Origin of the sequence: Collinsella aerofaciens ATCC 25986, from assembly GCF_964259375.1 — a bacterium.
Taxonomy (GTDB): Bacteria; Actinomycetota; Coriobacteriia; order Coriobacteriales; family Coriobacteriaceae; genus Collinsella; species Collinsella aerofaciens_BO.
On the sequence record NZ_CAXVJM010000019.1, the window covers coordinates 1 to 43,171 of the forward strand.

The following is a 43,171-nucleotide window of genomic DNA, read 5'->3' on the forward strand; positions in this document are numbered from 1 at the left end:
TGTTGGCGACCATCAGGCAGAAGGCGATGTTCATCTGCTTGTAGTAGGTCCAGGAGAACTCCATGCCCAGGGCGCCGACGTTGACGGCGCTCTTGACGAGGTCGGAGCGCGTGATCTTGTTCTCGGGACTAGAAGTCATCGTCCTCATCCCCTTCCGCGGAGAGCTGGGGCTGGGCTCCGCCCAGGCCGAGCAGGTCGAACTTGTCGATGCCGATGATGATGGCGATCAGGGCGACGCCCAGGACGGGCACGTTGGCGTAGGAGCACAGCAGGAAGCCCAGGAAGTAGAAGGGCACGAGCTGCTTGGTGAGCACCAGGCGGCCGAGCATGGCGAAGCCCATGGCCGGCAGGATGTTGGCGGCAACGCCAAAGCCAGCAAGAACAAAGTCGGGGATAAAGTCGAGCACGCCCTGGATAGCGTCAGCACCCAGATAGAACGACAGCGAGCACAGCAGGAACGCCATGATGATGCCGGTTAAACCGATCAGGAAGTGCATCGCATAGACACCCTTAAGGTTGCCCTGGCCGGAGAAGACATCAGCGCGGTCAACCAGGATCGGCAGGGCGGCGTTGAGGATGTTCTTGATGGCAAGGCACAGCGTGGCGATGGGCATGGCAAGCGCGATGGCTGCCTCGGTGCTCTGGCCCAGCTGGATAGCGAAGGCGCAGGCGAGCACGCCGCCGATCGTCTCATCAGGCGGCACGTAGGCGCCGATGGAGATCGAGCCCATGAACAGCAGCTCCAGACTCGCACCGATCGCGAGGCCGGACTGCAGGTCCCCCAGCACCAGACCCACGAGCGGGCACAGGACGATGGGGCGGAACGCATAGAGCGTACCGAGCTGGAAGTCGAACTTACCAAATGCGGCGATAAGTCCGATGAGGATTGCTTGGGTAAGCATACATCCCCCTTTCCTAATAGGACACTACGAAGAGCTCAGACTCTTCGAATTCAAACGCCTAGAGCACGCTGGCGCAGTCAACCTTGGGGTCATCGGCCAGGGGTCGAATCTCGACCTCAACGCCACGATCCAGCATCTCGCGCACATCGGCTTCCTCGGCTGCGGTCAGGAAGATCTGACGAGAGACCTGACGAGCATCGGGGCGCTTCTCGTCCTTGGGCTTGGTGTTGCCCAGGTTGACCGACTTAATCTGCGGGCAGCCCTCAACAAGCTGCTTTGCCTCAGCGATAGTGGCAACGCAGATGATCATCTTGTACTTGTCAGTCACGCCCGAGTTGATAGCTTCGATCGCATGCTCCATATCTTTGATGACGAGCTTGCAGCCGGCAGGCTTGCCCATCTTGAGCGTCGTCTTCCACACCGGGTCGTTGGCGACCTTATCGCCCACGCAGAAGATGCAGTTGGAGCCAAGGCCCTGAACCCAAGAGACTGCGACCTGGCCATGAAGCAGGCGATGGTCGACGCGAAGTAGCTGAATCATAATGTGACCCCCCAAAGGTCTTATGCCGCCTTACGGCGTGTCAGTAGGTGCTGCGGATTAGAACTCTTCTTCCTCGTCGTCATCGACCAAAAGGTCATTGACGAACTTCACGCGCGTATCGTCCGCAGCGACGATGGCGCGAATCGTCTCCTCAACCGGCGCCGACTCATCGGAGAACAGCAGCTGGATGAGCAACGGAAGGTTCATGTTGGTAACGAGGTACGTGCGGGGACGCGTCTGGACGATCTTGGTGAACTCGTTGTTGACGCTGCCACCAAAGAGGTCGGTGCAGACGACGACATCATCGTCGGCAGACATGCCTGCCAGCAGCTTTTGGGCCTCCTCAGCCACGTCCATACGATCGTCGACGAACATCGAAAGGTCGTGGACGTTGTCGCGGGCGCCCGAGAGCAGCTCAATGCTCTCCTTGATGCCGGTAGCGAAGTGCGCATGGCTGGCGATGATGTACTGTCTCATTCTGCGAATCCTTCCGTGACTGACGCGTCCCCGCGCTTGGCTTTAGTAGTCGAACTGGTGATAGTAGCGACGATACTTGAGGTTGTGCTTGGTGACCGTCTCGTAGTAGCGAGCCAGACGGTCAGTCACGAGCACCGTCAGGATCCACGGGGAAACGATGACGCGGAAATCGTCGTCAAGGCCGGGGATGGCGAACTCGGCGGTGTCGATGATGTTGATATCGGTGTCGCCGGTGACGCCACGAGTCAGGAAGGCGCGGACGCGCTCGTCGAGCTTGCGGTTCTCGTCCTCGCCCATGAACAGGAACACGGGCACGCCGGGCTCCACGAGCTCGAGGGTGCCGTGGAAGAAGTCGGCGGACGTGATGTAGCGGGTGCGCTTCCACTGCATCTCCTCGAGGATGCACATCGAGAAGAGGATGGTCTCGCCCCAAAGTGCTCCGGAGCCGATGAACATGGTGTAGGGCGCGAGGGCGTACTTCTTGGCGAGCTCCTCGGCGCGCGGCTCGAAGCGCTTGCGGATATCGAGCATGTCCTTCCAGATGTCCTTGGTCTGCTCAATGAACAGATCGAACTTGGGGAAGCAGCCGCGGCGGTTGAGCAGGCGCAGGCCGAAGCAGTCGGCGAGGTAGTAGCCCTTCTCACAGCCACCGGAGCCGTGATCGGAGGCCATGGCGACGCAGTTCTCGGCGCCGACGGCCTGGCCGATGGGGCCCTCGGGCTTGGTCATGGCGTAGACGCGCACGCCCATGTCCTTCATCTTCTTGACGGCCTCGAGGACCTCGGGGGTGGTGCCGGACTCGGAGGCGGTGAGCACGACGGACTTGTCGGTCATGCGCTTGTGGCCGGAGACGTTCCACTCGGCGGCGTGGATCAGGTAGACCTCCAGGTCGCGGTCGCCGAACTTGTTCATGAGGTACTCGAGCTGCATGAGCTCGTCCCAGGTGCCACCGACACCCATCAGGAACACAGCGTCGTAGCCCTCGTCGGCGACCTTGTCGGCAAGCGCGGTCATCTTCTTGCCGGTCTCGTAGAGCGCCTTGCCGTCCTCGAGGTAGCCCTCCTGGTCGAAATGCATGATCTCGATCTTCTCGGTTTCCTTCATTTGCTTCTCCTTTCTGAGGATGCCTTGACATCCCCTATGCCAACGAGCGACAGCGCCCGCCTACATTCCGTAACACTCGGCAGCTTTGGCCTTAAGCGTGTTGACCGATTCCTCGTAGCCCTCTGCCTTGACCTCCATTTGCTTGGAGACGGCATCGAGATACGGATGGACATCCCAAGAGCTCAGGCGCTCGGTGACAATTGCCGCCATCGTCTGGAAGAACACCAGGCCGGGAATCGCGGCCAGCAGCGGAGCCACCTGCGGCACCGCAATCTCGTGGGCCCTGCCCTTGGGGTGCATGGTCAAAAGGACTGCCTTCTTCGTTACCTTCGACAGCGCATCGGCGATATTTGCCAAGCGCTCCGACCCACGAGGATCGTCAACGATAAATACCAGGTAGCCCGGGGTAATCTGCATCTCGGGACCGTGGACGAACTCCTCGCCCTCGTGGTGCATGGCCGGAATCTTGATGGTCTCGCTCAGCTTGAGCGCCGCCTCTTCGGCAACGCCATAGTTGGGACCGTTGCCCACAACCATGGCCGGCACATGCTCCGACAGCCCGAGTAGATGATCCTGGACATATGCCTCGGCGGTCTTGCACATCGTGGCGTTGGCCTGAATGGCCTCGCGCAGGTCGTCAAGACGCTGAACAACGCCATCGGCGTCAATCGTTCCACACGCCTGACCACCGTAAATGCCAAAGAGCACCAGGTACTCGATGAGCGTCTGAACGCCCAGGGTCACAAAGTCCACCGACTCGACGCCCACGCCGTAGTCGAGAACGATATCGGCATGCTCCTTAATGGGAGCCTCGACGTTTGCCGTCAGCGCAACTGCTGCCATGTCGTGCGTGCGCATGTAGTCGAGTGCCGCAATCGTATTGGTCGAGTAGCCGCTCTGAGAAATGGCAATGTTGAGCGCGTTTTGCGGATAGGTGTGCTCGAAATCGACGAAGGCCTCAGGCGTCACGACAGACACCTGCATCTGCAGTGCATCCTGCAGATAATCGCGAGCGCAATCGGCGGCATGACGGGACGAACCCGAAGCGACAATGCGCAGCGCGTCAAAGGATGCGGACTGGAAAATCTCGACGAGCTGGCTTACAAGCTCGGACGAACGCTCGAGGTTCTCACCCATACGCACATGGGCAAGCTGAACGTAATCGAGCATTTTCATCGTCTCACCTCGTAACAAATCATTAGTATTTGATACCAATCACAGTTACAGGTTACGGCTTTTTGATACCTATCTGCCGACTAATCTTTCTTCATCGGCGAACGGTCGATTTTGAGCCATGTAAGGTCGTATATACAGCCGGCTCAATGGTCAAAATCGGTCAGTTTTCCCAGTCGTTATGCAAAAACACCAGCTAGTAGGTATAGGTATATCCACCCGCATCGCCGCGGTTGAACGACTTGACATATTCGATTGCCTGTCCGCTCGCGTCGAAGCTCACGCACTCCAGCGTCAAGGCAAGATCGCCCTGCTCTAGCCCAAGCAGGCCGGCATCGCGCGCGCCCAGCGCTTCGATATCGAGCTTTTCCTGCGCCATGACCGGCTTTCGCCCCAGCATCTCATAGGTCTCGTAAAGACTGAACACCGACACGTCGATCTCTTCGATGGTTGGGAACAGCAGGCAGGGAATCAGCGCCATCTCAATTGATACGGGATCGCCGTTTATGCAGTTCAGGCGTCGGATGGAATAGAGCAGGTCATCCTCGGCGATACCAAACAGGTCGGCGTAGTATGGCCCCGCGTAGCGCTTGGAGCGCGCCAGAATGCGAACAGACGGCTCGCCTCCCGAGGCGCGAACCGATTCGCGGAAGCCACCCGTGCGCTCAAAAATAGCAGGCACTTTCTGCGCCACGAAGGCGCCCTTTCCCCGAACACGACGAATCTGGCCGCGACGAACCAACTCGTCCACGGCACTTCGGATAGTCAGGCGCGTCGTACCAAATTCCTCGGCAAGTTCATTCTCAGACGGAATCATCGAACCCGTTGGGTATATGCCGCGCTCGATACGCTCCTCAATGCGACGTCGAATGCGCATATAAACCGGGGTGGCATCTACTGTTTCAGCCATTGTTCACCTGCCACGCTCCTCATGCCATTCTTTTCACCGTTATCGGCAAAGCGGAACTTCGTGGGCAAAATCACCGATTTGCAATGCTCCACGAAGCGCATGCCCCCATCGAATTCAATCGTGCTCTCATAGAACACCGGCGTCCCCTCTTCTTGTTGGAGAAGTTCGGCCTCTTCGGCGTTTAAACGCGAGATCGAGATATGCTCACGTCCATGCTCAACGCGCACGCCACCCTCTTTGAACAATACGTCGTAGAGGCTCTCGTGCTCAAAATCATGGTCGGGAAGCGACGGGCAAAGCGACAGATTGACATGTGCCGTTTCGATCGACGCCGGCTCGCCCTCAATGAGACGGACACGCTGCATACGGAGCAAAGGAGCGCCTACGGCCACCCCAAGCTTGTCGGCAAGCGTCTCATCCGCCTCGACAGTCTCGGTGGAGACCAAGCGAGAAGAGGGGTGCAGACCGGCAGTTCGCACGGCATCGGAGAAGTTATACGTTTCCTGGAAGATGTTCAGCGGCTTGGGAGGGCACACATACGTACCCGATCCGCGGCGGCTCTCGAGCGTTCCGCACGAAATGAGCCGCGTGATGCCAGCACGTAACGCCGTACGCGAAACGCCGATATCTTCGCACAGCACACGCTCGGCCGGCAGACGATCGCCGCCGGCAAGCTGATGGTGCTGGATGTACCAAAGAATCCCCTCAACAGCACGGTCTTTGGGGGGAATTGCATAAGATTCGCCTGCCATTGCACAGACTCCTCATTCAAAAATGTATGTCACCAGAATTAGGCCAGCCCTCCCATGGCATCAAACTCGGCCTTGATTTTCTCGGCGACATTCCGATACGACTTATATAGGTTTGAATCGCGTTTGACTTCGTCGGTCATAACGGGAATCTCTAATTTGGAAACCTCGTCTTTTCCCGTCTGAACCGCCACGACAACGCCCATACCAAGACACATATTACGCTTGGCAGCGTTTATTTTTGCCGCCTTCGCGGGATTTGCCAGAATACGCTGGGCAAATTCCTGTTTTGAAGGCGTCTCGTCAGCCTCCGGATCGCCAGCCTCGGCCACCTCGCACTGCAGAACATCCGCATAGTCAAAGATCTTCGGCTGCGCACCGCGCTGATGCACGGCCCACTTGCGACGCGTAGCATCCTGGTAGATGGCCGGCAAAAACGTAAACCGCGGCGGGTCCAAAATAGTATCCGTGATGGTAAACACATCGGGATCAAAGGCGTCCTGCGGGTTTTTCTTCTTGAACAGCCCCATATCAGCCTCCCGTACTAGCATTAAACAACTCAAGCCGAATATAGCACCAATTTCAAGCCGGCGCTTTAGCGCGTCGGTGCGTGGTGCCTATGGCTCGCTCAGCGGGGTAATACGGGCGAGGGCCGGGGTGGTTGGTATAGGTTTTGGAAGTGGGCTCCGCGAACTTCCAAAACCTATACCAACCACCCCGGCCCCGGCGATGTATTCTGGGCTGACCAAAGGAGGATGGACAGTCTCCAAGGCCATAACAACAAAATCCCTATTACATAAAAAGAATCAGACCCCGCAAAACGAAACGGTCGAGAGGCCCTGCTCCGGGCGGGTTGCCTTGCTCCGGGAAGTTCGCGAAGCCCACTTCCCGGAGCAAGGCAACCCGCCCGGAGCAGGGCCCAGCGCGAGACCGTCCCGGATGCCTATCCGCACAGCATTGTTACTAGCGGGATCGTCAAAATGGAGCAGATGATCGACAGGAAGGTGCATTGCATCATGGGGCGTGCGTCCTTACCGTATTGAAGACAGTACAGCGTGCCGTTGCTGCCTACCGGCATTGCCATCTCGAGCACAAGCGTCGCGATAAACATGGGCGTCATGCCGGGTCACAAGCGCGCGACGGCAAGACATGCCGTCGGCACGACAACCAGGCGAAATGCCACGGCGACATAGGCACGCCAGTTGGTGAGCATCTCGAGCGGACGGTACTTGGCGATAGACGACCCCATGAGCAACAATGCCGCCGGAGTGGTCATGGTGCCAACGATGGAAATCGAGTCGCCCAACACGCCCCAATCGGTCCATCCGGTTAGCACGATCCCAAGCACAACAGCACTTGCAATGAGACCAGGACTCTTGCAGCAGGCGGCAATATTGCGCATCTGCTTTTTAAGGCCACCATCCATTCCGCTGAATAACATGGCGCCGACGGTAAACATAAGAATGTTTAGGGGGATAAGCGCAATCGATGCATACAACAGCGCTTGTTTTCCCAACACCGCCGAAATAACCGGAAAACCGATAAACCCGGCATTACCGAAAAGCACGGCGAAGCGATACGAGCATTCCGTCCCTTTGGGAACGCGAAGAGCAGCGGTGACGGCAAACGCAATAACGATCGCCACCACATACATCACAAAGGACAGACCCATGAGCGAAAACGTATCGGCAATGCTCGGAAGCTTCACATCATCGCCCAGCGCTGACGAAAGCACCAAGCACGGCAGCGCCACCTGCAACAGCAGATGCGACAGCTCGCGCTCGAACTCCGCTTTCATAAACCCCAGCTTGGCGATACACCACCCCAACAAAATAGGCAACGAAACCGTCAACATCTGAAGCGCCACACTCGTAAAGCTCATGCTTCCCCCCTTATCCATTCCACGAGGGCCGGGGTGCCTGCTTTGTTTTGAGAAGTGGGCTCCGCGAACTTCTCAAAACAAAGCAGGCACCCCGGCCCCGGCAATGCAATCCTAGCTGACCAAAGAAAGATGCGCAGCCTCCAGAGCAGCATCAGCAAAGTCACCGTTGCATTAAAAATTTTCAGCCCCGCAGATCGAAACGGTCGAGAGGGCCTTGCCCGGGAGGGTGACTTTGTCCGGGGAAGTTCGCGAAGCCCACTTCCCCGGACAAAGTCACCCTCCCGGGCAAGGCCCCAGCGCGAGGCCGTCCCGGATGCCTACTTACTCGTTGTCGCCCGCGGTCATTTGCGTTGCGGAAAGCGCGCCGTCGGCTGCTGTTGCGGCTGCGGCGTCGGGCCAGACCCAGTCGGTAAAGGCCGGGTGATCGAAGCCCTCGTCGCACGCAAACTCAAAGGCCTCGGTGCGGAAGGCCTCCCACTCATCAATCTGCTCGGCAAACTTATCGGCGTCGACCATGCGCAGCACGTCGGCGGCAAGCGCCCAGCGGTCCATGTTGTTCAGGCGCAGCATGTCGAACGGCGTGGTCGTGGAGCCCTTCTCCTCGTAGCCGTGGACGCGGAAGGCGTCGTGGCCGGGGCGGTTCCAGATCAGGCGGCGAATCGTGCCGGCATAGGCATGGAAGGCGAAGAGCACGGGCTTCTCACCGCAGCCAAACAGCTCAACCCAGCGCTCATCGCTGATGGCCTGGTCGTTCTCGCAGACGTTCTGAATCTTGAGCAGATCGACAACGTTGACGAACCACACCTTAACGCCCAGCTCGCGCAGCATATCGGTTGCAGCCAGAGCCTCGAGCGTCGGCACGTCGCCGCACGTGGCAACCACGACGTCGGCCTCGGCGAGCGAGCCGGCGGTCGATGCCCACTCCCAGGTCGCGACGCCCTCGGCGAGCTCCGCCTTGGCCTCATCGACCGTCTGGAAGGTCGGGGCGGGCTGCTTGCCGCAGAAGATGGCGTTGACGCAGTCGGTGGACTGGTAGACGCGCTCGGCCACGGCAAGGGCCATGTTGGCGTCGGCCGGATAGTAGGCGTTCACGATGTGCGTATCGTTGGCCTTGTTGAGCAGTAGGTCGATAAAGCCAGGGTCCTGATGCGAGAAGCCGTTGTGGTCCTGACGCCAGACGTGGCTCGGCAGCAAAATGTTGAGGCCGCTGATGGGGGCACGCCACGGAATCTCGCGCTTGGTGGCCTCGAGCCACTTGCAGTGCTGGTTGACCATGGAATCGACCACATGGACAAAGCTCTCGTAGGAGCTCCACACGCCGGAGCGGCCGGTGAGCACGTAAGCCTCGAGGAAGCCCTCGCACTGGTGCTCGGACAGCTGCTCAACGACCTTGCCGGAGCCGGCCAGCAGCTCATCGTTGGCCTCATCCTCGTAGAAGCCGGCATCCCACTGCTTTTTGGTCACCTTGTAGGCAGCCTGCAGGCGGTTGGACGCGGTCTCGTCGGGACCGAAGATGCGGAAGTCGTCCATGTTCTTAGCCAAGACATCGGCGGTGTACTCACCAAAGACGCGGGCGGCCTCGGTGGAGCCCCAGCCGTGGCCCTTCTCGGCAACGGGAATCTCGTGGGCGTGGATATCGGGCAGCTCAAGCTCGCGACGGACCTTACCGCCGTTTGCGTTGGGGTTGGAGCCGATGCGCAGCTCACCGGTCGGCATAAAGGCCGTCACCTCGGGACGCACCTGGCCCTCGGGTGTAAAGAGCTCCTCGGGCTTGTAGGAGCGCAGCCACTCGCGCAGCACGCGGAAGTGCTCGTGGGTGTCCTTGGCGCTCGCCAGCGGCACCTGATGTGCGCGCCAGGAGTCCTCGGTCTTCTTGCCATCGATGTGCTTGGGGCATGTCCAGCCCTTGGGCGTACGGAACACGATCATGGGATAGGCCGGGCGGACCACGGTCTCGCCCGCGGCGTCCTGAGCCTGCGCGGTGGCCTTGATGTCGCAAATCTCATCGAAGACCTGCTCAAACAGGGCGGCAAAACGCGCATGAATGTTCGCGTGGCTCTCGTCGTCAAAACCGGCGACAAAGAAGTGCGGCTTGTAGCCCATGCCCTCAAAGAACTTGGCGAGCTCCTCGTCGGACACGCGGGCGAGGATGGTGGGGTTGGCGATCTTGTAACCGTTGAGGTGCAGGATCGGCAGGACGATGCCGTCGGTTGCCGGGTTCACGAGCTTGTTGGACTGCCAAGAGGTGGCAAGCGGACCGGTCTCGGACTCTCCGTCGCCCACCACGGCCACCGCCAGCAGGCTCGGGTTGTCCATGACGGCGCCGTAGGCATGGCTGAGTGTGTAGCCGAGCTCGCCACCCTCATGGATGGAGCCGGGCGTCTCGGGCGCAAAGTGGCTCGGGATGCCGCCGGGATAAGAGAACTGGCGGAAGAACTTCTGCAGGCCGGCCTCATCATTGGTGATGTCGGGGCGGATCTCACGGTAAGTGCCATCGAGCAGCGACTGGGCGGTGCCGGCGGGGCCACCGTGGCCCGGTCCCATCAAGAAAATGGCGTTCTGGTTGTGATCGGCGATGAGACGGTTGACGTGTCCGAACAGGAAGTTGATGCCAGGCGTGGTGCCCCAGTGACCAACCAGGCGATGCTTGACGTCCGGACGACCAAAGTCGCGCACCTCACCGGTTTTCTCGTCAACAAAGTCGGAGCGCATTAGCGGGTTAGAGCGAAGGTAGATCTGGCCGACGGACAGGTAGTTCGAGGCGCGCCAATACAGATCGACACCCTCGAGCTCGGAAGCGGGAACCTCATGTCCCAGTTTTTGCCACGGCGTTCCCAGTGTTTTAGCCATTGTTTATGTCCCTTCGCTGCGCGGTCGCCTTCCGATACGGCAACCTTTCGTTGGGACTAGTATATTTGCTAAAACGTTTTATCATGGTGAAAAAACGTTTTAGCATCCTGTTTTGCCATGCGGACAGGCAAAAGCAGACATTCACCTGCGGCATTGCCTGTCACATGTGCTCCACATTCAGTCTCTGCAAATTGATAAACGTGTTTAGTTGTGTTTAGTAAGCTCGAGCACGCTGTCCTTAACGATGAGCGCCGGCTCCAGAACGACCTCTTCGGCACGCCTGCCGCCCCTACCGGCAAGACGCTTGGACATGCAGCCAAAAGCATGCTCGGCAAGGACACCAGGATCCTGCTCAATCGCGGTCAGCGCCGGCTCAAAGAGAACGTCGGCCGCCGAGTTATCATAGCTCACCACCGAGATATCGCCCGGAATGCTCTTACCCATCTCATGCAGGCGCTTGAGCAGACCCAGCGCAATGTTGTCCGAGCTTGCGAACACAGCAGTGGCATCGGTTGCGAGCACCGCCTCCGAGGCCTCGTAGGCACTCGGAATGTAGTACTCGCTCTCAAACTCCAAACGTGCGTCGATCGGCAGGCCAACCTCGCGCAGCGCGCGCTCATAGCCGGCAAGACGCTTACGACCCGTATTGGAACGGCGCGCATTAACCAAGCAGGCAATACGACGGTGGCCCTGCTCGATTAGATAGCGGGTAGCCATGTAGCCGCCCATTTCGTGGTCGAACATCACCTTGTCGCATTCGAGTCCCTCAATGGCACGGTCAACCATTACAGCCGGGATGGGCAGATGGCTGACTTCTTCGCGCAGGGCGCGGTCGTCGGAAAACTCGTCACCCACCACCAAAAAGACGCCATCGACGCCGCGCGTCACCAGCTGGCGCAGGAGCTCCAGATCGTCCTCGGCACTTCCACCCGAGCTGGTAATAAAGAGCGCGTAGCCGTCCTCGCGGCAGCGCTTTTCCAGGCTGCCAGCGAGCGAGGCAAAAAAGCGGCTCTCGATGTTGGGAACGATAAGGCCCAGCGTGCGCGACTCGCGCATGACCAGGCTGCGCGCGATCTGGTTGGGAACATAATGGTTGCGCGCCGCGACCTCTTTGATGCGCTTGCGGTTTTCTTCCGAGATACGACAAGGCCGATTGTTGAGAACAAGCGAGACCGACGAGGGGGAAAGCCCCACCTCCTGGGCAATCTGCTTGAGAGTAACTTTGTTGCCCATCTCGCTCCTTCCGAGTATTCGCGCAATCTCTTGAAAGTATAGCGACCGTCCCTCTACCTCGATGATAAACACTTTACCAATCCGGTAGACGGCTGTTTTATCGCCGCGATTGGTGCAAGGCAACCTGACCCCTTTGCATTATGTGATGCATTTGGGTCAGGCTACTTTGCACCAAATCCATCCGGGTGGGGTATATTGCATTCGATTGATGAAAACGACCACCATAAGGCGGATATTCGTATGCACGAGAATGACTTTTTTAACGAGGACCTGCTCTGCGCGCTCGCTGGCGTTGCCGGCGAGGACAACGTGCTCATGAGCGAGCCCATGCGCGAGCACACCACGTTTAAGATCGGCGGCCCGGCCGATGTCTTTGTCACGCCCGACACCGAGCAGGGCCTCGTCGCCACGCTCGATACCTGCTACCGCTGCGATCTGCCGCTCACCATCGTGGGCAACGGCTCCGACCTGCTCGTCGGTGACAAGGGCATCCGCGGTGTCGTCGTGGCACTGGGCGAGGGCCTCTCTAACATCACCATCGACGGCACGCATGTTACGGCAGCAGCCGGCGCCCTGCTTTCCGATGTCGCCGTGGCTGCCGCCGAGGCCGGTCTCACCGGCATGGAGCCCATCTCGGGCATCCCCGGCTCGGTCGGCGGTGCCTGCTATATGAACGCCGGTGCCTACGGCGCCTGTATGGCCGATGTTTTGGAGTCCGTGCGCGTCTATAAGCCCGCCCGCGTGCTCGACGACGGCACCCGCGGCAGCGGTAATATCATTGAGTTCGATGTCGACGAGCTTAACCTGGGCTATCGCAAGAGCCGCATCGCCGACGACGGCTTTATCGTGCTCTCTGCCACCTTTAACCTCGCCCCGGGCAACGCCGCGATGATCAAGGCCGACATGGACGACTACCGCCAACGCCGCGAGGACAAGCAACCACTCGACATGCCGAGCGCCGGCTCCACCTTCAAGCGCCCCGAGGGCTACTTTGCCGGTAAGCTCATCATGGACGCCGGCCTGCGCGGTCACGCTGTCGGCGGCGCCCAGGTAAGCGAGAAACACTGCGGCTTCATCGTCAACGCCGACCACGCCACCGCCGCCGACGTCGACGAACTCATCCGCCACATCCAAGCCAAAGTCAAAGAGCAGTTCGGCGTAGACCTAGAACCCGAAGTCCACCGAGTAGGCGAATTCCTATAAAAAGAAGGCCCCGAAAGGGGCCTTCGCCATCTTTATATCAGACAACAAGTCCGGTAAGTCGCGCTCAGGACCCGAGAGGGCCGCGTGCCCGCCCGCAATATATTTGATTGATCGCGAGTTCCGCACGCAAAGAAGGCCACTTAATGTGGCCTTCGTCTTGCGCAGGACTGCCCGAGCAGGCAATCAAATATATTGCGGGCGGGCACGCGGCCCAACTTGCCTTACGACAGCGCAATGCCGCCAAGCCAGCCCCAGCGCACGCCAGAGCCAGTGCCGTAGAACCGAATAAACGCATCAAGCGACTTAGACGTAATGGAGCCCTCGTTGCTCATAACGATGCCGCCACCAACATAGATGCCCACATGTCCGTACAGCAGACCCGGCGTGCCGGTGCCGCTGTGCGACGAGTCGGCCACGATCATGCCCACTTGCAGCGCAGAACGATCGGAGCTGTAGCACCAGGCGTTAAACATGTCGCACGCGTTGCCGCCAAAGTAGCCCACGCCGGCGTTGCGGAACACGTTGGTAACCCAGGCGGCGCACCAGTTCAGGCCAGGCGAAGGCGTGGAGTAGCATGCGTTGACGACGGCCTGCTGCTTGCCCGAGCCGGCATTCTGTTGCGGAGTTCCGGGCGCATACGATCCGCCACCCGAGCTTGAACCACCCGAGTAGGAATTGTTCTTGTTTGCGGCAGCCGCGGCAGCGGCAGCCTTCTTGGCAGCCTCCTCGGCCTGAGCGGCAGCAAGAATCTCGGAATCGCGCTGGGCCATGAGCTCTTTGACATCGTCGGAGAGACCGTTCAGAACCGTCTGGACCTCCTGCTGCTTGGCCTGCATGTCCTGCATCTGTGCAGTCTGCTGGTCCTTGAGCTTCTCCAGGTCGGCCTTCTGCGACTCGAGCTCGGACTTCTGCGTATCGAGCTCTTTCTGGATGGTCTGGATGTCCTCGATGGCGTCGCGGTCGCTCTTGTTGATCTTCTCGACGTAATGCGCGTTGGCGACGAGCTCCTCAAACGAACCAGAAGCGAGCAGCAAAGACAGAATATTGGTACCGCCCGACTTGTAGCTTGCCGCCACGCGATCGGAAAGGTCGTTACGCTTCTCTTTGAGCTCGGCCTTCTTGGTGTCGATCTGAGCCTGCGTCTCGTCAATCTGGCCCTGCACGCCTTCGATATCGCTGAGGGTCTGGGCATTCTTGTTGGCGAGCGTCGCGTACTCATTAGCGATGCTGTCGAGCTGAGCCTGGACCTCGTCGAGCTGGGCCTGGGCGGCATTCAGTTTGTCGGTGGTTTCTTGGCTGGCCTCAGCCGCATGGGCGCGGGCGGGCAGGCCAAAAAGAACAGCCGCGGAAGCGGCGCCGAAAAGAGCCTTAAGGGCAGTGCGGCGCGAAAGCTCCTGCGTAAAGATGGAATCGTTGTTCGGTGACATATGTACTCCGTTACATGCTTATTTATATGTCGCTCAACTCAAACATATTAACGCACATCGCGCTTGTCCCAACTATTTCCACGAACGGCTGGAAAAGCATGGTCAGCGGCTCGCAAATACGCCCCACACGAAAGGTAAGGATTATGCAAATAACACCCTATGAGTACGTTAACATCAATCCTCTGGTTTTCCTGCCCCGCGTGTTTTGGGCGCCCCCAGCTGCGCTATACTCCCCTCTAGAAGTGTTCCTGATTCGATAGGAGACTACATGTCCAAAGCACTCGACCCCAAAGACACCTGCGTCCTCGTTACCGGTGGCGCCGGCTTTATCGGCTCGCACACCGTCGTTCAACTGCTCGAGGGTGGCTACCAGGTCGTCATCGTCGATGATCTCTCCAACTCCAGCGCCGTCGCCGTCGACCGCGTCAAGACCATCGTGGGCGACGAGGCCGCCAAGAACCTCACCTTCTACGAGGCCAACGTGCTCGACCGCGATGCGATGAACAAGATCTTCGATACCCATCAGATCGACCGCGTCATCCACTTTGCCGGCTTTAAGGCCGTCGGCGAGTCGGTGAGTAAGCCCGTCGAGTACTACCACAACAACATCGAGAACACCCTGGTGCTCATCGACGTCATGCGCAACCATGGCTGCAAGTCCATCATCTTCTCGAGCTCCTCGACCGTCTACGGCGACCCGGACAACCCGCCCGTCACCGAGGAAGACCCCAAGAAGCCCGCAACCAACCCCTATGGCTGGACCAAGTGGATGATCGAGCAGATCCTTATGGACGTCCACACCGCCGACCCCGAGTGGGACATCGTGCTGCTCCGTTACTTCAACCCCATCGGCGCTCATCCGTCGGGCCTGATCGGCGAGGACCCCAAGGGCATCCCCAACAACCTGGTACCCTATGTCGCCCAGGTCGCCGTGGGCAAGCTCGAGGCCGTTCAGGTCTTTGGCAACGACTACCCCACCCCCGACGGCACCGGCGTGCGCGACTACATCCACGTGTGCGATCTGGCCTCTGGTCACGTTGCCGCCCTTAACTGGATGAACGGCAAGACCGGCGTCGAGATCTTTAACCTGGGCACCGGCACCGGCACCTCGGTACTCGAGGTCGTCGCCGCCTTCTCCAAGGCTTGTGGCAAGGAGCTGCCCTACGTGATCCGCGAGCGCCGCGCCGGCGACATCGCTGCCAACTGGTGCGATGCCTCCAAGGCCGAGCGTATGATGGGCTGGAAGGCCCAGTACGACATCGCGGACATGTGCCGCGATAGCTGGAACTGGCAGAGCCACAACCCCAACGGCTTCGCCGACGCCGAGTAGCAAAAACCTACATACCGTTCTTGCCCCGATCTCACGTTGTTAGGTCGGGGCTTTTTCATGGCATGTAGCCATTCGCCGAAAATCGACCAACTTTTTTATCTTGCCTGTACATGTTTAAACAACATGTTTTACAATAGGCGTATCGAATCAGAACATCGGAGGCGGACTGCATACCCATCGGCAGGCCGACCCCACAACAAGAAGGTTGGTGAGCGCATTCATGGAGCGTGCAAGCGGCGTCCTCATGCCCGTCTCATCTCTGCCCGGACCATACGGAATCGGCGGCTTTGGCTGGAATGCCTACGACTTCGTCGATTTTCTCGCCTCGTGCAAACAACATTACTGGCAGATTCTGCCCCTTACGACGACCAGCTATGGCGATTCGCCCTATCAGTCGTTCTCGGCCCGCGCAGGCAACCCCAACTTTATCGACTTTGCCGAGCTTATCGAGGCAGGGTATCTGGAGCAGCGCGATATCGATGGCGTGTATCTGGGATCCGACCCCAGCAATGTCGACTACGGTGCTATCTTTGGCGGCCGCCGTCAGATTCTCGACCGCGCCGCCGAGCGCTTTGCTGCCGACAAGCCGGCCGATTTCGATGACTTTATCCAGGCCAACGAGGACTGGCTCATCCCCTACTGTGAGTTCATGACCGTCAAAGAGGAGTGCGGTCTCAAGGCGTTTTGGGAGTGGCCCGCGGAGCTCCGCACCCGCGGTGAGGCTTCTGCCAAGGTCTGCGCCGACCATCCGGCGCGTATGCTCTACCACCAGATGACGCAGTACTTCTTCGATCGCCAGTGGAGCCGCCTCAAGGCCTATGCCAACGAGCGCGACATTCTCATCATCGGCGACCTGCCTATCTATGTCTCGCGTGACTCCGTCGAGATGTGGGCGACACCCGAGCTCTTTAAGATCGACGCCGCCGGCAATCCCGTGAGCGTCGCTGGCACGCCGCCCGACCAGTTCTCGGCCACCGGCCAGTACTGGGGCAACCCCATCTACGACTGGGACGCCATGGAGTCCGACGGCTTCTCCTGGTGGGAGGGCCGCATTCGCGCCGCCCTCGACATGTACGACGTCATCCGCCTGGATCACTTCCGCGGCTTCGAGGCCTATTGGGAGGTGCCGTTCTCCTCGCCCGATTCGTCCTACGGTTCGTGGACGCAGGGTCCCGGCCTCAAGTTCTTCAAGACGCTCGAGGAAAAGCTCGGCACGCTGCCCATCATCGCCGAGGACCTGGGTTTCCTCACCCCCGGCGTCATCGACATGCGCGACAACTCGGGTTTCCCCGGCATGAAGATCCTGCAGTTTGCCTTTGAGGGCACCAACTCGTACTACCTGCCGCATAACTACATCGCCAACACCGTCGCCTATGTGGGCACCCACGACAACGAGACGGCGCGCGGCTGGTTTGAGGGAACGGCCACCCCGCGTCAGCGCGAGCAGGCAGCCCTGTACACCCATCAGCAGGCCGGCGAACCCATGGCAGATGCACTCAATCGCACCATCGCCGCCAGCGTGAGCGACACGTGCATCTACACCATGCAGAACCTGCTTAACCTGGGCAATGAGGCGCGCATCAACACCCCTGCCACCCTGGGCGGCAACTGGACCTGGCGCATGCTCGACGGCGCCATCACCCGCGAGCTCGAGCACAAACTCACCGACTGGACCGAGACCTACTTCCGCATCCCGTCGGAAGCCGAAATCGAGCTTCCTCAATAGGAGCTACTGCGCCCGACCCCTCCCCACCGTGCGGACGCGCTTGCTTTTCCCGCGCGAGGCCACCCCAATCCCCTCGCGCGGGATTCTTTTGAATTTCTGACATGTAGTCAACTCACCACAGGAGGAAACATGCCCCGCATCAATCTCGCGGATCTAGCCGAGCAGTCCTTTGGAACTTCGCTCGAGCAACTCGATGACCGCCGCATTTACAAACTGCTGGTCAAGCTCGTGCAGGAGCGCTCTGCCGCCTGCCCGCTCAACAACGGCAAGAAAAAGCTCTATTACATTTCCGCCGAATTTTTGATCGGCAAGCTGCTCATCAACAACATGATCGACCTCGGCATCTACGACGAGGTTAAGGACCAGCTCACCGCCGCAGGCCACGACCTCAACAAGATCGAGGAGTTCGAGGTCGAGCCTTCGCTCGGCAACGGCGGCCTGGGCCGCCTGGCCGCGTGCTTCTTGGATTCCATCGCCACGCTGGGCCTTACCGGCGACGGCGTGGGTCTCAACTACCATTACGGCCTGTTCCGCCAGCGCTTTGTCGACAACCAGCAGAAGGCCGTCCCCGACGAGTGGCTCGGCGAGCAGGACATCCTGCTCGATGACGACCGCTCATATACCGTCGAGTTCGGTGATTTTGCCGTTACTTCCAAGCTCGTCAACATCGATGTGCCCGGTTACGGCCAGCCCACCAAGAACCGCCTGCGTCTGTTTGACCTGGCAAGTGTTGACGACGGCCTGGTCCCCGGCAGCTCCATCGACTTCGACAAGACCGAAATCGCCAAGAACCTCACCTTGTTCCTCTACCCGGATGATTCCGACGAACAGGGCCGCCTACTTCGCATCTACCAGGAATACTTCATGGTGAGCAACGCCGCCCAGCTCCTGATCGACGAGGCCATCGAGCGCGGCAGCAATCTGCACGACCTGGCCGACTACGCCGTGGTCCAGATTAACGACACGCACCCCACCATGGTCATCCCCGAGCTCATCCGCCTGCTCACCACCAAGCACGACATCGAGTTTGACGAGGCCGTTGCCATCGTGCGCTCCATGGTCGCCTACACTAACCACACGATTCTTGCCGAGGCGCTCGAGAAGTGGCCGCTCACCAGCCTGCAGAAGGTCTCCCCTGCCATCGCCGACATCATCGTCAAGCTCGACGAGGTCGCCAAGGCCGAGCACGACGACCCGCGTGTCGCCATCATCGACGAGCACGACACCGTCCACATGGCCCACATGGACATTCACTTTGGCTTCTCCATCAATGGCGTCGCCGCACTCCACACCAAAATCCTGGAGGATACCGAGCTTCATCCGTTCTACGAGATCTATCCCGAGAAGTTCTCCAACAAGACCAACGGCATCACCTTCCGCCGTTGGATCCATGGCGCCAACCCCGCGCTCGCCAGCCTGCTCGACGATGTAATCGGCACCGATTGGCGCAGCACCGGCGACCTGAGCAAGCTTGCCGAGTTCGTTGACGACAAAGGTGTTCTTGAGCGCTTGGCTGCCACCAAGACCGAGGCCAAGGCCATCATGCGCGAGTTTATGGCGCTCGAGCAGGGTGTGACCATTCCCTCCAACGCCATCATCGATGTTCAGGTCAAGCGTATCCACGAGTACAAGCGCCAGCAGATGCTCGCGCTCTACATCATCTGGAAGTATCTCGACATCAAGAACGGCAATAAGCCTAAGCACCCCGTCACCATCATCTTTGGCGGCAAGGCGGCCCCTGCCTACACCATCGCCCAAGACATCATTCATCTAATCCTGACGCTGTCCCAGTGGATAACAAACGACCCCGACGTGGCCCCCTACCTGCAGGTTGTCATGATCGAGAACTATAACGTCACCGCTGCCGAGCGCGTGATCCCCGCCGCCGACATCTCCGAGCAGATCAGCCTGGCCTCCAAAGAGGCGAGCGGAACCTCCAACATGAAGTTCATGCTCAACGGCGCCCTAACCCTGTGCACGCTCGACGGTGCCAACGTGGAGATTGCCGAGCTCGTGGGCGACGAGAACATCTATACCTTTGGCGCCTCTTCCAAACAGGTCGAGCAGCTCTATGCCAACGGCACCTATGACGCCGGTGTGCTCTACCGCAAGCCCGGCATTAAACTGCTGGTGGACTTCATCACCAACCCGGCCTTTATGGCGACCGGCAATGCCGAGCGCCTGCAGCGCCTGCACGACGACATTAAGGGCAAGGACTGGTTTATGGCCCTGCTCGACATTGAGGAGTACATCCAGACCAAGGAGCGCGTGCTGGCCGACTACGAGGACCAGGACGCCTGGATGCGCAAGGCGCTCATCAATATCGCCAACGCCGGCACCTTCTCGTCCGACCGTACGATCTCCCAGTACAACGACGAGATCTGGCACCTGAGCTAGCTCATTCCCCTTACCCATCCTCTTGAGAAACGGAGTCGTGGCAACACGGCTCCGTTTTTTGTGCCCGCACGTTACCCTGTGATCCGACTCGGCCAAACAATCTCGATCCGTAGCAATTACTCAACCAAAACGGTCCCAGCCGTTACAGATTGAGACATACCGGCCCCTCCCCTTGGGTTTATCTCAATCTGTAACATCTAGCAGGTGTAATTCGCCTTTGGTGTTACAGATTTAGATGAAATGGTTGGCACAGCGGAACCGTCTCGATCTGTAACATCTAACGTCCGAAATCGGCCCTACCGGTTACAGATCAAGACAAACTGACAGACGGAAAGCCCCAACACAAAGAAAGGCTCCCCTCTCGCCCAGTGGACAGGAGGGGAGCCTTATATGTGACCACGGCAAAAGGATGGCAAAGCCGCAGTCGCCCAAAGGGAGGGCCTGGATGCACCGGGCCTAGATAAGGTTCTTGCCAGACACCTTATCGAAGAGATGAGTCGCGTTCTTCTCGAACTTGAACCAGATGGGGTCGCCAGCCTTGAGCGCGCCCTTGGCCTCAAGGTCGACAACGGGAATGATCAGGACGAACTGGCCATCGGGAGCAGTCACGTGGACATGCTCGGTCGAACCCATGAGCTCGGTCACCTCGACGGTGCCCTGGAGCGCACCCTCCTCGCCCTTGTCGGCAAGCAGGATCTGCTCGGGGCGCACGCCGGCCGTGATCTCCTTCACGTCGCCGCCGTCCCAGTTGAGAGCAAGCTGAGCGCAGGTCTCGGGGGCCAGCGCGACATTCATGTCGTCGGTCTTGACGGTAAAGCCGTTGCCCGAGCGCACCAGCTGGGCATCGAAGAAGTTCATCTGCGGCACGCCGATAAAGCCGGCGACGAAGATGTTCGCGGGATGGTTGAAGACCTCCTGCGGGGTGGCGATCTGCTGGACGACGCCGTCCTTCATGACCACGATGCGATCGCCGAGGGTCATAGCCTCGGTCTGGTCGTGAGTAACGTAGATGAACGTGCCCTTGATCTCGTGACGCAGCTTAATGAGCTCGGCACGCATCTGGTTACGAAGCTTGGCATCCAGGTTGGACAGCGGCTCGTCCATCAGGAAGACCTTGGGGTCACGCACGATGGCGCGGCCGATGGCGACGCGCTGGCGCTGGCCGCCCGAAAGCGCCTTGGGCTTACGGTCGAGGTACTCGGTAATACCCAGGATCTCAGCAGCGGAGCGAACCTTACGGTCGATCTCGTCCTTGGGGACCTTCTTGAGCTCGAGCGTAAACGCCATGTTCTCGTACACCGTCATATTGGGATACAGAGCATAGCTCTGGAACACCATGGCGATGTCGCGGTCCTTGGGAGCGACGTCGTTGACGCGCTTGCCATCGATGAGCACATCGCCCGAGGTGATGTCCTCCAGGCCGGCGATCATGCGCATCGTCGTGGACTTACCGCAGCCAGAGGGGCCAACGAGGACGATGAACTCCTGGTCGTGAACGGTGAGGTTGAAGTCCTCTACAGCAAGCACACCGTCCTCGGTAACCTTAAGGTTGTGCTTCTTCTCCTCGGTCTTCTTCTTTTTGCCAAAGAAGCCCTTCTTTTTTGACTCGTTGTTGGGATACACCTTCTGAACATGTTTGAGAACGATCTCGGCCATGTCTTTACCTTTCGATACGCGGCGCCGCGCTGAGGGGCGCCGCCAAAACTTGCAAAACAGTTACGGCATCAGCCCTTGACGGCACCTGCCACAACGCCGTCAATGATGTACTTCTGGCAGAAGATGTACATGATGACGATGGGGATGACGACCATCATGATGCATGCCATCATGGGGCCGAGCTCGACGTGGCCATAGCCGCCACGGAAGTACTGGATCAAGATAGGAATGGTCTTGTACTTGGTGGAGTCGAGCGTAAGGTAGGGCAGCAGATAGTCGTTCCAGACCCACATGGTCTCAAGGATACCGACCGAAAGATAGGTGGGCTTCATAATGGGAAGGACGATCTTAAAGAACACCTGGACCGGGTTGCAGCCGTCGATCATGGCCGCTTCCTCAATCTCGAGCGGGATGTTCTTGACAAAGCCGGCGAACATAAAGACCGCCAGGCCCGCGCCAAAGCCGAGGTAGATAAAGCAGATGTTAAACGGCGTGTTGAAGCCGATGCGGTCCGCCAAATTGGACAGCGTGAACATGAGCATCTGGAAGGGCACGACCATCGAGAAGACGAACAGGTAATAGAAGAAGTTCGAGATCTTGCTGTTGACGCGCACTACGTACCAAGCACACATGGAGCAGCACACCAGAATCAGCACGACCGACGTGACCGTGATGATGAGCGAGTACATAAATGCCGAGGCAAAGCCCTGCTCGTTCAGAGCGTGCATGTAGTTTGCGAGGCCGTTGAACGTCTCGGGCGTGAGCAGATCGAACGCCGTGGTGGTGCTGATTGCGGTCGCTTTCTTAAAGGAATTGAGTGCAATCATGAACACGGGGTAGATCCATGCGAGCGACAGAATCGTAAAGAAGATCGAGAGCGCGCGGTTGATAGCCTTATCGCGTTTCATTACTGCTGCACCTCCTTGGACCTCGTGGCCTTAAGCTGGATCATAGAAATAGCAACGACCAGGATGCAGAAGATAACTGCCTTGGCCTGACCGATGCCCTGCCATGCGATGCCAGCACGCGAATAGAACGTGTTATAGATGTTCAGGGCGAGCATCTCGGTGGAGTGCGCCGGGGCGCCACCGGTAAGGGCGAGGTTCTGGTCGAACAGCTTAAAGCCGTTGGTGATGGACAGGAACAGGCAGATGGTGATGGTCGGCATCAGGTTGGGGATCTTAACCTTCCAAAACGTCTGCCATGCCGTAGCGCCATCGACCTTGGCGGCCTCGATGTAGTCAGACGGAATGGACTGCAGACCGGCGATGTAGATGATCATCATGTAGCCGACCTGTTGCCACAGGGTCAGGATGATAAGGCCCCAGAAGCCAGCGGCGGAGTTGAGGGCGATAAGCTGGGCACCCACGTTGGAGAGCAGGCAGTTGATCAGAATCTGCCAAATGTAACCCAGTACAATGCCGCCAATCAGGTTAGGCATAAAGAAAATCGTACGGAAGATGTTGGTGCCCTTGAGCGCCTTGCGAGTGAGCGCCTGCGCAATGGCCAGCGCGATCACGTTGATGAGCACCGTCGACAGGAAGGCAAACGCCACGGTAAAGAAGAACGACGTGGAGAACTGCGGGTCGGTCAGTGCGCGCGCGTAGTTCTCGATACCGACAAAGTGCGCGTTATTGATGGTAATAAACTGGCAGAACGAGAGATAGAAACCCTGGATAAAGGGAATCACGAACCCGATCATAAACGCCAGGCACGTGGGCAGCATAAAGAGCGGCCACCAGCGCTTGAGTGCTTTGCCCATAGAAGGGTCCTTTCAATATGCAGGGGGCGGGCAAACCTACGTCTGCCCGCCCCCTGTCGCTAATCAGATAGCTTGGGCAGCAACTGCTTACTCGGAAGCAGCCTTCTCGGTCTTCCAGCCATCGACGAAGGCGTTCTTGACGCCGTCCCACTTGGTGTTATCGGCAGCGTAGGCAATCAGAGCCTGCTTGAGGTTCTTCTTCCACTCCTCAGAGGGGATGTAAACGAAGTCCCAAGCGACGGTCTTCTTGCCGTCCTTGGCCATGGCAACGGCCTGCTGCGAGAAGACGTTGGTGGTCTCCTTAGCGCTCTTGAACGGGGCAGTCAGACCCATCTTGTCAGCGATGATGCTGGTGGCGGTGTCAGAAGTGACGCACCAATACATGAAGTCCTCGGTGGCCTTCTGGGCATCCTCGGAAGCCTGGGAGCTGACGCACCAGTAGTTCTCGCCGCCGGAGCACAGGCCCTGGTTCTCCTCGCCGTCGACACCGATGTAGATGGGCATCATGCCAATCTGATCGTCGGTCATGCCGGCCTTGGTGAGGTCAGCGTAGGCCCAAGAACCGTTCTGATAGAAGACGGCCTTGCCGGTTGCGAACTCGTTGGTGGCGTCGTCGCCGGTCTTGGAGGCAAGCTGCGAAGGATCGCAGGTGGAGTCGGTGATGTACAGGTCGAAAATCTGCTTGAAGTTGTCGAGATACTCGCCCTTGATCTCGTCGTCCTCCTGGTTGTGCTCCTTCTCGAACTCGTAGTAGAGCGGGAGGTTGGCGAGGTGGGTGGTGTAGCGCCAGCTGGAGGAGTCATCCATGCCGGCGGAAGTAAAGGCGCCCTCAATGCCGAGCTCGTCCTTGCGGGCCTGGATGTCATCGGCGCAAGCCTTTAGCTTGTCGAAGGAGTTGATGTCCTCGGCCTTGTAGCCAGCCTTCTCGAGGAGCTCCTTGTTGTAGATGATGCCGTAGCTCTCCTGAACCCAGTCGATACCCAGATCCTTGCCGTCGGACTGCAGAGCCAGGGAGTCGTCGATGAGCTCGCCGCGGAGCTTGGTGTCGGACAGATCGGCGCAGTAATCCTTCCAGTTCTTAAGACCGGTGGGGCCGTTGACCTGGAACAGCGTCGGAGCGGAGCTCTTGGACATCTCGGACTTGAGCTTCTCCTCGTAGGTGTTGGAGGCGGCGGTCACGATCTTGACCTCGACGCCCTTCTCCTTCTTGTACGCCTTGGCGATCTCCTTCCACTCCTTGTCGACCTCGGGCTTGAACTGGAGGAAGTAGACCTCGGCAGCGTCACCAGAAGCAGAGGAGCCAGAGCCGGCAGAACCACCGCAGCCCACGAGGCCCAGACCAAGAACCGCAGCCGCGGAACCAGCAAAGCCCAGGAACTGCCTTCTGCTCATTTCGTTCTTCATTACAATCCACCCTTTCACACCGTGGCGGCACCCTTTGCCGCCGCCTTCGGAGATTGGCTCGGGGACTTTGCCCCTTTTGCTGATTTGTACAATACGCTATTTGGCTAGTTGTTTGAACAAGTATTACTAGAGCGGTAGAAAAACTTCGGTGAACGGTAATTTCGACTTGATACTTGACAAGTTTTGTATAAACAATTATTTGTTATCGAATGCAGAGAAAACGCCCGGTCAAGCCGATGCATCGTCGGTTTGACCGGGCGTTTTCTCTTTGAGGGCATGAGTCTCGTCAGGCTGCGAGCTAGCCGGCTATCGCTTGGAGTTGACGCGGTAGTGGAAGATCTCAGGATGCGTGCGGGCATGCGTGACCTCGAACAAGATGCCGTCCGATGTGTACGACTGGCTCTCCATAACGGCGACGCAGTTGTACTTGCCAAGGTCCAAGTAGCTGCAGTCCTCATCGTTGGCAAGCTCGACGCTCACCGTACGGCGGCTCGCCATCACTTTGACGCCACGCTTGTGCTCCAGATAGTCGTAGATAGAGCTTGCCGCAATCTCGGGGGTCAGGCCCTTGGCGATCGACTCCAAAAAGTAGCCGTGGTCCACCTGGCGAGCACTGCCGTTGAGGCTTCGGACACGCACTACACGAATCAGCTCCTCGCCCACCTTAAAGCCCAGGCGACGAGAAAGTTGCTCAGTGCAAATCAAATGTTCAAAAGACTTGACCTCGGTCGATGCGACGGCATTGTTGCGTTTTGCGAACTCGCCAAACGACTCAACCTCTTCGAGTGCGCCCAGCATGTCGGTTTCGCCCTTAAGCCAAATAACGCGCACGCCCTTACCGTGTATAGGCTGCACAAACATCTGGTCGGCCAGCATGCTCAAGGCGCGACGGACGGTATTGCGCGTGCAGCCAAACTCCGCGGTCAACTCAGCTTCGGTTGGCAGCATCTCCTGAAACGCATAGGTCCCGTTGATGATGCGCGAACGGATCTCGCGGTAGATTCCTTCGTAAATCGCTTTTGGCATGATTTCACCTCTAATGAATATGTATGGCTAGGCACGATAGCATTTCTTTGGGTTGTTTAAACCGTCTATCGGCAAAGCACCGATTATTAACTGTCAACGGCGCCCGTGATGCTCCAATCGATTCGAATCAAAACCGTCAATGCGGCAAGCAGCCAGTCCTCTACAATGAGTTCATTGTTTAAACGTTCTTGCTCGCACAGCATGTTGCATCCGGAAGGCATATTATGCTGCAGAAAATCCAACGTTTTGGCGGAGCCATGTTCGCGCCCGCCATGCTGTTTTCTATATCAGGCCTCATGGTCGGCATCTCCGCCCTCGCCACGACCGTAGACATCGTCGGTGACCTCGCCGTATACGGAACCCCTTGGTACGTTTTCTGGACCATCATCCAGCGCGGCTCGTGGACGGTCTTTAAACGTCTCCCGCTCCTTTTTGCCGTAGCGCTGCCTATCGGTCTTGCCCAAAAGCAACCGGCGCGCTGCTGCCTCGAGGCACTCGTGGCCTATTTTGCCTATTGCTTCTTTTTGAGCGAGATCATTAAGCTGAGCGGCGACAACCTTGGGCTTAAGTACCCATCATCTTTGACCCCCGCCAGCGGTATCACCGTCATCGACGGCATCAAGACGCTCGACACCGGCATTATCGGCCCGCTGGCGGTGTCGGCAACCGTCGTCGCCATCCATGACCACTTCTACGATGCCAAGGTTCCCGATTGGCTCGGCACCTTCTCGGGTTCCTCGCTGGTCTACCTCATCAGCTTTTTTGCCGTGTTTGCCCTTGCCGGCATCTCGGCCGCCATCGTGCCCTTCGCATACGCTGTGACCGAAACGCTGCGCCACGCACTTGCGGGCGTCGGCCCCTTCGGCGTGGGCATCTTTGTGTTTTTGGAGCGAGCGCTCGAGCCCATGGGGCTGCACCATCTGCTCTATATGCCCATCTATTACGACAATCTGGTCATTCACGACGGTATTTACGCCACGTGGACCAACCTGCTCCCCATTCTCTCCCATAGCACGCGCCCTTTAAATGAACTTGCGCCCTGGGCAGGTTTTACCGCCACCGGCTGGGGCAAGCTCTTTGGCCTTCCCGCCATCGCGGCAGCATTCTATTTCACCGCCAAACCCGAACGCCGCGCCGGCCTTAAGGTCATCCTTTTGCCCGCCATCGTCGCCTCGGTGGTCTGCGGCGTCACCGAGCCGCTCGAGTTTCTCTTTATGTTCACCTATCCCGGACTCTTTTTGCTCTACGCCGTCCTATCCTCCTGCCTTGCCATGACCATGAACTTCTTTGGCATCGTCGGCATCTTCTCGGGCGGTCTCATGGAAATGACGGCCTTCAACTTCATCCCACTCATGCGAATGCATGCCGGCTCCTACCTTTTGGCGCTCGGTATCGGTCTTGCCTTTAGCCTCATCTTTTTTGTTAGTTTTCGAGCACTCATCTTGGTCTATGACCTTAAGACGCCGGGCCGCGAGGATCATGTCTCCAATCGCGCGGCAATCGATCGTTTAACGGGAAGCGGCTTTGCCAAAGAGCAATCTCCCAATGGCGAGGTCAGTATTCAATCCGATCAAGATCATGTCCTCGCTGAGCGGGTAATTCAGCTTTTAGGTGGCGTTGGCAATATCGTGGGCGCAACCAACTGCGCCACGCGCCTGCGCGTCGAGGTCGCAGACCCTTCCATCGTTGCAGATAATGCGTCGTTTGTCGCGGTGGGCGCCAAGGGCCTCATCATTACGGGCAAGACCGCCCAGGTGATTATCGGCATCTCCGTTCCCCGCGTTAAAGAGCATTTTGACCAGATCATGGGCCTCGAGCCGGGATTTGCGCCCACCACCTCGGCCTCCTCTGCCGCCGGCCCAACCCACAAGCACGGCGATATCTGCTTCTTCGACATCGACGGTACGCTCGCCTGGCAAGATCCCAGACTTGCCCAGGAGCTTCCCGAAGACGAGCGCGATCTGTCCCCCTATCCCAACGAGGCGGTTTCGCAGGCAATCCGCGAGTTTGTCGCCAACGGCAACATGGCCTTTATCTGCACGGGACGCACCCTGAGCTGCATCCACCCCAAACTTCTTGAGCTGCCGTGGACCGGCATCGTCTGTCTTGCGGGCGGTTACGCCGAGATCAACGGACGCGCAATTCGCGATCTGTCGATGACGCCCGGCATGCTGCAGCGCCTTGCCCCCTATCTTGAGCAGTCGGGCGAGGTCATCCGCTTTGAGGGCCTCAACGGCGTCGTGCGCATGAGTGCCGATGCCCCCGATGCCCCCGGATACGCGCGCACCCTGGGCGACGCAGTCACGCAGCTGCAACATTACAGTGCCTACAAGATCTTGATGTCTACATCGCTCGCCAGCCGCATCGCTCAAGATAAGGCACTTGAGCCGCTGCTGTGCTTTAACGAGCTCGAACTCGAGGTAACCGAAATCTCGCCCCGCGAATGCACGAAGCGCGGGGGCATCCAGTCTGTACTCGACGCCCTCGATCCCCACCACGGAACCGTATACGGCATCGGCGACGCCAGCAATGACGTCTCGCTGATGAACGCCGTCGATGTCGGTATCGCCATGGGCAATGCGCCGGACTATCTCAAAAAGCGCGCCGACTACATCACCGACTCGGTCGACAAAGATGGCGTCGTCAAGGCGCTCGAGCACTTTAGGCTTATATAAGCAGCCGGCACGCGCACACGTCCCGTTTCCCCAAATCGCCAAAACAGACGCGCCGGCAACTCCAATGTGGCAATATGGTATCTGCACACCGCAACGATGCAACCTAAGAAAGAATGCGAGAACCCGTGTCCAGTCCGTTTACCAGCTTTTTAGCCCAGCACTTTGACCAGATCAACGACTATCTGGCCACGTTCTTTGACGGACAGGCGACCTCTGCCGATATCGAGCGCTACCTGTATACCCCGCTCTCGGCATTTACCGCCAATGCCGGCAAGCGCCACCGCCCGCTCATCTGCATGCTCGCCGCCACCGCAGTGGGCGGCAGCTTTGAGAGCGCCCGCAGCGCCGCGGCAGCTATCGAGCATTTCCAGTCGGGCGCGCTCATCCACGACGATATCGCCGACAACGGACAGCTGCGCCGCGGCAAGCCCTGCATGCACCTCACCGAGGGCACGGGCCTTGCCATCAATTGTGGCGACCTGGCGCTCACCATGGTCACCAAGACGGTTCTCGACGACCCCACGCTTGAGGCAGACGTAAAGTTGCGCGTACTCCACGAGCTCACCGAGATGATCGTCCGCACCATCGAGGGTCAGGCACTCGACCTGGGTTGGGTCCGTGACGGGCGCTTTGATATCTCGGTTGATGACTACCTGGACATGGCGACGCACAAGACCGCGTTTTACAGCGGAGCCACGCCGCTTGCCGCCGGAGCCATTATCGGCGGCGGCAGCGATGAGCAAATCGAAGCGCTGCGCGCCTTTGGCCTGCACACGGGCCTTGCCTTCCAGATTCAAGATGATCTGCTCAACTTGATCGGTACCAAAGAGGCCGCCAACAAGGACTTCCGTACCGATATCACCGAGGGTAAGCGCACGCTCGTTGCCGTGCACGCCCTGTCTGATGAGCGCTATCACGATGAGATTGAAGCGATCCTCTCCTCGGGCACCGAGGACCCCGCGCAGCTCGCGCGCGCCGTGGAAATCTTCCAGGAGACCGGCTCTATCGATTACGCCCACGCCTACGCGCTGGACCTGACCGCTAAAGCCAAGGCCGCCATCGAGGACGTTTCGCTCGACCCGCATGCACGCGAACTGTTCCTCTCCATGGCAGATTTCTTTGTGGAGCGCCTTAACTAGCGGGGGTTATAAAACCTGTCAGCAGCGTATTTGGGTACAACTTGCTACACTGTTGAGTGCATGTTTATGCATCCCTTTGCGTTGTCTATCCGACACACGCTCAAATAGTACGAATGGTACGCCGAAAGGGGTTCGTTCATGGAACCTATTACAACGGGCATGCAGGGAGCAGCCGTCGAGGACGTCCAGTCCCGCCTTCTGCAGCTCGGCTATACAATCGATGACACCGAGGTTGCCGACAAGCGCTTTGGCACCACCACCGAACAGGCTGTTGGCACCTTTAGGCTCGATAGCGGCCTTGCCGCTGGCTGTGCCGTCGATATCCCCTGCTGGAGCGCCCTGGTCGACGCCTCGTATAAGCTGGGCGACCGCACGCTCTATCTGCGCATGCCCAATTTCCATGGCGCCGACGTGCAGGCCCTGCAGCGCGCGCTCAACGTTTTGGGCTTTGCCTGTGGCGAGGACGATGGCTACTTTGGCCCTCACACCGAGGCGGCCCTTCAGCAGTTCCAGGAAAACGTCGGTCTGTTTGCCGACGGTATGGCTTTCCAGGATACCTACGCCTACATCAACCGCCTGCACCACGTATGGGAGGGTAAACCTTCGGTGACCGAGGCCGAATCGCGCATCGGCTTTGCCCGCGCGGCCAACGTACTCGAACGTTTCCAGATTGCCGTCATCGGCGAGGACCCTATCGCGCGCAGCGTAGCATCGCGCATGTGGAACATCGCCACGGCGACGACCGACAACAGCGGTATGATGCTTTGCGATTCCGAGGTTCCGACCGACGTTGACCTGGTGCTCGAGATCGCAAGCGACGAGCTGCCCGCAAATGCAGCGCCGCGCGCCACGATTGCCCTCGCCGAGTGCCACAACCTGGCCCAGCGCATCCGCACCGCCAATGTCGCCGCACAGCAAAAGCCGGCACGCATCCGCATTGAGCTCACCGGCATGACGCGCTACAACGGCACCTTCACTGCCAGCGACGCCCAGACGCTCGCGGTACGCCTGCTCGATGGCGTTTGCGATGCCCTCGCAGATTAGGTAAACTAAACGAGTTGCTTTTGGGCAACACCCATACTGGGACGTAGTTCAACGGTAGAACTCCGGTTTTTGGTGCCGGCTGTTGGGGGTTCGAATCCCTCCGTCCCAGCCATTAAAACTGAGCGCCCTGAGCCCATAACGGCCCAGGGTGCTTTCTTGTGGGCATGCGGAGGGATTCGAACCCGCAAGGCAACACAACTTCTCGTCCAGCACGGGAAAATCCACCTTCAAAAGACAGGCGCCCCAAGCCCATTAGGACCAAGAGCGCCTTACATCTAGAAAATATCAGCCCAGTTCCGAAAAGCGAGCCGCATGCAACAACCAAGTGACCATAGGTCCCGGGAGAGCGGGGACACCGGCTTAGGTTTATCGCGAGTTCCGCACGAACAGGAGGCCACTTAATGTGGCCTCCGTCGTGAGCAGGACTGTAGAGCAGGAAACCTAAGCCGGTGTCCCCGCTCTCCCGGGACCGGCGGAATTTAATTGTTCAGCATGCGGTCGAAGCTTCCCGAGTCGCCATCCCGATAGTCGGCGGTCATCAGAATCTCCTGCGGAATTCGTCCGCCCTCGCGCAGCACGTTGCGGAACTGCACGCGCGTAACCATGGGCAGATCCTTAATCGTCGCCGCCAGATTCTGCGGCACGCCCTGGTTGGCAGCCGCGGGCTCGCACTCGCCACCGGCCTTCACGCGACGCTTATGCTCGGTAAGCATGGCGCGATACATGCCGGCATGCAGGCGAATCTCAACAACGTTGGCGTTGCGGGCCTGCTCGACGATGCGTGCACCCTCTCGATCGATATCGCCCACGTAGTAGACATAGCTAAAGCGATAGCCGATCTCGGCCAGATAATCATCCAGTGCGTGCGAGACGCTCGCCTTGCAGCCGCCGCCAAAGATTACGCCGCCCACCTTGGTACCAAAGAGCTTGGCATGTTTACGTCCGCGCAGAAGCTTGACGATTTCGTCGTAGGTATCCAGGTTCTCGACCATAATGAACGGCTTGTCGGCGCCCAGCGTAAAGAAGCCCGTAAAGTGCACCGGACGGTTGGGGGCGACCTTGATCGCCTGCATGCTGATGCCCTTTTCGGTCATACGCCTGATCAGGCGCTCGCCATGCTTGCCGTCAAAAGCTTTTTCGTCATTGAAGATCTGGTAGGCGCGCTGGCGGCGCGAGGCAACCGGCGTATCGGCACCGCGGTTTTGCTCGACCCAAGCCTGAATGATCGCGATTTCCTCGGCAATCTTGCGATTGGACATCTCGTTGTGCTGAGCGCGCTGCGGCGTCTTTTTACCGTCCTTGCCTTCAACCCTTACAATCTGGGTCTGCTGCTCCTTAATTTTGGAGAGCGCCGTGGGCGTGGGGACAACCTTGAGCAGCTGCCTGCCCAGAACGCGGGCCAGGGCAAACGCCGAAACCTCGCCATGGGTAGTCGACTCAGTCTGCTGGGCAGCCGTATCTGCTGCGGCAAACTCGGGCTTCTTCTGAGACTTGCGCCTAGAATCTCCTTGGGCATTGCACTCACGTTTCGAAGTAGACGTCTGCTTCTGCGAACGCTCGGGCTTGCCCTCCTTCGCCGGCTGACGCTTGGGCTGCCTCATCGGAGCATCCACCTTCGCATCTTCGTCGCGCGGCGCTACATTCTCGGCGGCATCCTGAGCGTTAGAGCTGCGACCGCCACGATGACGACGGCGGCGAGGCCTGCTCGAAGTACCCTCCCCCGTCTGTTCAGCCGCAGGTTGCTGGCCCTGAGTCTCCGTATCGGAAGCAGTCTGCTCATCAACAGGCTTCTGTTCACGGACTTCCGGCTCGGCAGGCTTCACGACCTTCTCGGCCCGCGCCTCCGGAACCTGATTGACCTTCTCCTGACGCTTTACAGGGTACGCGCGACCTGCGAAGCCGCGACCGGGACGACACGAGTCTGAGGCCTTCTTGGCCGGCTTCTCGGAATCGTCCGCAACCTCGGCAGCCTCTTCGGCATCGCGCACAACGTCCTGCTGTGCAGCCTTAAAATGCGCACCGCGACGACGCTTGGGCTCTTGGGCCTCCACGGGCTTTTGCTCCTTCGCGGGCTTCTGCGGCTCGGCGACAGGCTCGTTCTCAACAACCTCGGTAACGGCCCCATCCTTTTGAGCCACAGCACGACGGAAGCGTTCTTGTTGGGCGCGGCGCTGAGCATCACGCTTTCCGCCTCCGCCAAAACCGCCTCGACCCGCCTTGGCGGTAAAGGCACGCACGACATGCTCATCGAGCAACTCGTCAGTATCGATATGCTCACGCGGGGCATCTGCTTCCGCAGCAGGCACCTCAGCGGAATCCTCGACAGGTTGTTCCTGGGCATCATGAATCTCGGCATTGATGGTATAGAACGCCGGGCGGCCGTTAATGCCGCTGCCCTCGATCTTGGTCACGATCTTTGCCGCGATAAGCTCATCGCGCATCGCCTTGGTATCGCACTCCTTATCCACGGAGCGGAAAATCTGTGCCAGCGCGCTCGACTTGATCTTGAGTGCCTTGCGGCAGAGCAGGTCGTAGGCAACCAGCTTGGCCCGCTCGGCAGAAAGCGACGTTTGTCCGCTCAGACGCTCAGCCAGAGCATCGACATTTTGTTGGTTATCGGAATATACCGTCTTGGCCACGGGGCCCCTTTCATATGCACACATATACGTCCATATGGTACAACGCGCGCCGCCATCCACGCAAAACATCTGCGAGAACACCCCGACATCACCCGTCTTTACAAAAAAGGCCGGGCCCGCGTTCTGCGGACCCGGCCTTTCCGAGTCATAGAGATGGAAGATCCAATCCGTCCGATCGGCTAAGCCTTGGCGGCCTCAGCGTCGGCAGGAGCCTCGGCGGCAGCAGCGCGACCATACTCGGCCTTGCCCATCTCGGACCACTCGGGCTCCTCGTCGGGCATGGAGCCGGCCTCCTTGCCGAAGAACTCCTTGAGGCAGTTGACGGCAACGATGAGGCCCAGGACCATCAGCAGGACGGCAAAGACGAGCTGCAGGCCCTTGGTGGCGGCGACGGAGACGGCAGCCGTGGTGGCGGTAGCCGGGATGGTACCGAAGAAGCCAAACTGCTGGACAGCGGTCATGCAGCCCATGGCGCTCTGTACCAGCGAGGTAAAGGTGCAGCAGAGCAGGAAGACGACGGGCACGTAGAGCATCCAACCCTTGCGGCCGGTGCACTTGCAGAACACGGCGAGGGTGATCATGGTCATACCGCCGAGCAGCTGGTTGGAAGCACCAAAGAGCGGCCAGATGTTGGCATAGCCACCAAAAGCGAGGGCGAGACCAGGAAGCAGCGTGACAACCGTGGCGAACCAGGGGTTGCCGAGGACCTTCATGTAGCCGGCCTTGGACTCGATGGCCAGGGCGTCGTTGGTCTGGGCAAAGAACTCAGAGAACGAAGTGCGGGCGATGCGGGCGACGGCGTCGAGCGAGGTCAGGGCCAGAGCGGAGACGTTCATGGTCATGAAGACAGTAGCGAGCGTGCCGTCAACACCGAAGGCCTGCATACCGCGGGAGATGCCAGCGGCGAAAATCTGGAACGGGGTGGAAGCGACACCGGCGTTGAGGGCGCCAGTACCGGCGGTATTCATATCGGAGAACATGATGCCGGCGACGATGATGGCAAGGATGCCGACGAAGGACTCGACGATCATGGCGCCGTAACCGACCTTGACGGCGTCCTGCTCCTTCTCGACCTGCTTAGAGGAGGTACCGGAAGAAACGAGGCTGTGGAAACCGGAGAGAGCACCGCAAGCAACGGAGACAAACAGGACCGGGAACATCATGCCGGAGGCAGTGGAGAAGCCGGTAAAGACCGGAGCGGTGATAGTGGCCTGACCGTTGACGCCCAGGACGACGATGCCGAGGACAGCGCAGACGATCATGACGATCATCATGATGGAAGTGAGGTAGTCACGCGGGGTCTTGAGCATCTGGATGGGCATAGCGCCAGCGAAGACCAGGTAGACCATGACGACGGCGAACCACTGGAACTTATCCAGGTAGACCGGGAACTGCATACCGACGGCGAACATGAGTACCATGAGGACCACGCCGGTGACGAACTCGGCAGCGCCGGTGAGGTTGAACTTCTTCTGGGCCCAACCAAAGGCGATAGCGACGAAAGTGAACAGGATGGAGATGGTACCAGCGCAGCCGGCGGCATAGGACTTGGTGAAGTCGACGGCACCGGTAGCAGCGCCAGAAGCGTCAACGGCCGGGGTGAACATGAACGTCTTGCAGACCATGTCGGTGAAGGCGGCGATGACGATGATGCAGAACAGCCAGCAGAACAGCAGGAACAGGCGACGGCCGGTCTTGCCGATGTACTTCTCGATGAGCTGAGCGAGCGACTTGCCGTTGTTCTTCATCGAAGCGTACAGGGCACCAAAGTCGTGGACGGCGCCAAAGAAGATGCCGCCGACGAGGACCCAGAGCACGACGGGCAGCCAGCCAAAGGCCATGGCGACGATCGTACCCGTGACAGGGCCGGCACCGCAGATCGAGCTGAACTGGTGCGAGAACGCGGTGAAGGCGGAGACGGGCGAGAAGCTGTTGCCGTCCTTCATACGCTTGGCCGGCGTGAGGGCCTCTTTGTCAACGCCCCACTTGTTGGCCAGCCATCGGCCATAGCCCAGATAGCCGCAGGCGAGCACCGCCGCGGCCACAACCATGAGCAAAACTCCGTTCATTACATTTCCTCCTCTAAAAAGAACTACTCAGACATAAAAAATGAGGGCCGTCGGTTGCGCTCGACGGCCCTCATCTTCATCAGCCGCCCGTTATCGTACGGGCTAGCTGTATGTGCTAACCCGCATCAGATAATTACTACGCTGATAATGTTTAGCTGATGCGTGAACATGTCTGAGAAATCCTCTTCAATCATGATGTGAACGATCCGTGCGTGTTCACATCCCCCAGTGGTTGAAAAGGAGTATGAAACTTTAGTTACCTAAAGTCAACGCAAATATGTAATGAATTTTCAACTTTTTTTGAATTTCTCGGTATAAAACGCCACTGACCTCGGACTTTACCCAACAAAAGTTTTTGCATGAGAGATGCCCCCGAGAGCGGCGGGAGCCGGGCGGCGCATATGAACTTTCCTGCTCTACAGTCCTGCGCAAGACGGAAAGCACATTAAGTGCTTTCCTTTGCGTGCGGAACTCGCGATAAAGTTCATATGCGCCGCCCGGCTCTCGCGGCTCTCAGGGGCTCCCATCCCAAATGCGGAGCAAAGCTCCGCACACCAACTTTTTCTTTCAGCTAAAGAATGCCGGAAATTCGACGCTGGCTTGTTAATCTTGCTGGACGTTGTCGACGCCAAACCAGCTCGGAAGCTATATCGATACAGGAAGGTCCCCGGCCGGAGGGGCCGGATATAAGGTTTATCGCGAGTTCCGCACGCAAAGAAGGCCACTTAATGTGGCCTTCGTCTTGCGCAGGACTGTAGAGCAGGAAACCTTATATCCGGCCCCTCCGGCCGGGGACCGCGCCTTTGCGACTACAGCGTCATGTTCGGATCGGCGTCGACGTCGAACGGCGAGATTTCTCCTCGGTCGAATTTACGGCGGGCGACCTCCGCGATCATGGCGGCGTTGTCGGTGCATGCCGAGAAAGGCGGCACCGTCACGCGGATGCCCTGGCGCCCGAGCTTCTTGATCATCATCTCGCGCAGATGCGGGTTGGCCGAGACGCCGCCGCCGATGCAGTATTCCTTGCATCCGGTGGCATGCAGCGCGTTCTTGGCCTTCTTGTACTGAACGTCAAAGACCGCGGCCTCAAACGAAGCAGCCAGGTCGGGCAGATGAATCGTACGCCCGGCTTTGGTCTCCTGCTCAATGTAGAGCGTCACGGCCGTCTTAAGGCCCGAAAGCGAGAATCGATAGTCTCCCCTACTATTGAGCGCACGGGGGAAGTCAATCGCGCGGGGATTGCCCGTCTCGGCCAGTTTGGAAATGATGGGGCCGCCGGGATAGCCCAGGCCCAGCGCCTTAGCCACCTTGTCGAAGGCCTCACCCACGGCGTCGTCGAGCGTCTCGCCGAGCACCTCGTAGTCGCCCCACGCCTTGACGTGAACAAGCATGGTATGACCGCCCGAGACGAGCGTGAAGATAAACGGCGGCTTGAGATCGGGCTGCGCCAGCAGGTTGGCAAACAGATGGCCCTCAAGGTGATTGACGCACACGAGCGGCTTGCCGGCAGCGTAGGCAAAGCCCTTGGCGAAGGCGACGCCCACCACCAGAGCGCCCACCAGGCCCGGACCCTGTGTCACGCCAACAGCGGCGAGTTCGCTCGGCGCGATGGCTCCGCCCTCAAGACCAAGCGATGCCGCGGCATCCTCGAGCGCCGCGTCCACGACGCTCACGATAACCTCAACGTGCTTGCGCGAAGCGATCTCGGGCACTACGCCGCCAAAACGGGCATGAAAATCGATCTGCGTCGAAACCTGATTGGCCAGCATATTACCGTTCGCATCGATAATCGCCACAGCTGTCTCATCGCACGAACTCTCGATGGCAAGCACCAGGCGACGGCGCTCAATTTCGGCGCGTTCCTCGACGGTGCGCTCGGGTGCAGGTAGCGGCCATACACGCTGCTCAGCCGCCGTCGGCTCGGGCGAAGCATTGTCGACCGGGAGCACCAAGGGCAGCGGCGCCGTCATGACGATGGCATCTTTGCCAGCACCGTAGTAACCGCGGCGGCGGCCCGCCTCGGTAAAGCCCAGAGAGGCATAGAGCGCAATAGCGCCCTCATTGCCGTCCTCGACCTCGAGCGAAGCCGTGGTGCAGCCGAGCATCTGGGCATCGTAGCTCACGTGCGACAGCAGCTTGCGGGCAATACCCTCGCGGCGATGCTTCGGGTCGACGGCAACATCCAGAATCTGCACGTCACCGTCTACGACCATGCCGCCGGCAAGGCCCAGCAGCTGACCGTCGTCGTGCGCCACCCACCAGCTGCGCGGCGCCGCAACATTCTCGCCCAGTTCGGACAGGAACATGCCCGGCGTCCACGCCTCGTGCCCAGCGCCCTCAAAGCAGGCGGCCTCCAGCGCACTTGCGCCCTCGGCGTCCGCCGCACCCATGGGGCGAAATTGCAGATGGCGACCGGCGAGCTCATCGGCGACGCCCGTAATTTCGCTCTGCGCGCTCTCGGCTAGACCGAGGCGTTTGCGCTCGTTTTCCTCGGCATCAGAAAGGCGCGTATAGATCGGTAGGACGCGGGCCGGATCGCCGTCACTCGCGGCATGCGCAAGGAGGAGGCCCTCGCCCGAAGGCCACCACAAGCCGCGCTCTACGCAGCGAGCGGCCTCATCCTCGCCCAGCAGCTTGCCATAGCGCACGAGACCGTCGCCAGTCAGCTGAACCTGGTCCCAGTCCGCGGCTTGGCGCCACTCATCAAGCGCTACGGCAGCCTTGACCACGTGCTCGCGCTCAAACTGACGCTCGGGGCCCTCGTCGCCCAGCACATACAAAGCCGGATACACCTCGCCGCGCATGGCATCGGCCAGAATGCCGAGCTTGCCACGCACGCCGGCCTTCCACGCGGTCCATGCGCAGGCATCGAGCGTCGACACACCCAACAGCGGCACGTTGGCACCGCGCGCCAAGCCCTTGGCGGTGGAAATGCCGATACGCACGCCGGTAAACGAACCCGGGCCGCGACCGACGACGTAACTGCCCACGTCAGCACGGTCCATGCCAGCCCGAGCAAGCACGCTGTCGACGGTATTCACGAGCTCCACATTGGCATGGCGACGACACATATGGTCGCCACTCACCAGCTTCGCCTCGCCCGTCTGTCCATCAATCCAGCTTGCCGCGCAGGCAAGCATATCGGTCGAAGTATCGAGCGCCACCACCAGCGCGTAATCGTTATGCAAGCTCATCTCGTACAGCCTTATCAATCAAATCGGAAAGCTCCGCTGCGCGCCCGCCGTGTGCCTCGAGCGTTATCGTTCGCACGTCGCTATCGTTCTCATCACGCTTAAGCGTTACCGAAAGATACTCGTCCGTCAGTTCGTCCTGGAACTGTTCGCCCCACTCCAACAGACAGGCACCCTCATAGCCCAGTACATCGAAAATGCCCGTATCCTCGAGCTCGTAAGCATGCTCCAGACGGTACAGGTCAAAGTGGAACAGCGGAATACGCCCCTGGTCATGAACAGCCATGAGTGCAAATGTGGGGCTCGTGACCATATGGCCGTCTCCCAGACCACGCGAAACGCCCTTGGTAAAGTGGGTTTTGCCCACCCCGAGACCACCGGTCAAGATCAGCACATCACCATCTTCCAGGCACGGCGCAACCAGCTCGCCAAAATGCTCTGTATCGGCAGAGCAAGCCGTTTTATAAATACCTACCCCCAGGCGCTCCAGGGACATATATGCTCCTTATTATTCCGAGGCACCCTCTGGCGCGGGATGCCGCTCCAGATAGTCGCCCAGCATCTTAAAGTCTTCCTCCAGCAGCTCCTGCCACGCCGGATTACGCAGCGCCGCCGCCGGATGGAACGTGGGCATCACCACAAAATGCCCCATTTGATGGAACCTGCCGCGCAGCTTGGTGATGCCGATCTCGGTCTTAAGCACAAAGTGCGTCGCGGGGTTACCGAGCGTCACGATGATATCGGGCCAAATGCTTCGAATCTGCTCACGCAAAAACGGTGAACAGGCCAGCACTTCCTCGGGCCGAGGATTGCGATTTCCCGGTGGGCGACACTTGAGCACGTTGGCAATGTAGACGTCTTCGCGCTTGAGGCCAGCCAGCGACAGAATGCCGTTGAGATCCTCGCCCGCCGCCCCCACAAACGGTTCGCCTTGCAGATCCTCGTTACGCCCCGGCGCCTCACCGATAAACATGACGCGGGCGTGGGGGTTTCCCACACCAAACACGATGTTATGGCGCGACTGATAGAGCTGGCAGAGATGGCAGTCGCCTAAAACAGCCTCAATCTCCTCGAGTGCAACCTCGCGCGGCGCTTGGTGACTATGTCCGGGGATGTGCATGACACCCATAGTGGCTCCTACACGTAGACCTTGTCGAGACGCATGCCAAAGCCGCAAGCAACCTCGTAGTTAATCGTGCCGCGCAGGCGAGCCATCTCGTCCATGGTGATCTCGGCATCACCATCGCGGCCGATAATGATCATCTCGTCGCCATGCTCGGCCTCGGGAATCTCATGCGCCGGATTGGACTGGATGGCGACCATAAACTGGTCCATGCAGATGTTACCCACCTGACGCACACGTTCACCGCGATACAGCACGTCCATGCGATTGGAGAGCGTACGCGAAAGACCGTCGGCATATCCAATCGGCAGCGTGCAAATCTGAACGCGTGTGCGCGGCACGCGATAGGTAAATCCATAGCCCACGCCTTCGCCCATTGCAGGATGTGCCACACGCGTCACGCGCGCATGAACGCTCATGACGGGGTCCAGCTGCATCACACGGCTGCTCAGCTCGCACGGTTGCATGCCATACAAACCAACGCCGGCGCGAATCATATCAAAATGCATAGAGGGATCGAGCATCGAGGACGGCGTGTTGGCACAGTGCACGATACCGCACTCAAAACCCGCGTCCTTAATGGCTTGAACGGCCTCGGTAAAGCGTTGGCACTGCAGCTTGTAGTCCCAACCCGAAGGTTCATCGGCCGTTGCGAAGTGCGTAAAGACGCCATCGCACTGGATACCGCGATGGAAGCTAATACCACGAACAAAGTCGAGCACCTGCGTGTAGTGAACACCGATGCGGTTCATGCCCGTCTCGATGGCTAGATGGTACTTGCCCACCTTGCCTGCCGCGACAGCACACTCGCCATAGGCAAGGGCGAAATCGGACGTATAGACCGAAGGCATGATATCGAACTCGAGCAACGTCGGAATGGCCTCGATAGGCGGCTCGCTCAGGATCAGGATGGGTTTCGTGATCCCGCCCTGTCGAAGCTCAACGCCTTCACTAACCGTCGCCACGGCAAACATGTCGGCACCGGCCGAATACATGATTTTGGCGCACTCGACGGCACCATGGCCATAGGCATCGGCCTTGACCACGCAGCACAGTCGCTGACGTGGATCGAGCAGGTTCTTGTAAGCCCTCGTGTTGCGGCGAAGCGCCCCTCGGTCAATCTCAACCCAGGACCAGCGCGTCAAATCGGCTTTATTCATGATTAGTCATCCGACCCTTCGTCCATGATTCCCAGATTATCGAGTGCATCCTTTGCCGCCAATTCCATGGCAGGACCGATCAAGTCGATCAGATCGGTCGCAATAACACTCTTCTCACCGTACTCCGTCGCCGCGGCAAAACCCGCGTAACTGTGAAGCGCAACGGCATACGAATACAGCAGCTCCCAGCGATCCATCTCATCACGCATGGTAGCCAGTGTGCCAGCCAAAATGCCCGCAAGAACATCGCCCGAACCGGCAGTCGCCAACGACGCCGGACCCGAGAGCGGCAAAAGCACGCGCTCAACGCCACAGATAGCCGTCGTCGGCCCCTTGGCAATAACCACGAGATTGTCGGAGCCGGCAGCCCAGACAACCTTCTGCGCGGCCGCGATTGCAGTCCCCAGATCGTTAACCTCGTCACCGGCAACCAAGCGCGAAAGCTCGCGATAGTGCGGCGTCATGACGAGTGGCTGCTCACGGCGATACATCTCAGGGTTGCTATCGATACCGTCAATAGCAATCTTAGAAAGGCAGTTGAGCGCATCGGCATCAAGGATCAGCGGCACATCAAGCTCCAACAAGCCCGAAACCACCTGCATGGCGCCGGCAGACGTCGTCATGCCGGGACCGCACAGTACGCAGCTGTACTTCTTTGCAATCTCGCACACGGTCATACGAGCAGCGGCACCAAAAGAGCCGCGGGAATCAGACGGAATGGCAAAAACCGGAATCGAGGGAAGTGCCATACGAATAAGATTGGCACACGCATCAGGCGTCGCGACAGCCACATAGCCGGCACCCGCGCGGGCAGCAGACTTGGCGGCCATAATGGCAGCGCCAGGATACTGCGCCGAGCCGGCAACAATAAGGACGGAACCGCGAGAATACTTATCGATATTCGTGGGCAGCGGAGCAAAGAAATCCACCAGGTCACCAGGCTCGACTATCTCGGCGGCATGGTCGACATCATCGATGACCTCATCAAGGCGATCATAGAGGCCACCGCACACCAGATCGCCGGCGTACTCTGGGCCATCAGCGCTGTAGAGGCCAATCTTGGGCGTGATCATCGTGACCGTGCGCTCGGCACGGATGCAGTCGTCGTCGACAACACCGGTTTCGGCATTCAGACCGGAAGGAACATCGATGGACACCACATGGTCGGCGCAGTCGTTAACTGTCGGAATCCAGATGGAGAACGGTGCACGCAAGTCACCGTGGAAACCGGTACCAAAAATAGCGTCAACAACAACGTCGGCCTTATCGATCAAAACCTCAAGCTCATCGCGCGAGGGACCGACACACACATGCACGTCACGACCGGCGGTGCGGCGGGCAACATGGCGAGCCAGAGCGGCAGGAATCTCATCCGGCTCAACCGGAGACACGATATCCACGTCAACGCCCTTATGACTCAAAATATCAGCCGCGACCCAACCGTCGCCACCGTTGTTGCCAAAACCGACCAGAACCAGGACGCGATCGGGATTGAGCTTTAGAATTTCACGAGCAGCAAACTCACCCGCCAGTTCCATAAGTTCGGCCTTCGAAGTTCCTTCGCGTTCGATAATATCCTCGAGGCGAACGACTTCCTCGGTACTCAAAACCGGTTTCATCTATGCTCCTAGCGTATCTTGCGAAGCATCGCCCTGGTGCTCCGTCAAAGCTGAATTTTGCAGTTGCTCAAGCTCATCTAAAACCGAGCGAGCCTCTTTATAAGTTTGTGCAACGCGTTCCTTGGTGCTCACCTTTTCTTCCTTAGGCTTAGGTCGAGCATTCTCGGTGATCGCAATGGCATTGGCTACGGCCAAATCACCCGTCAAGGTAATGGAAAGCGCAACTTCAACGACACCCAACTCTTGAGCAATCTCGAGCGCTCGACCCGAAAGCACAGCTTTAGGCTTTCCAAGCTTATCGCGCGTTACCGAGACGTCTTTGCGGCCGACGCCCTGACTAAAACCCGTACCAAGAGCCTTGAGAACCGCCTCACGAGAAGCAAAACGGCTCGCATAGTGCGCTGCAGGACGCGATGAAGCGTCGCAATATGCGCACTCTTCTTCGGTAAACACACGCCGAGCAAACGACGGCGTCTTTTCAAGGATTGATTTCATGCGGGAAATCTCGACGATATCAACGCCGATACCAGCTTCAGCCATGTTCACCTCCATATTGCACAGACTAAGTTATTGTAGCCCGTTAACGGAAGATGCGACAAACGAGGGTCATAAAACACAGCGAGTTTGTTAGATCTGGCTTTAAACATAAAAGGGGGAGGCCGCGAGGCCTCCCCCTTCTTCAGTCCGTTGCGACGGCTCGGTGCCGTCCACCGGTCAGCGGCGCCCTGGCCTCCCACGGGCTGACCCCGCAGTACTCTCG

33 protein-coding genes and 1 tRNA gene are annotated in these 43,171 nt (G+C 59.0%); 8 read left to right on the forward strand and 26 right to left on the reverse strand.

Annotated features, from left to right (window positions below):
• Positions 1 to 128: 128 nt before the first annotated feature.
• The 12 genes from ACEXKH_RS08315 to ACEXKH_RS08370 all read right to left on the reverse strand — a co-directional run bounded on the left by ACEXKH_RS08315 (position 129) and on the right by ACEXKH_RS08370 (position 11,821).
• Positions 129 to 902, reverse strand: coding sequence for a PTS mannose/fructose/sorbose/N-acetylgalactosamine transporter subunit IIC (locus ACEXKH_RS08315; RefSeq protein WP_138341425.1), 774 nt, complete (start codon positions 900 to 902; stop codon positions 129 to 131).
• Positions 903 to 960: 58 nt separating this feature from the next.
• Positions 961 to 1,443 (reverse strand): PTS sugar transporter subunit IIB, encoded by a 483-nt coding sequence (locus ACEXKH_RS08320; RefSeq protein WP_099432286.1) that lies wholly within the window; start codon positions 1,441 to 1,443, stop codon positions 961 to 963.
• Positions 1,444 to 1,500: 57 nt separating this feature from the next.
• Positions 1,501 to 1,920 (reverse strand): PTS sugar transporter subunit IIA, encoded by a 420-nt coding sequence (locus ACEXKH_RS08325; protein ID WP_152073310.1) that lies wholly within the window; start codon positions 1,918 to 1,920, stop codon positions 1,501 to 1,503.
• A gap of 42 nt (positions 1,921 to 1,962) precedes the next feature.
• A complete protein-coding gene (locus ACEXKH_RS08330) occupies positions 1,963 to 3,024 on the reverse strand; it encodes an SIS domain-containing protein (RefSeq protein WP_373573757.1) in 1,062 nt (353 codons plus the stop codon).
• Between the two features lie 60 nt (positions 3,025 to 3,084).
• The gene (locus ACEXKH_RS08335; RefSeq protein ID WP_373573758.1) at positions 3,085 to 4,200 is read right to left on the reverse strand and encodes an SIS domain-containing protein; all 1,116 of its coding nucleotides are present in this window, start codon (positions 4,198 to 4,200) and stop codon (positions 3,085 to 3,087) included.
• 193 nt (positions 4,201 to 4,393) lie between these two features.
• The gene (locus ACEXKH_RS08340; RefSeq protein ID WP_373573759.1) at positions 4,394 to 5,107 is read right to left on the reverse strand and encodes a GntR family transcriptional regulator; all 714 of its coding nucleotides are present in this window, start codon (positions 5,105 to 5,107) and stop codon (positions 4,394 to 4,396) included.
• Positions 5,092 to 5,859, reverse strand: a complete 768-nt coding sequence (locus tag ACEXKH_RS08345) for a GntR family transcriptional regulator (RefSeq protein ID WP_373573760.1) — start codon at positions 5,857 to 5,859, stop codon at positions 5,092 to 5,094. Before ACEXKH_RS08345 ends, ACEXKH_RS08340 begins: the two co-directional genes overlap by 16 nt.
• Before the next feature lie 38 nt (positions 5,860 to 5,897).
• Entirely contained in the window at positions 5,898 to 6,386 is a 489-nt protein-coding gene (locus ACEXKH_RS08350) for a hypothetical protein (RefSeq protein WP_161160766.1), read from the reverse strand.
• 413 nt (positions 6,387 to 6,799) lie between these two features.
• Positions 6,800 to 6,976 (reverse strand): hypothetical protein, encoded by a 177-nt coding sequence (locus ACEXKH_RS08355; RefSeq protein WP_373573761.1) that lies wholly within the window; start codon positions 6,974 to 6,976, stop codon positions 6,800 to 6,802.
• Positions 6,977 to 6,982: 6 nt separating this feature from the next.
• Positions 6,983 to 7,738: an AEC family transporter gene (locus tag ACEXKH_RS08360; protein ID WP_373573762.1), complete on the reverse strand. Its 756-nt coding sequence runs from the start codon at positions 7,736 to 7,738 to the stop codon at positions 6,983 to 6,985.
• Between the two features lie 321 nt (positions 7,739 to 8,059).
• Entirely contained in the window at positions 8,060 to 10,588 is a 2,529-nt protein-coding gene (locus ACEXKH_RS08365) for a phosphoketolase family protein (RefSeq protein ID WP_373573763.1), read from the reverse strand.
• A gap of 204 nt (positions 10,589 to 10,792) precedes the next feature.
• Positions 10,793 to 11,821, reverse strand: coding sequence for a LacI family DNA-binding transcriptional regulator (locus tag ACEXKH_RS08370; RefSeq protein ID WP_117640829.1), 1,029 nt, complete (start codon positions 11,819 to 11,821; stop codon positions 10,793 to 10,795).
• 240 nt (positions 11,822 to 12,061) lie between these two features.
• Here ACEXKH_RS08370 and murB point away from each other — a divergent pair, with 240 nt between their 5' ends.
• A complete protein-coding gene (gene murB, locus ACEXKH_RS08375) occupies positions 12,062 to 13,024 on the forward strand; it encodes a UDP-N-acetylmuramate dehydrogenase (RefSeq protein WP_373573764.1) in 963 nt (320 codons plus the stop codon).
• 221 nt (positions 13,025 to 13,245) lie between these two features.
• Here the strand turns inward: murB and ACEXKH_RS08380 are convergent, their stop codons facing one another.
• On the reverse strand, positions 13,246 to 14,451 hold the full coding sequence (locus ACEXKH_RS08380; RefSeq protein WP_373573765.1) for a coiled-coil domain-containing protein: 1,206 nt from the start codon (positions 14,449 to 14,451) through the stop codon (positions 13,246 to 13,248).
• A gap of 268 nt (positions 14,452 to 14,719) precedes the next feature.
• On the opposite strand from ACEXKH_RS08380, the gene galE reads away from it, so the two are divergent.
• The 3 genes from galE to glgP all read left to right on the forward strand — a co-directional run bounded on the left by galE (position 14,720) and on the right by glgP (position 19,904).
• Positions 14,720 to 15,781, forward strand: a complete 1,062-nt coding sequence (galE, locus tag ACEXKH_RS08385) for a UDP-glucose 4-epimerase GalE (RefSeq protein WP_373573766.1) — start codon at positions 14,720 to 14,722, stop codon at positions 15,779 to 15,781.
• Positions 15,782 to 15,989: 208 nt separating this feature from the next.
• Positions 15,990 to 17,507, forward strand: coding sequence for a 4-alpha-glucanotransferase (gene malQ, locus ACEXKH_RS08390; protein ID WP_373573767.1), 1,518 nt, complete (start codon positions 15,990 to 15,992; stop codon positions 17,505 to 17,507).
• 129 nt (positions 17,508 to 17,636) lie between these two features.
• A complete protein-coding gene (gene glgP / locus ACEXKH_RS08395) occupies positions 17,637 to 19,904 on the forward strand; it encodes a glycogen/starch/alpha-glucan family phosphorylase (protein WP_373573768.1) in 2,268 nt (755 codons plus the stop codon).
• Positions 19,905 to 20,360: 456 nt separating this feature from the next.
• On the opposite strand, the gene ACEXKH_RS08400 is transcribed toward glgP, so the two are convergent.
• The 5 genes from ACEXKH_RS08400 to ACEXKH_RS08420 form a co-directional block, all read right to left on the reverse strand.
• A complete protein-coding gene (locus ACEXKH_RS08400; RefSeq protein ID WP_118256844.1) occupies positions 20,361 to 21,560 on the reverse strand; it encodes an ABC transporter ATP-binding protein in 1,200 nt (399 codons plus the stop codon).
• Positions 21,561 to 21,628: 68 nt separating this feature from the next.
• Positions 21,629 to 22,468 carry a carbohydrate ABC transporter permease gene (locus ACEXKH_RS08405; RefSeq protein WP_373573769.1) on the reverse strand — a complete coding sequence of 280 codons (840 nt, stop codon included), beginning with the start codon at positions 22,466 to 22,468 and terminating at the stop codon, positions 21,629 to 21,631.
• Positions 22,468 to 23,322: a carbohydrate ABC transporter permease gene (locus ACEXKH_RS08410; RefSeq protein ID WP_373573770.1), complete on the reverse strand. Its 855-nt coding sequence runs from the start codon at positions 23,320 to 23,322 to the stop codon at positions 22,468 to 22,470. Before ACEXKH_RS08410 ends, ACEXKH_RS08405 begins: the two co-directional genes overlap by 1 nt.
• Positions 23,323 to 23,409: 87 nt before the next feature.
• Positions 23,410 to 24,726 carry an ABC transporter substrate-binding protein gene (locus ACEXKH_RS08415; protein ID WP_373573771.1) on the reverse strand — a complete coding sequence of 439 codons (1,317 nt, stop codon included), beginning with the start codon at positions 24,724 to 24,726 and terminating at the stop codon, positions 23,410 to 23,412.
• A 306-nt stretch (positions 24,727 to 25,032) separates the two neighbouring features.
• Entirely contained in the window at positions 25,033 to 25,752 is a 720-nt protein-coding gene (locus ACEXKH_RS08420) for a GntR family transcriptional regulator (protein ID WP_117776883.1), read from the reverse strand.
• Between the two features lie 224 nt (positions 25,753 to 25,976).
• Here ACEXKH_RS08420 and ACEXKH_RS08425 point away from each other — a divergent pair, with 224 nt between their 5' ends.
• From ACEXKH_RS08425 to ACEXKH_RS08440, 4 genes are all read left to right on the forward strand, one after another.
• Complete coding sequence (locus ACEXKH_RS08425; protein WP_373573772.1) at positions 25,977 to 28,427, forward strand: PTS transporter subunit EIIC; 2,451 nt, start codon at positions 25,977 to 25,979, stop codon at positions 28,425 to 28,427.
• Between the two features lie 125 nt (positions 28,428 to 28,552).
• Positions 28,553 to 29,566, forward strand: a complete 1,014-nt coding sequence (locus ACEXKH_RS08430; protein ID WP_373573773.1) for a polyprenyl synthetase family protein — start codon at positions 28,553 to 28,555, stop codon at positions 29,564 to 29,566.
• 138 nt (positions 29,567 to 29,704) lie between these two features.
• Positions 29,705 to 30,610 carry a peptidoglycan-binding domain-containing protein gene (locus ACEXKH_RS08435; protein WP_373573774.1) on the forward strand — a complete coding sequence of 302 codons (906 nt, stop codon included), beginning with the start codon at positions 29,705 to 29,707 and terminating at the stop codon, positions 30,608 to 30,610.
• 37 nt (positions 30,611 to 30,647) lie between these two features.
• Positions 30,648 to 30,722 (forward strand) — tRNA-Gln (locus ACEXKH_RS08440).
• Between the two features lie 367 nt (positions 30,723 to 31,089).
• Here ACEXKH_RS08440 and ACEXKH_RS08445 read toward each other — a convergent pair.
• From ACEXKH_RS08445 to acpS, 8 genes are all read right to left on the reverse strand, one after another.
• Complete coding sequence (locus ACEXKH_RS08445; protein ID WP_373573775.1) at positions 31,090 to 33,249, reverse strand: hypothetical protein; 2,160 nt, start codon at positions 33,247 to 33,249, stop codon at positions 31,090 to 31,092.
• A 179-nt stretch (positions 33,250 to 33,428) separates the two neighbouring features.
• Positions 33,429 to 35,318 carry a carbon starvation CstA family protein gene (locus ACEXKH_RS08450; RefSeq protein WP_373573776.1) on the reverse strand — a complete coding sequence of 630 codons (1,890 nt, stop codon included), beginning with the start codon at positions 35,316 to 35,318 and terminating at the stop codon, positions 33,429 to 33,431.
• An 809-nt stretch (positions 35,319 to 36,127) separates the two neighbouring features.
• On the reverse strand, positions 36,128 to 38,512 hold the full coding sequence (tsaD, locus tag ACEXKH_RS08455) for a tRNA (adenosine(37)-N6)-threonylcarbamoyltransferase complex transferase subunit TsaD (protein WP_373573777.1): 2,385 nt from the start codon (positions 38,510 to 38,512) through the stop codon (positions 36,128 to 36,130).
• Positions 38,499 to 39,005: a tRNA (adenosine(37)-N6)-threonylcarbamoyltransferase complex ATPase subunit type 1 TsaE gene (gene tsaE, locus ACEXKH_RS08460; RefSeq protein WP_368158747.1), complete on the reverse strand. Its 507-nt coding sequence runs from the start codon at positions 39,003 to 39,005 to the stop codon at positions 38,499 to 38,501. Before tsaE ends, tsaD begins: the two co-directional genes overlap by 14 nt.
• 12 nt (positions 39,006 to 39,017) lie before the next feature.
• Positions 39,018 to 39,638 carry a uracil-DNA glycosylase gene (locus ACEXKH_RS08465; RefSeq protein ID WP_117800997.1) on the reverse strand — a complete coding sequence of 207 codons (621 nt, stop codon included), beginning with the start codon at positions 39,636 to 39,638 and terminating at the stop codon, positions 39,018 to 39,020.
• Between the two features lie 8 nt (positions 39,639 to 39,646).
• Positions 39,647 to 40,792 (reverse strand): alanine racemase, encoded by a 1,146-nt coding sequence (gene alr, locus ACEXKH_RS08470; protein ID WP_373573778.1) that lies wholly within the window; start codon positions 40,790 to 40,792, stop codon positions 39,647 to 39,649.
• A 2-nt stretch (positions 40,793 to 40,794) separates the two neighbouring features.
• On the reverse strand, positions 40,795 to 42,411 hold the full coding sequence (locus ACEXKH_RS08475) for an NAD(P)H-hydrate dehydratase (RefSeq protein WP_373573779.1): 1,617 nt from the start codon (positions 42,409 to 42,411) through the stop codon (positions 40,795 to 40,797).
• Positions 42,412 to 42,951, reverse strand: a complete 540-nt coding sequence (gene acpS, locus ACEXKH_RS08480; protein WP_373573780.1) for a holo-ACP synthase — start codon at positions 42,949 to 42,951, stop codon at positions 42,412 to 42,414. It lies immediately after the preceding gene.
• Between the last annotated feature and the right edge of the window lie 220 nt (positions 42,952 to 43,171).

Excerpts from the sequence above, each read along its gene's own strand:
- tsaD (WP_373573777.1), bottom strand. The coding sequence starts at position 38,512 with ATGAGCTTGCATAACGATTACGCGCTGGTGGTGGCGCTCGATACTTCG.
- ACEXKH_RS08325 (WP_152073310.1), bottom strand. The coding sequence starts at position 1,920 with ATGAGACAGTACATCATCGCCAGCCATGCGCACTTCGCTACCGGCATC.
- tsaE (WP_368158747.1), bottom strand. The coding sequence starts at position 39,005 with ATGTCCCTGGAGCGCCTGGGGGTAGGTATTTATAAAACGGCTTGCTCT.
- ACEXKH_RS08400 (WP_118256844.1), bottom strand. The coding sequence starts at position 21,560 with ATGGCCGAGATCGTTCTCAAACATGTTCAGAAGGTGTATCCCAACAAC.
- ACEXKH_RS08360 (WP_373573762.1), bottom strand. The coding sequence starts at position 7,738 with ATGAGCTTTACGAGTGTGGCGCTTCAGATGTTGACGGTTTCGTTGCCT.
- ACEXKH_RS08335 (WP_373573758.1), bottom strand. The coding sequence starts at position 4,200 with ATGAAAATGCTCGATTACGTTCAGCTTGCCCATGTGCGTATGGGTGAG.
- ACEXKH_RS08365 (WP_373573763.1), bottom strand. The coding sequence starts at position 10,588 with ATGGCTAAAACACTGGGAACGCCGTGGCAAAAACTGGGACATGAGGTT.
- ACEXKH_RS08380 (WP_373573765.1), bottom strand. The coding sequence starts at position 14,451 with ATGTCACCGAACAACGATTCCATCTTTACGCAGGAGCTTTCGCGCCGC.
- ACEXKH_RS08435 (WP_373573774.1), top strand. The coding sequence starts at position 29,705 with ATGGAACCTATTACAACGGGCATGCAGGGAGCAGCCGTCGAGGACGTC.
- ACEXKH_RS08410 (WP_373573770.1), bottom strand. The coding sequence starts at position 23,322 with ATGGGCAAAGCACTCAAGCGCTGGTGGCCGCTCTTTATGCTGCCCACG.
- murB (WP_373573764.1), top strand. The coding sequence starts at position 12,062 with ATGCACGAGAATGACTTTTTTAACGAGGACCTGCTCTGCGCGCTCGCT.
- ACEXKH_RS08415 (WP_373573771.1), bottom strand. The coding sequence starts at position 24,726 with ATGAAGAACGAAATGAGCAGAAGGCAGTTCCTGGGCTTTGCTGGTTCC.
- ACEXKH_RS08345 (WP_373573760.1), bottom strand. The coding sequence starts at position 5,859 with ATGGCAGGCGAATCTTATGCAATTCCCCCCAAAGACCGTGCTGTTGAG.
- galE (WP_373573766.1), top strand. The coding sequence starts at position 14,720 with ATGTCCAAAGCACTCGACCCCAAAGACACCTGCGTCCTCGTTACCGGT.
- ACEXKH_RS08405 (WP_373573769.1), bottom strand. The coding sequence starts at position 22,468 with ATGAAACGCGATAAGGCTATCAACCGCGCGCTCTCGATCTTCTTTACG.
- ACEXKH_RS08330 (WP_373573757.1), bottom strand. The coding sequence starts at position 3,024 with ATGAAGGAAACCGAGAAGATCGAGATCATGCATTTCGACCAGGAGGGC.
- glgP (WP_373573768.1), top strand. The coding sequence starts at position 17,637 with ATGCCCCGCATCAATCTCGCGGATCTAGCCGAGCAGTCCTTTGGAACT.
- ACEXKH_RS08315 (WP_138341425.1), bottom strand. The coding sequence starts at position 902 with ATGCTTACCCAAGCAATCCTCATCGGACTTATCGCCGCATTTGGTAAG.
- ACEXKH_RS08420 (WP_117776883.1), bottom strand. The coding sequence starts at position 25,752 with ATGCCAAAAGCGATTTACGAAGGAATCTACCGCGAGATCCGTTCGCGC.
- ACEXKH_RS08475 (WP_373573779.1), bottom strand. The coding sequence starts at position 42,411 with ATGAAACCGGTTTTGAGTACCGAGGAAGTCGTTCGCCTCGAGGATATT.
- ACEXKH_RS08355 (WP_373573761.1), bottom strand. The coding sequence starts at position 6,976 with ATGACGCCCATGTTTATCGCGACGCTTGTGCTCGAGATGGCAATGCCG.
- ACEXKH_RS08320 (WP_099432286.1), bottom strand. The coding sequence starts at position 1,443 with ATGATTCAGCTACTTCGCGTCGACCATCGCCTGCTTCATGGCCAGGTC.
- ACEXKH_RS08350 (WP_161160766.1), bottom strand. The coding sequence starts at position 6,386 with ATGGGGCTGTTCAAGAAGAAAAACCCGCAGGACGCCTTTGATCCCGAT.
- ACEXKH_RS08465 (WP_117800997.1), bottom strand. The coding sequence starts at position 39,638 with ATGGGTGTCATGCACATCCCCGGACATAGTCACCAAGCGCCGCGCGAG.
- alr (WP_373573778.1), bottom strand. The coding sequence starts at position 40,792 with ATGAATAAAGCCGATTTGACGCGCTGGTCCTGGGTTGAGATTGACCGA.
- acpS (WP_373573780.1), bottom strand. The coding sequence starts at position 42,951 with ATGGCTGAAGCTGGTATCGGCGTTGATATCGTCGAGATTTCCCGCATG.
- ACEXKH_RS08370 (WP_117640829.1), bottom strand. The coding sequence starts at position 11,821 with ATGGGCAACAAAGTTACTCTCAAGCAGATTGCCCAGGAGGTGGGGCTT.
- ACEXKH_RS08450 (WP_373573776.1), bottom strand. The coding sequence starts at position 35,318 with ATGAACGGAGTTTTGCTCATGGTTGTGGCCGCGGCGGTGCTCGCCTGC.
- ACEXKH_RS08340 (WP_373573759.1), bottom strand. The coding sequence starts at position 5,107 with ATGGCTGAAACAGTAGATGCCACCCCGGTTTATATGCGCATTCGACGT.
- ACEXKH_RS08425 (WP_373573772.1), top strand. The coding sequence starts at position 25,977 with ATGCTGCAGAAAATCCAACGTTTTGGCGGAGCCATGTTCGCGCCCGCC.